Below are 57,671 nucleotides of genomic sequence, written 5' to 3'. Positions count from 1 at the left end.
CAATGATTTCCCGGATCACATCATTAAGAAAGGCAACGCCACCCCAGGCAGGCCCCAGCGCATCACCGATCACGATACCGGAGAGCGAATACCAGCCAAACCCGGAGGCCAGTGCCAATGCCTGGTGCCAGGGGATCGACAGCAGAGGAATCAGCAGCAGGCCCGAAGCCAGCGAACTGAGCATCAGCACCACGGCAATGCCCAGCCCCTGGCGATTCATCAGCAGCCGACGCAGGGACAGACCGGCATTGCGCAACTGCAGACCGATAAAGAACAACAGCAGCATCAGCGACCAGGTTGCCACCTCATCCACCATGCCCAGTTCGGGCAGCAGGAAATACCCCGCCAGGGCACCGACAAGCACCGCCAGCAGGGGCTTGAGGCCCGCCAGAAACAGCCGGTGATAACCGGGGCGTTGCTGGTCCGGGTGGGCATCCAGGGTCATTGGCTGCCAGCGATGAAACAACCATAACGCGGCCAGGTTGGCCACCAGCAGCACCAGCACCAGCGCCGCTACCTGACCGGCCATGGCGCCAAGCTGGCTCAACAGGCCGTCCATCTGGCCCAGCCCTAACCCCAGCAAGGCCAGGATAAAATACACCAGCGCTTCAACGGCGTAATGGAGAACCGTGACCAGACGACGATTGGACACAACGATGGCGAACCCCAGAAACAGGGGCGCCAGAATCAGGATGGCTCCGGTCAGCATGAAAACCTCGGGCTGTGCGGTAACAGATGGGCTGACGCGACGTCAGTGGAGATTGGAGGCTGAACGGTCCTGGACCAGGACCCAGGGAGCCACGACCACGGCCCAGAGCTCAGCGTTACGGTCATACCAGCCGCGGGCGGTGTCCGGGGTGATTTCGCCCACCTGACCGTCGGCCAGCCACTGCTGGAACCGTGACTTGTTATCCGCCGCCAGTTCGGCCGCCACCTCCAGAAGATCCTGACTCGCTGCCACCTGCACAATCTGACCGCGAGCGTAATAGGTCTGCAGCTCGTGCCAGTGGATACGGGAGGTTTCCAGGTTCAGCTTGGCCTTGAGTTCTTCGGGAGATTCGGGGGACGACATATCGGCCTCAACGGTTGCAATCCATTCAAACCCGCCAGATTACCGCAAATCGCGCCGGTCCGCACCCTGGTTTGTAGAGACCAGTTGTCGAATCTGCTCCGCAAGCGTCATCGGATCAAAGGGCTTGGGAATGACACCAATCGCCCCCATTTCGAGGTATTCCTCCACTTCCGAGGGCTGAAGGCGAGCGGTCATGAACACCACTGGCGCATCCAGGCCGCCCTGTCGGGCCCTAAGCGCCTGCAGTGTTTCAGGGCCATCCATAACCGGCATCATGACATCCAGCAGAACCAGGTCCGGCCCGAAGTCGTCGATGCTGTCCAACGCCTCGCGCCCGGACTCGCACAACAGAACTTCGAAGCCCCCGACATCCACCAGTGCCAGCTCGGCAACGGACCGGATGTCCGGATCATCTTCCACATAGAGAATCCGTTGAACACTGTCTGCCTGAACCGGCATGCCTCACTCCTCGGTATGCCCAACAACGTTGACACCAAGCCGCTGCATCAGAACCTGGCACTCCTCAGTCTCGCCCTGGCCGCCGGAAATCAGGGCGGCGGCGCGCATCACCAGACGATCCATGCGCACACAGTCCTTGGGCAGAAAATGCACCGCCCCGATCATCTCGCGCAGATCCAGTGGAATCCGCCACTGGATTTTCAGGTGATTGCCATAATCCTGGGACCAGGTCTTCAGTGCTGCATCAATGATCCCCGGATCGGCCTCGCCCCCTTTACTGACATACTGGTTGATGACCGACAATACCGCCAGTTCTCCGACCCGACTGAGCAGGCCCGCCTTCTGGAACATGGCCGGGTTCTTTTTCAGGGTCATGGCGATACGCTGTGCTTCCCGGCCCACGACGGCAGCCTGTTCCTGATAGCCACGGGCCCGCTGGACCAGCTCCGGAGACTGTATCCGTCGGCCGACATCCAGGGACAGCGCCAGAGCCTGATCCAGCGCCATGGATACGCCCATCAGGGTAATGGCGTCCTTCAGGGATTCCACTGGCTCGCCGGTGCGGCGAAAGGAGCTGCTATTGGCGACATCCAGCAGTCGTGTCACCAATGCCGTCTGCTCCCGCCAGCGCTCAGCCAGCTCCGCCGGTGACAGAGAATCTGCCCGGTCGATCAACGCGAGCACGTCGGCCGGCTCCTGATCCCCCGGCAACTGAATCACGCTCTCGAGGGAAGCCTTGAGCAAAGCCTGAAGATCCGGCCCCTGGGTAGCTGAAAGGTCGTTGTCCGGCTCAATCAGGGCAGCCAGCCGCTTGTGGACCATTTCGACACTGAAGGGCTTGGTAATGTAGCCACTGATGCCGTAATGGGCCGCCCGGATGACCGACTCCCGGTCCGAGCGTCCAGACACCATGACAATCGGCAGTTTTCGGTCCCTACCCCGCAGGTTCCGGACCAGGTCCAGCCCGGAGCCATCCGGCAGGTTCCAGTCGGTCACCACCAGGCTGTAGGTCTTCTTCTGTGATCCGATATGCGCGTCTTCAAGGCGGTCAAACTTATCAACCACCGCGCCGTTATAGGCGCTGGCAATCACGGTTTCCAGCAGTTCCGCGACCAGTTCATCGTCTTCAAGTACCAGTACGTTCATGGATTTGTTGATTGTCTCAGGAGGTTGTGCCCGGCATCCCGTATACCGTGACACCGTTACGCCCTGCCTTCTTGCGAAGGTAGAGGGCCTGATCGGCAGCTTCCACCGCCTGCTCACCGGAACCGTGATGGCCAACGGCGGAAACGCCGGCCGACAGGGTGACATGGAAGGTTTCCGGGCCACTGGTAAAGGTCAACTGGGAGAAACCTTCGGCAATTTCGCGAAACAGCTCCGCCGCCGCCTCCTGGGTGCAGCGGGGCAGCACCACCAGAAATTCCTCACCGCCGTAACGGCCAATCATGTCCGTTTCCCGCAGGCGATTGCGCAGGAAATTGGCCAGTGTCCGGATCACCGTATCCCCGAACGGGTGGCCCCAGGTGTCATTGATCGATTTGAAATGATCAAGATCGACCATGACCACGCAGGATTCGTGGCCTTCCCGTCGGCAGCGGGCCAGTTCCTTTTCCACTTCCTGCTTGATCAGGGAATGCTTGAGCAGGCCGGTCAGGCTATCCCGGTTCATCAACCGGGACAGCTGCCGGGCCCGGAAGCACCGGATCTGGACCGCTCTCACCAGGTAACTGTCAGACACCGGTTTCACCAGAAACTCGTCCGCCCCTCGTGACAGGGCCGTCAGTTGGTTATCGGGATCGTCCTCGGAGGACAGGTAGATGATCGGCAGGCTCAGCCACTGGGGATAAAAACGCACCATCCGGGCCAGGGTTTCGCCGGAAAACCGCCCCAACTGGACATCCATCAGAACAATATCCGGCTGAAACGATGACAGTTGACCCATCAGTTCCATCGGATCGGTCACGCTACAGACCTCAATCCCGGCCGTCTTCAGAACCAGGGCATAGTGTTCGGCCAGCTCTGTATCGTCCTCCACGATCGCAACCCTACCCTGAACCTTGGCCGTGCGCTCAAGTGCCAGGTACTCAATGCGTTCGGTCAATTCCGGCAGGTTGGGCGGGTGGCAGAAAAAGGCATCCGCCCCCAGGCCTGCCACCTGGTAACGGCTGTGGAAAGAATCCTCCGGGCCCAGTGCGATCAGCGACAGGCAGCCACCGTCGGTTCCGTTGATCGAACCACGGATAGCGGCAACCGCTTCCATACGCGATTCGTCACACAGGAGGACCATGGCTCCCACGCCCCAGTCCCTGAGCGCTGCCTCCACCGCCTGGTCAGAGCCGGAGACCAGGCGACAGTCGAAGCCATAGGCCTCCAGGTCGTTTCTGAGGGGGGCCATCGCCCCGCCATCGGCGCCGTCAGTTATCACCGCAACCCCGATGCGCAAGCCATGAACCCCATCCGGGCTTGTGGACTCCTTGCGGGAGCTTGCCGATAAAGGTCCCTGCTGACCGCGCCCCTGAAGCATGGACCGGAGCGCCACCATACGTTGAATCACGTCCCCGGACACAGGAACCGGGTCAACACCGTCCTGATCCGCCTGCTCCACCGCCGCCTTCAGGTTCTTCTCCAGCGCCCGGGCAGACTCGCCCAGTTCCGGCAGGCCAAAAGTGCCCGCAGAACCCGCCAGGCGATGCAGCCGCTGACAGGCATCAAACAGCTGCGCCCGGTCCACACCACCCCGGGAAAACCCGGAAGCCAGCGCTTCCAGCGCCAGCAGATCACTGGTGGCCCGCACCACAAACCGCTCCCTGAGCTCGGCCAGTCGGGAGCTTACATCCCCGGTATTTTTAGATTCGCTCATGGCGCATCTGCCCGATATCGTTTCCGGTTGTCCAAAAGTCTTCTATGCTCCCAGCATAAACGGAATAAAAGCATGTTCAAGGCACCAATACCATCACCACTAGGGATTACCTTTGAAAAATCTGTCACTCGGCACCCGTTTTGCGGCCATTGCCATTATCAGCACCGCTATCACCGTCAGCATTCTTTCCGTGACTGCCTACCGGGAGCTGGTGTCCGATTTTGAGCAGGCATTGACGCTGCGCCAACAGGTTGAAACCACCAATTACGCCAGTCGCGTTAGCCTTCGCCTCCAACTGAGACTGGACGCACTAGGCGTATTGGCGTCCAGACTGTCAGACGGCCAGAGACTGCTGCCCGCCAAAGAGCTGGAAGCTATACTCAAGCGCCAGACCACGCTGGCAGACTACTTCGACCTGGGGTTGGTGGTCATGGATGATAAGGCCGTCGCGGTGGCGGAAAACCGCCATGTGCCCGGTCGTATCGGCACGTCCTACGCGGACCGCAGCCATTTCCAGGAGATGCTTGACTCCGGCCAGCCCCATATCAGCCGCCCCATCATCGGCCGGACCACCGGCGTCATGCTGATTTCCTTTCTGCAACCAGTGCGCAACAACCAGGGTGAACTGGTGGGCCTTTTAACCGGCGCTCTGCCGGTGGACAGAGACACATTGTTGCCACAACCCCAGGAGCGGACGCCGGGCGAACGCTTCATGGTACTCGATACCCAATACTTCACGCGTGTGGACGCCATCACCCGGGACAACCGGCTTCCCTTTCTACCGAACCCAGGCGAGTCACCTCTGATTGATGCGGCCCTCTCAGGCATGACTACCGGGGTGGTTGAAGACAGCGGCCAGCGCTGGATTTACGCCACCCGCCACCTCGAGCGCGTTGGCTGGGAGTTTCTCCGTGCCGTTCCCTATGAACAAGCCACGCAACCGGCAAGAGACGCGTTTTTCAACTTCATCCTGTTTAGCCTGATTGTCGTTGTCATTACGGCGGTGCTGGTTGCGGTCATGTCGCGACTCCTCACCCACCGTCTGGAAACAATCGCAAGGCGGATACAGAACATGACCAAAGATCGTGATGCCTCCGGCCGGCTCGCCGAAAAGGGACCACCCGAACTGCGCAGTGTTGCCAAGGCCTTCAACCAATTGATGGACGACAGAGAAGCGCTCGACAAGCTGAAAAACCAGTTTGTCTCCAACGTCAGCCACGAGCTGAGAACACCGCTTACCTCCATCAATGGCTCACTGAAACTGCTTGCCTCCGGAGCGGTGGGGCCCCTGCCGGAAAAAGCCGAACGCATGGTCAACGTTGCCCTGCGCAACAGCGATCAGTTGCAGCGATTGATTTCGGACCTGCTGGATTTCAATAAAACCATAGCCGGGCAAATGGTCGTGCACACCGAACCCCTTCACCTGCCCACCTTGATCGAAGAGGCGGCCATCGCCAACCGTCCTTATGCCCAGTCACACCGGGTGCAACTCGAAGCCAGCCGGATCCCGGAGGCCCACGTCCTGGCAGACCCACACCGTGTCCGCCAGATTCTCGACAACTACATCAGTAATGCCTGCAAATTCTCGCCGGAACAGGGCCGCATCACACTCTCCGCAAGCATCAGGGAGGCGAAAACCGTGCGCATCCTGGTGGCTGATCAGGGTAAAGGGGTTCCTGACGAATTCCGCCCCTACCTGTTCGAACGCTTCTCCCAGGCCGAAACCGGCTCTGCCAAAGCCAGGGCCGGCACCGGGCTGGGGCTGGCAATCTGCAGGGAACTGGCCAAACTGATGGGAGGGCGTGTCGGTTATTTCTACGACAACGGCTCCCACTTCTGGGTGGACCTTCCCATCGCCACGGACCAGGAAGACGGAGGCAACGATGAAACCGGCTGACGCCACACCGGACGAAGCCCGCCGGCAGAACGCACTTGACCGGACCGGCCTGCTCGATACCCGGTCCGAGGAACGATTCGACCGGATCACCCGGACCGCTGCCCGGCTGTTTGACGTCCCCATTGCCCTGGTCTCACTGGTTGACCATCAACGCCAATGGTTCAAGTCCCGGTATGGTCTGGACGCCACACAAACAGCCCGTGACATCTCATTCTGTGGCCACGCCATCCAGAGCGATTCGGTTTTTGTCATTGAAGACGCAGAGGACGACAACCGCTTCTGCGACAACCCTCTGGTCTGTGGCGAACCCGGCATCCGCTTCTATGCCGGCGCCCCGGTCAGGGATCATGAGGGTTACCGCCTTGGCACGCTGTGTGTGATCGACCGTAAACCACGGGCATTTTCCGCCGAGGACAAGGATACCCTTAGGGATCTTGCCGATATTGTTGAGCGGGAAGTGCAGCTCCGGGAACTGGGCAGCTACTACGGTGAGCGAGACCGGGCGCTTAACATTCTCAATGAAATCGCCCTGGACACCGAGGGCCCGGCCCATGATCGCATCAGAGCCGCGCTGAGAAGGGCCTGCCATTATCTGGACATGGATACCGGCATTGTCAGCCAGATTACAGGCCCCGCTTACACCATACTCTGGCACCATACCCGTGTTCCCTTCGAGACAGTGTACGATGGTCTGACTCTACCGCTGGAACAGACCTACAGCTCACTGCTGATGGAAAGCCACGATGTGATCGCGTTCGACCACACCGGCCAGTCAGAATATCAGCTTCACCCGGCCTATCAGGAATACGGCTTGGAAAGCTATCTGGCTGCGCCGATCTGGATTGACGGCGAGGTTATGGGCTCGGTTAATTTCTCGTCCAGGGCGCCCCGCCAGCAACCGTTTACGGAAACGGACCGGATGTTCGTGAATCTTCTGGCCCGCTGGGCCTCGGATATCATCCATCAGCAGCAGCAGACGGAAACCCTCAACAAACTGGCCAAGCATGCGCCGGGCATGCTGTACCAGTACCGGCAATGGCCGGATGGACACAGTACCTTTCCCTACACCAGTCCGGGCATACGGGAGATTTACGACGTTCCTTCCGAGGGCCTGGCCAACGACGCGTCGCCGGTCTTTGCCTGTATTCATCCGGATGATCTGGACCCTGTGGCGGAAGCCATCCGTCACTCAGCCACGGATCTCACACTGTGGCATTGCCAATACCGGGTGCAAAGGCGCTCCGGGACGTGGCACTGGGTGGAAGGCCAGGCCAACCCGGAACGGCTTCCGGATGGCAGCATCCTCTGGCATGGCTATATCATGGATATTAACGAGCGGCGTAAAGCCGAAGAGATGAAAAGCCAGTTCATCTCAACCGTCAGCCATGAACTCAGAACCCCTCTGACCTCGATTTCCGGGTCACTGTCGCTGGTCCTGGGTGGGGCCACCGGAGAGCTGCCCGACAAGGCCCTTCAGATGCTGACCATAGCCCAGCGCAACGCCCTGCACCTACGAACCCTGATTGATGACCTGCTGGATATCGAGAAGCTGGTGAACGGCCGCATGCCCATCTATAGCGCTGCCCGAAGCCTGCAGGATGCAGTCGCCAGTGCGATCGAGGAAATCCAGCCCTATGCCGAGAAGCGCCAGGTGCTCGTCACTCTTGAAGATTCGGGCACCCACCTGCAGGCCATATTTGATTTGCTCCGGTTCCGCCAGGCCCTGACCAACCTGCTCTCCAATGCGGTCAAGTTTTCACCAGAGCAGGCGAAGGTGTCCGTGCGCATCCGCGCAGGCGAAAACGAAGCGTGGGTTGAGGTTGAGGACAGGGGGCCGGGGATTCCCGACAGTTTCCGGCCAAGCGTCTTCGAGAAGTTCGCGCAGGCCGAGAGTCACCTCGCCCGCAACCAGGAGGGCACAGGCCTGGGTCTGGCCATCACCCGTGAACTGATGCGTGCCATGGGAGGCAGCGTGGGCTTCGAGTCCGAAGAAGGCCGGGGAGCAAGATTCTGGGTCTCACTGCCCCTGGCAAAAACGGATGTCCGATAGCCGGGCCGGCTCAGGGCCGGCCCGAATCCATCAGGCGTTATGAAGCATCTCACGCACCACGTAGTGCAGGATGCCGCCATGCCGGAAGTACACCGCCTCGTTGGCGGTGTCGATCCGGGATTTGAGCTCACAGCTTTCGGTGGAACCATCCTTGTACTTGACCGTCATGGTCAGCGTCTGTCCCGGCTGAATATCACCGGCCAGACCCTCAATACTGATGGTCTCCTCGCCGGTCAGTTTCAGGCTGTTTCTGTCCACCCCTTCCGGGAACTGCAGGGGCATCACGCCCATCCCGATCAGGTTGGAACGGTGGATGCGCTCGTAGGACTCAGCAACCACGGCCTTGACGCCCAGCAGGCGCGTGCCCTTGGCGGCCCAGTCACGGCTGGAACCGGTGCCGTATTCCTTGCCGGCGACCACCACCAGCGGTGTGTCCTGCTCCTGATACTTCATGGCCGCATCGTAAATGGCCATCTGCTCGCCGGTAGGTACAAACTTGGTATAGCCACCCTCAACACCGTCCAGCATCTCGTTTCTGATCCGCACGTTGGCGAAAGTGCCACGCATCATGACCTCGTGGTTCCCCCGGCGGGAGCCGTAGGAGTTGAAGTCTTTCGGATCAACGCCCTGCTCCTGCAGGTAACGGCCAGCCGGCGTGTCCGGCTTGAAGGAACCGGCCGGCGAGATGTGGTCGGTGGTCACCGAATCGCCCAGCATGGCCAGGATGTTGGCGTCCTGGATGTCATCAATGGCGTCCGGCTGTTCCTTGAGCCCCTCAAAGAACGGCGGATGCTGGATGTAGGTGGACTTGTCGGACCACTCGTACACCTTGCTTTCCGGCACTTTGATGGACTGCCAGGTTTCGTCACCCTCAAAGACCTCGCCGTACTCCTTGCGGAACATATCGGTTTTGACCTTTTCCACAGCTTCGGCGATTTCCGCCTGGCTCGGCCAGAGGTCACCCAGGTAGACCGGATTGCCTTCCTTGTCAGTACCCAGCGGGTCTTTGGTCAGATCCAGCCGGACGTTACCCGCCAGCGCATAGGCGACCACCAGGGGCGGTGACGCCAGCCAGTTGGTTTTCACCAGCGGGTGCACCCGGCCTTCGAAGTTCCGGTTACCGGAGAGCACCGATGCCACCGTCATGTCACCATCGGTAATGGCTTTTTCCACGGCATCGGGCAGCGGCCCGGAGTTACCGATACAGGTGGTGCAACCGTAACCCACCAGGTTGAAGCCCAGTTTGTCCAGGTCGTCCTGCAGCCCGGCGACCTTGAGGTAGTCAGTCACCACCTTGGAGCCCGGTGCCAGCGAGGTTTTTACCCAGGGCTTGGTGCTCAGGCCTTTTTCCACCGCTTTTTGGGCAATCAGGCCGGCGGCCATCATCACGCTGGGGTTGGAGGTATTGGTACAGGAGGTAATGGCTGCGATGACCACGGCGCCCGGGTCCAGACGGGTGGATTCGCCGTTCATCTCCAGCGGCTGGCTGGCGGGGTGCTCGTAGCTTTTCTCGATGCCAACCGCTGTCTGCCCACCTTCGGACTCCAGCTTGGCTTCGCGGGTCTCAGCGGGGCCCTCGGCGGTTTCCATCAACAGCTCAAAGGAAGCTTTCATGTTTTTCAGGGCAACCCGGTCCTGGGGCCGTTTCGGCCCGGCAAGGCTGGCCTCCACATCGCCCATGTCCAGTTCCAGGGTGTCGGTGTAGACCGGTTCGTGGCCGGGCTCACGCCAGAGGCCCTGGGCTTTGGCATAGGCTTCCACCAGTTCCAGCTGTTCTTCATCCCGACCGGTCAGGCGCATGTAGGTGATGGTCTGATCATCCACCGGGAAAAAGCCACAGGTCGCCCCGTACTCCGGCGCCATGTTGGCAATGGTGGCCCGGTCGGCCACGGGCATGTCTTTCAGGCCGTCGCCATAGAATTCCACGAATTTCCCAACCACGCCTTTCTTGCGCAGCATTTCCACCACGGTCAGCACCAGGTCGGTCGCGGTGATGCCCTCACGCAGCTTGCCGGTGATCTTGAAGCCGACCACCTCGGGAATCAGCATGGAAACCGGCTGCCCCAGCATGGCCGCCTCGGCCTCGATGCCACCGACACCCCAGCCCAGAATACCCAGGCCGTTGATCATGGTGGTGTGGGAATCGGTACCCACCAGGGTATCCGGGTAGGCAACGGTTTTGCCTTCGATCTCTTTCTGCCAGACGGTCTTGCCCAGGTACTCCAGATTCACCTGGTGGCAGATGCCAGTGCCGGGAGGCACGACCCGGAAGTTGTCAAAGGCCTGCTGCCCCCAACGCAGAAATTCGTAGCGCTCCTGGTTGCGCTCCATCTCGATGGCCACGTTGTCCTTGAACGACTTCGGTGTGCCGTATTCATCGACCATGACGGAGTGGTCAATCACCAGATCCACCGGTGACAGGGGGTTGATCAGGGCCGGATCCTTGCCCGCGTTCTTGACGGCTTCTCGCATCGCAGCCAGATCCACCACACCGGGGACACCGGTGAAATCCTGCATCAGCACCCGGGCCGGACGGTACTGGATCTCGGTGTCGGAATGCCGGTCCTTGAGCCACTGCACCATGGCGTTAATGTGGGACTGATCCACGGTGGTGCCGTCCTCATTACGCAGCAGGTTCTCCATCAGGACTTTCAGTGAGAAAGGCAGGCGATCCAGGTCGCCCAGTGACTCACCTGCTTTGGGCAGGCTGTAGTAATGGTAGGTCCTGCCACCGGCATCCAGGGTGGTCAAGGTGTTCAGGCTGTCGTTGCCAAGACTGTCGTTGGCCATGTAGTGCCTCCTTTTCGACGTTTTCCGAAAACTCCGGAAGGCTTGAAGCGCCGTTTCAGCACCCCGCTCGGTGATCTGGCGGGCCGTTCTGGGACCTTACCCTGCTGAAAAAGCGCCCTGATGTTAAGTCACTAATAACTATTGCACCGATTATTGAGACTTCAACCGCGGCCCGGTGAATGTTCGCCATTACGCCCGTGAATACCCCGACCTAGGCACTATTGCGCGTTGACACCCGTCACGACCCACACGATAGTTGCCACTGTAACCTTTTGTCCGTTTTTTGACCTTTGCCGAAGCACCGCAGGATTCACGTTGAACCAGGAATTTTCCCAGTCTCTTGATGCACTGACCGCTGAGGATCTGCATCTGGCTTTTCGCGCCGCCGCCGATCTGGCGTTCAATTCAGTATTGCTGACCGATGCTGATCACAAGATCCTCTATGCCAATCCTGCCTTTTGTAACATGACCGGTTACAGCTCCCGGGAACTGGTGGGGAACAACCCGAAAATGCTCCAGGGGCCACTCACCGAACCCACAGTCATTCACGAACTCCGGGACGCCCTGAAGAGCCATCAGCCGTTCACCGGGTCTACGGTCAACTACCACAAGAATGGCCGCCCCTACCTGGTGGAATGGACAATTTCCGCAGTGAATGACGAATCCGGTGAACCACATTTCTACGTATCCGTACAGAAGGATGTCACCCAGCTGCATGCAGCGGAGTCCACCGGCAACCTGTTTGCCAAGGCGATTGATGCCGCCTATGACGGTATCTTCATCACCAACGAGGAAGGCATCATCGAGTTTGCCAACCAGGGGTTTGAAATCATTACCGGCTACACACCGATTGAAGTCATTGGCCGCTCACCGGCCCTTCTGAAATCCGGGCGGCACGACAGGACCTTTTACCGGGGACTGTGGCGCCATCTGAATGAAGGCCTGCCGTTTCGCGCCATGGTGATCAACCGACACAAGGACGGTCACGAAATCCATTGCCAGCAAACCATCACGCCGGTCAAGAATGCCAAGGGCAGGATCACCCACTTCATCAGCATCATCAAAGACCTGACGGACCGTGTTTTCGCCGAGCTCAAGCTCCGGGAGCAGGCCTCCCACGATTCCCTGACCGGTCTGCTGAACCGACGGGCCGGCGAGATTGACCTGGAGGTTTCCCTGATTCAGGCTCAGGAAGAGAGCTCACCCTTCTGCATGCTCATGCTGGACATTGATGATTTCAAAACCATTAACGACACCCACGGGCACAGTCGGGGCGACGAGGTCATCAAGGCGGTGGCCGACACCCTGATGGATCGCACACGGAAAACCGACAAATGCATCCGCTGGGGCGGTGAGGAGTTTATTGTTCTGCTGCCCTTCTGCGGCGTGGATAAGGCCGTTGAGATCGCCGACAACCTGCGCCAGGCCCTCTCCGATGTTCCATTCAGGGACATCGGCCATGTCACCGTCTCCGTCGGCGTAACCGAATCCAGGGCCGACGACACACCGGCAGGCATGCTGGACCGGGTTGACCGGATCATGTACCACGCCAAGAGAGCTGGCAAGAATCAGGTCGTTTCCGACCAGGGTGTTGACCATTGATAGTGCTTGAGCAGTTTTTTGTTTTGGGGGAAGCCCCGGAAAAACTCGTCAGCGGTCAATACGACCTGGCGCTCGTGGCACTGTCGCTCGCCATCGCCGTGGGCGCCTCCTACATGGGCCTGACCCTGGCCGCAGCGGCCAGACGCAGCAACTCCCAGTTGATGCAGCGCCTGCACCTGATCAGTGGGGCCACGTCTCTGGGTCTGGGCATCTGGTCCATGCATTTTATCGGGATGCTGGCTTTCGAGATGCCCACCCACGTGGGTTACCACCCGGGCCTGACCGCCCTGTCAGCCGTGCCGAGCCTGCTGGCATCCTGGGTCACGCTGAGCCTGCTGGCGAAATACAGACTGACCCGGACAGCCCTGATCACCGGCGGCCTGGCGGTGGGTTCCGGAATTGGCGCCATGCACTATCTGGGTATGGCGGCCATGGATATTGGTCCGGCCCTGCGGTATGACCCGGCCCTGTTCACGCTGTCTCTGGTGGTTGCGGTACTGCTGGGCACCCTCGCGCTCTGGATCAGCTTTGGCCTGCGCACTCGTACACGCCTGAGAGGCTATAAACGGCGCCTGCTGGCCGGGGCGGTGATGGGGCTGGCCATCGCCGGCATGCACTATACCGGTATGGAGGCAGCCCGATTTATCGGAGCCCCGGACCCCGACTTCATGCCGGGAAGCCAGGAACACATCGCCCTGGCCCTGACCATTGCCGGCATTACCGTTTTCTTCAGCCTGCTGGCTGGCGGGGTCAATGCGGTGGCCCGCTACCGCAGCCTGTACCGGCGCAGCCAGGAGACCGCCAGTGAACTGACCACCATTGTAGATGCGGCGGTTGATGGCATCATCAAGATCTCCGACCGGGGTATCATCCTCTCGTTCAACGAGTCCGCCGAACGTATTTTCGGATACCAGGCCGACGAGGTGGTGGGGCAGAACGTCAACCTGCTGATGGCCAACCCGCACCGGGATGCCCATGACGGCTATCTGAAGAATTACCTGCGTACCGGTGAACGCAAAATCATCGGTTCGGGCCGGGAGGTCCGGGCCCTGCACAAGGACGGCCACGAGATTCCCGTCCGTCTGGGCATTGGCGAATCCCGGCTCGGCGGCGTATCCACCTTTGTCGGCTTTGTCACCGACATCTCCGAACGTCACCGCATGGAAACAGACCTGCGCCGGGCCAAGGAAGAGGCGGAACAGGCGGCCGAGGCCAAAAGTGCCTTCCTGGCCAACATGAGCCATGAAATCCGTACCCCCATGAACGCCATCATCGGGTTCACCGACCTGATGCTGGATACTCCCCTGGACGATACCCAGGCCGGACACCTGGGCATTGTCCGCAACTCGGCCCGCTCCCTTCTGGCACTGCTCAACGACATACTGGATACTGCCAAGCTGGACAGCGGTAATGTGGAGCTGGAAAAACGGGATTTCAGCCTTCGTGCCCTGTGCGACCAACTCGTCGCCACCCAGTCACTGAATGCCAGCCGCCAGGGCCTTTACCTGAAACTCGACTACCAGGCCCCGGAGTTTTTCCATGGTGACCCGCTAAGAATCCAGCAGGTGCTGCTGAACCTGGTCAGTAATGCGGTCAAGTTTACCCGCCAGGGAGGGGTCACCCTCCGTGTGGAAAACAACCCCGGCGGACCGGTCTCCTTCGCCGTCGAAGACACCGGAATCGGCATCCCGGCGGATCGTATCGAAAAAATCTTTGAACCCTTCACTCAGGCGGACTCCAGCACCACACGGCGATTTGGGGGCACCGGCCTGGGCACCACCATTGCCCGCCAGCTGACCGAATGCATGGGCGGGACCATCACGGTGACCAGCCTTGAGGGCCGGGGCTCGCGCTTCCTGGTCACTCTGCCCCTACCTGCAGGCAAACCCGTCGAGCAGACCACACGCACGGTGAAAGAAACGCCCTTGCCACCACTCACTGTTCTGGTCGCCGATGACGCGCCCCAGAACCTGGAACTTCTGCGAGCGCTGCTGGGCAAACGCCAGCACCGGGTTGTCACCGCCACGACCGGGCGGGAAGCGGTGGAAGCATTCGGCGATGAGGCGTTTGACCTGATCCTGATGGATGTCCAGATGCCGGACCTGAACGGCCATGAAGCGACCCGCGCCATCCGCCAGCTAGAGGCAGAACGGCGACTGCCCCGCACCCCGATTATTGCCCTCACCGCCAGTGTCCTGGAGGAAGACCGCCAGCACGCCCGCCAGGCCGGCATGGACGGCTTTGCCACCAAGCCCCTCGACCTGGCCGAACTCACTGCGGAAATGGCCCGCCTGCTCGGCCTGGAAACCGCCGGCCCGGACAGGACCGGTGACCGGGAGACGGGGCCGGTAGACAACCGTCTCATCGAGCAGCTTTGGCCGGATCCGGCTGCTTACCAGAACACGGCCCATCATTTTCTGACCAGTGCGGAGAACCAGCCGGAGTCGTTGAAATCACTGGCCTCCAGCTCTGACGCCATGGCCCAGTGCCACAAAGTCAAAGGGCTTGCAGGCAACCTGGGGTTCACAGCCATGGCCAGCATCCTTGAGGACATGGAAACCCGGCACCGGCAACATCGCAAGGTGGACCATCGGCAATGGCAACAGTTTGAGCAGGCCTTTGCCGACACCCTGGACTGGTTTCATCACAACATCGGCAAACCACCTGTATCGGAACCTGAACCCGGGTCCGAACCAGCGGAACCGGCACCGGCCGACATAGCCACCCGCCTGGACTCGCTGATCGGCAGGCTCAGGAATGGCGAGATCCCGGACAGCGATTTTTCCGGGCTCAGAGACGGACTCCCGGCCTCCGTTGCCGACCCGGTTGCACAGGCACTGGACAATTTTGAACCGGAAACGGCCGCCCGCCTGCTGGCTGACTACCGTTCCACCATTGAGGTATCTTCATGCTAACCGACACCAAGACGCTTCTGCTGGTGGACGATGAGGCCACCAACCTGCAGGTGCTGCGCAACATCCTGTCCGATCACTACCGCCTGCTGTTCGCCAAGGACGGCGCCCGGGCGCTGGCCCTGGCTCAGCAGGAACAACCCGACCTGATCCTGCTGGATGTGATGATACCCGGCATGTCCGGCCACGAGGTTTGCAAGGCGCTGAAACAGGCCCCGGAGACCCAGGCCATTCCCGTTATCTTCGTCACCGCTCTGTCAGATACCGATGATGAAACCCGGGGCTTCGACCTGGGGGCGGTGGACTACATCACCAAGCCGGTCAGCCCGGCGATTGTCCGAGCCCGAGTCCGGACCCACCTGTCCCTGGTACAGATGGACGAACTGGTCGAGAGCCGCCTGGCCGTGGTTCATCGCCTGGGGCGCGCCGCCGAATACAAGGACAACGAAACCGGCCTGCACGTTATCCGGATGAGTCACTTCTCTCGCCTGATTGCCCGTGAAGCCGGCCTTGGACAGACCTGGTCCGACACCCTCCTGAATGCCGCCCCCATGCATGACGTCGGCAAGATCGGTATCCCCGATGCAATCCTCCAGAAACCCGGAAAACTGGATGCCGAGGAATGGACTGTCATGCAGAGCCACGCCCGCATCGGCGCGGAAATCATTGGAGAGGACGGTTCCGCGCTGCTCGACATGGCGCGGGAAGTGGCTTTGTGCCACCACGAGAAGTGGGATGGTTCGGGCTACCCCCAGGGGCTTTCCGGCGAAGCCATTCCGATATCCGCCCGGATCGTCGCGCTGGCAGACGTGTTTGATGCCCTGACCAGCGAACGCCCCTACAAGAAAGCCTGGCCCATTGAGCAGGCCACCGACCTGATTCGTGAGCAGAGCGGCAAGCATTTTGACCCGGAGCTGGTTCCGGTGTTTTTCCGGTGCCTGCCAGACATTCTTGAAGTCCGGGAACGCTGGCAGGACAAGCAGACCGCCTGAGCCACCAGCACGGGCTGCCGCTATGCTTAGCAATTAGCGCCGGGCAGCCGCGTGTGACAGAATCCGCTCCCAGACAGAGGGCCCCGCCGGATCCCACAGCCTCACCCGAAAAAGGAAACAACATGCCCCGTTTCTCGCCAGAGCAACTGTCCGCCGAGTGGCAGGCGGTGAACCAACGCTTCAGCAACGAAACCCGACAGTTTGTACTGGCATTTGTCCGGGACAACAGTGCGTCATTGTCGGCGCACTTTTACCGCGAGATGCTGGCAGACCCGGCGGCATCCCAGTTTCTATCCCATGAGGAAGTCCACGCCCGACTGGGCCGGTCAATGGAGCGATGGTTGTCGGTGCTCTTTGCCACTGCCACAAAGGACGATCTGCTTAGCCTGATTGCCGAACAGCGCAAGGTCGGCGAGGTGCATGCCCGCATCGATATACCGGTGCATCTGGTGTTACGGGGCACCCGTTGCCTGAAAGACCGGTTCCATGTGCTGCTGGATGACCACCCGGGGCTGAGTGAATCGCAGCGGATCAGCGCCGCCCGCATGGTCTGCGACACCATGGATCTGGCCATGGAAATCATGAGCCACGCCTACGCTATCTCCCATGACCGCAACTCCCGGGCAGAAGAGGCCTACCGGTTGTTCGCCATCACCCAGAACATTGCTAACGAGAAGGAACAGCAGCGAGCGGCCCTGCTGGACTGGGAAAATCAGTTCATGTTCAACCACGCCGTCGGCACAGACGGCACCCGGATGCCCAGGATCCAGGCTTCCGACTTTGGCCTCTGGTTTCGCCACAAAGGCGTTCACGCCTTTGAAGGCTCGCCGGAAGCCGAAGCCATCCTTGATGCCATGGAGCACATCGACGACGTGCTCCTGCCACTATTCAATACTTCTGTTCAGGCGGCGCCCGGAGCCGGAGATAAGGTGCAAATGCTGCGCGAATTCCGGGATCGGGTGAAGGGCATCCAGTTCCATCTGGACCACCTGTTCGAACAGAACAATGAACTGGAGTCCGGCCGTGATGTACTCACCCGCCTGCTCAACCGCAAGTTCCTGCCCGTGGTGCTGGGCAAACAGATCAGCCAGGCCCGGAACCGGGACAACGTCTTCGCCTTACTGGCCATCGATATCGATCACTTCAAGCAGGTCAATGATCAATACGGCCACCAGTCTGGAGACGCTGTACTCCAGCAACTGGCCCTGATTCTGGTAAACAATACCCGCTCCGGCGACTACCTGTTTCGTCTGGGTGGGGAGGAATTCATGCTTGTCATCATGGACACAGACCCAACCCGGGTGAGGTCCATCGCGGAAAAATTGCGCCGGAGTGTCGAACAGGAAGCCTTCCGCCTCCCAGAGGGTGAAACCCTGAATGTCACGGTGAGCATTGGCGTGGCCTGTTTTGATGGCCACCCGGATTACCAGAAGCTGATGCACCGGGCGGACGCAGCCCTCTATCGTGCCAAACACGGGGGCCGAAACCGGGTTGAACTGGCTGAACACCTGGAGTTACGGGAATAGAACCGGAACTGCCGGCCCTGGCTATTGAATCCAGACTTACGATGACCCAATATCCGGCAACTCGACACTCGAACCAATGACTCGAACGGCGGGATGCCCATCATCAGGCTGTTGGGTAAAAATGGTCGCGTAACGCAGCGTGGCATTGGCATGCTCGCGCATGATGGATTCGGCACGAGCACCCTGCCCCCGGTCCAGGGCATCAAACACCGCATGGTGCTGCATGTGGGCGAAATTGAAACGGCGGTATTCACCCTCAAGATTGTTGCGGTCAATGGCCAGGGAGCTCACAGAGGCAAAAGGCAGGTGCTCGTTTCGCTGCATGGCTGAACCGATGGCGGGATTGCCACTGGCTTCCACAATAATCGCGTGAAACCGCCGATTCAGGTCGTGATAGGCCTCCAGATCCTCCTCGGTAACATACCCCTTGGCAAACAACGCATCACCCGATGCAAGGCAGTCCAGCAATCCCCTGCGCTGTTCGGCGGTCAGGCCTCGCTCAGCAGCCTGCATGGCTGCAAGCCCTTCCAGAACCCCCCGGACTTCAACCGCTCCAGCCACCTCATCCTGAGTCACTTTGCGCACCCGGTAACCCCGGCGCTCCAGTTTGATCAACAGGCCTTCCTGCTCCAGTGCCCGAAAAGCAATCCGGACGGGCGTTCGTGATACCCCCAACCGTTCAGCAGTGGGAATTTCCGCAATCCGCTGTCCGGCTTCCAGTTCTCCGGAAACAATCATCTGCCGGAGGGTGCTCAGTACCCGTATCCCTGCCTTGCTCATTCGCGATCCTCGGTGGTTGGTGACTGAAGGTTGTCAATTGTACCAATTTGGATCCAATCCAAACCAACAAGGCGATCCATCTGACTTGGCCCCACAACCCATTACAGCAGAAAAGTTCGAGAAAACAGATAATTACGTTTGCCAATAAACTATTAATAGAGGCTATTGATGATCTTCTCAAACTTCATTTCAAAATAAAATGGATCCAATATGGCCAAATACTCACTAAATATTGCAGTATCTGTCCTGCATTGGATCCAAAAAATACAACAAACAAAAAGAGAGAACCTTTCATGTATCCAAAAAACTGCTGGTACGTTGCCTGCACGCCTGATGAATTTGAATCCAAACCACTCGCCCGCCGGATCTGCGGTGAACCCATGGCGTTTTTCCGCGATGGCGACGGTGTGGTCGCCGCGGTTCAGGATTTCTGCCCCCACCGGGGTGCCCCACTGTCTCTGGGTTATGTGGAGAACGGCAATCTGGTCTGTGGCTATCACGGCCTGAAAATGGGCCGGAATGGCAAAACCCACTCGATGCCCAAACAGCGGGTTGGCGGCTTTCCCTGTGTGAAGAGTTACCCCGTCGAAGAGCGATACGGTTTTGTCTGGGTATGGCCCGGCGAACCGGAAAAGGCAGACACCGATGCTATCCCCCACCTGGAGTGGGCCGTCAGCGATCAATGGGCTTACGGGGGCGGGCTGTATCACATCAACAGTGACTATCGGTTGATGATTGATAACCTGATGGATCTCACCCACGAAACCTACGTCCATACGAGCAGCATCGGTCAGAAGGAAATCGATGAAGCCCCGGTCAGAACCCGCAAGGTCGACGGCGAGGTCCAGACCACCCGCTTCATGGACAACGTCACCGCGCCCCCTTTCTGGCAGGCCAACCTGCGCTCCAAGGGCCTGCCCGATGACCAGCCGGTCGATCGCTGGCAGATATGCCGCTTCACACCGCCCAGCCATGTCCTGATTGACGTCGGGGTTGCCCTGGCGGGCCATGGCGGTATCGATGCCCCCGCCGACAAGCGGGTGAACAGCATCGTGGTTGACTTCATCACCCCCGAAACCGACACCAGCCACTGGTATTTCTGGGGCATGGCCCGCAATTTCAGTCCGGACGATGAGACCTTGACCGACACCATCCGCCAGGGCCAGGGCGCCATTTTCGCGGAAGACCTGGAGGTCCTCGAAAGCCAGCAGCGGAACCTGAATGAATTCCCCGAGAAAAAGCTGCTGATGCTCGATATTGATTCCGGTGGCGTGCAGGCCCGACGGATGATCGACGGCCTGGTGCAGGAGGAAAGCCCGTGATCAACGTCCAGGTAGCCAGCAAAACCAGAGAAACGGCGGACATCTGCCTGCTGGAACTGGCCAGACCCGACGGCGGCACGCTGCCTGCCTTCAGCGCCGGCGCCCATATTGATGTCCACCTGGCCGACGGGATCATTCGCCAGTACTCCCTGTGCAACCAGCCCGGGGAAACACACCGCTATCAGATTGCAGTATTGCGCGAGCCTGACTCCCGAGGCGGCTCCCGCCAGATCCATGACCAGCTCGGGGTGGGAGACACGCTGGAGATCAGTGAGGCGCGCAACCTGTTCCCGCTTGAGCAAGAGGCGGACCATCACCTGCTGATTGCTGGCGGCATTGGCATTACGCCGATTCTGTGCATGACGGAGCGGCTGAGCCACCTAGGCAAAACCTTCGAGCTGCACTATTGCACTCGAACGCCCGAGGAGACCGCATTCCGGCAACGGATTCTGGATTCCGGTTTCAGCGACCGCGCCCGGTTTCATCACAGTCGATGCCGGGATGGCAGACGGATGGACACGGATACGGTCCTGGCAAATCCGACCCCCGGAACGCACCTGTATGTGTGCGGCCCCACGCCGTTCATGGAGCACGTGCTGGCAAGCGCCCGAAAACAGGGCTGGCCGGAATCGAACCTGCACCGCGAATACTTTGCCGCCGAGGAGCTTCACCTTGAGGGAGACACCGCTTTCGAGGTGCAACTGGCGAGCAGTGGCAAGGTTATTGAGGTTCCGGCGGACAAAACCGCGCTGGAGGTACTGCTTGAGCATGACGTCGACCTACCCTTCTCCTGCGAGGAAGGCGTCTGCGGCACCTGTGCCACCCGTCTTCTTGAGGGCGAGCCGGACCACAGGGACGTTTTCATGACCCCCGAAGAACACGCCGCCAATGAGGAATTCGCCGCCTGCTGTTCCCGGGCCCGGAGCAAACGACTGGTGCTCGACATCTGAGCGCCGGCTTTCGCAATGCAACCAAAGACCTACAACAATAAAGGTAAAACAGACCCATGAAACTGAAACAATGGGCGGCCATCGCCGCCACGACCGCCACCCTCGCCACGTTCAATACCCAGGCCGCCGACGTCACCCTGCGCTTTGCTCACCCCTGGCCGGCCACATCGGCCATTCATGCCGGCCTTGAGGAATGGAGCGACTCGCTGACCGAAGCATCAGACGGACGCATTGGCGTGGAAATCTATCCATCACAGACACTGTCAAAAGCCGCTGCCTCCTATGACGCGGTCACGTCGGGCATCGCCGATGTGACGGCAACCGTGCAGGGCTATACGGCGAACCGGTTCCCGCTGACCCAGATCATTGAGTTGCCCGGTATGCTCAATACAGCCGCGCAGGGGTCCTGTGCCCTGCAGAACCTCTACGATGAAGGTGCGCTGGGCAACGAATACGACGAAACCCACGTGCTGTTCGTCTATACCAATGGACCAGGACACCTGCACACCCGTGACCAGAAGGTAACAACGCCCGACGACATTCGGGGCATGGTCCTGCGCCGTCCCACAACCGTCGTCGGCGCGCTGATGGAGGACCTGGGTGCGCAACCGACCGGGATGCCGGCACCAGACATCTACCAGTCGCTGCAACGGGACCTGATCAGTGGTGTGGCAATTTCCTGGGATGGTGCCAAGATATTCCGGGTTAACGAACTGGCCAACTACCACACGGAACTGAACCTCTACTCGCTTTCGTTCGTGGTGGCCATGAACAAAGACGTGTACCAGAGCCTGCCGGAAGACCTGAAAGCGGTCATGGATGATCACTCCGGCATGAAATGGTCCCAGCATATGGCCGAGGTTTTTGATGAGCTCGACAAGCAGGGCCGTGCCGAGGCGCTTCAGACTGGTGATACCGTGGTGGATCTTGACGACACCATCCGCGATGCCTGGAAGCCGGCTCTGGACCGGGTCACGGAAGAATACCTGAGCTCACTGGAAGCAAGCGGCTTGCCCGCCCGGGAAACTTACCAGCGTGCCCGCTCCCTGAGTGAACGCTGCCGGGAGATCTAGCTGCCCATGGCGCCCGGGCCAGGCCCGGGCGCCAGGATTCGGGCTCCCATCTGACTGCCGCTTCCCGCCCCCGGGCCGGAGCCACTGGTTCCTGACCTCGGCTTCTGCCATCATTCCAACAAAGCAACCAGGGATCGGAGCGCAGCAGCCTTGAAGCACGATTGTCACTATCACCCCGGCGAGCCGGCCAAATGGCACTGCGGCGAATGTCAGTTGCACTACTGCGCCCGTTGCATGCCCGATGCCGACAGCCGCAGGCAGCGCGCCTATTGCCCCCATTGCAGCAAAGCCATGCGCTACCTCGGCGCCGCCACCGAGGTGGTTCCGTTCTGGCACCGTATCGGCGCCTTTTTTCGTTACCCCTTCCATACCGATCCGCTGATGGTCATTGCCATCTGCACGCTGGTTCCGGTGGTGGCGCCGGCCAACCTGATCGGACTGGCGGTCTGGGTGGTGCTGGCACTGGCGCTGTTCAAATACACCTACGCCGTCATCAACCACACTGCCGAAGGTCACCTGAAGCCACCCCCGGTGTCCGTGGCCTTTACCGGCAGCGGCTTTTCCATCGTGCTGCTGCAGTTCCTGGTCTTCTTCCTGATGGCAGGGCTGATCGGTGCGGCCGCCATGCTTGGCGGCCCAATCCTGATGATGCTGGCCACCGCCTTTGTCATCCTGGCGCTGCCGGCCAGCATCATGGTGCTGGCCATGGAGCGCTCGGTCGGACCGGCAGTGAATCCCCTGAACCTGGCGGTGCTGATTTCCCGCATCGGCATGCCCTACTTCCTGCTCTATGGCTACCTGATTCTGCTCACTCTGGCATCAGGCGCCGCCCAGGATTTTGCCATCACCCACTTCCCCCGTTGGGCCGCACAGCCCCTGGCCGGCTTTCTGAACAGTACCTTCACACTGATGCTGTTCCATATGCTTGGTTACCTGCTGTTCCAGTATCAGGAAGAACTGGGATTCGCCTCAGACATCCAGGACGAAGACGAAAGCCAGGACACACATCAGCGGGATCGCAGTACCCGCTTCGATGCGGACCTGGATATGAACCTGAAGGATGGCAATTACGACCGCGCTCAGTCGCTGTTGACGGAGGCCCTGAAGAAAGACCGGGACAACCCGGTCAGGCTGGAGCAGCTGTACCGCCTGCTCATCGCCCGTGACGATACCGCCGAGTTATACCGGTATCACCCGAGGCTGCTGGGGTGGCTAGCTTCACGCCGGGATGCGAGCGGCCTGGAGCAGATGGTCAGAACATTGCGGAAGGTGGAACCGGACTTCCAGCTCGACGACCCGCAACTGACGGTGGCCTGTGCCGAGGTGCTCTACCGGGGCGGACACTGCCGGTCTGCCCTGACGCTGATCCGGGATTTCCACAAACGCTTCCCGGACAGCGACCAGTTGGCGCCGGCCTATCTGCTGGCAGCCCAGGCCCTGGCCAACGGGCTCCAGCAATGGGACAAGGCCATTGCCTTTCTCACCTTTATCAAGAAACGCTGTACCGGCCACCCCCTGCATGCCCAGATAGACACCTGGCTGGAACAGGCCTCAAACCATCAGCCCCTGAAGGGGCCGAAGGCCAGTTTCGACCTGCCGGACTGAGATCCGGCAGTCTTCCTTTTATTCAGATCTGGTCAGAACTGATACTCAAGGGAGCCACCCACCATACGGGGCTGAACCCTCAGCGGGTTATCCACCAGGCCGTTGAAGATCATGGTATTGGCGTCGGTATCGAACAGGTTCTTGACGAACACAGTCACCCTGGCCGGGCCATGGTCATAAGCCATTTGGGCATCGACAACGGTGTAGGCATCGATTTTTTCCGCCGCCAGGTTATCGTAATCCGAGTAATAGCTGTCGGTGTAGCGGGCGTTGGCACTCAGCGCCAGGTTCTGCATGAACCGGTACTCCGCGCCCACCGTGGCTGCTTTGCCCGGTGACCGGGGCAGTTCATTACCTTCAATGAGCGTATTGCCAAACTCGGTCACCTCCGTTTTCAGCAGGGCCAGATTGCCGGTTACCGACAAGGCGTCAGAGACCTTCCAGCGACTGCCCAGTTCCATGCCATAACTGATCGCCTCATCAGCGTTGCGAATCACAATGTCATCGGCGGTGACGTATTCCGGAAGCTGCATATCGGAATAATCGTTGTAGAACAGGTTGGTGGTGAGTTCCACGGCGCCCCCGGACAGCCGGTGCCGGGTATAGAACTCATAACTGATCACCGTTTCCTTGTCGTACTCATAGGGCTCAAAGCTTGTCAGTGTCAGTCCGGCGCCCCCGGCGTTATAACCCTTGGCCACCTTGAAGCCGATGGTCTGGCCATCGGTCGGCCGCCAGGCTAGGTCAACTTTCGGCAACAGCGCGGTGTAGGTCTCATCCAGGTCCAGATCCACCCCGAAGACCGGATTGAGCTGTACCTGGGCCATTCGCTGACGGTGCTCGCTTTCAAAGCGCAACCCCATAGTCAGGTCCAGCACATCGCTCAGCGGATAGGTCACCTCACCGAAGGCTGAGCGGGTATCGGTTTCGTCGCTCATGGGCTGGCGGCCCGTCGTATTGATGTAGGCCTCATCCGCTTCGGCATGGAAATAACGAAGGCCGACCAGGCCACGGACCCCCTGATCACCCTCACCAAAATGAAGAAGCGGCTCTATGTAATATTCAGTTCCGTCGGACTGGTAATTGGCAACGCTGTTTTGGGTTTTGCGCTCAACTTCCAGTTCGCTGTACAGCAGGGTGTTTTCAAACCGCAGTCCATCAGCAACGTCCCACAGGGCATCCCAGCTGGTTGTGCTGGAATCGGTGGTATAGACCGGGCGGTATTCATTGGCCTGCCGCGAGGGCGGATTGGACAGTTCGTATTCCGCCTGAGGGCTCTGGGTATCCATATGGCTGTAGGTGAGGCCGGTACTGAAATCGGGAAGTGCCGCCGGTTCATACTGCAGCTTCACCCGGGCGGTGTTGGATTCAATGTCCCGGGAATCCCCCACCGGCTCGTAACTCGCCAGATCCACATAGCTCTCGCGTTTCTGCTGGTCGACTGCCACACGGAACGCCAGCTCATCCCTGAGAAGCGGACCGGACACCATGGCCGCCGTCTGGGAATAGCCCTGGTTGCCAATGCCGCCCTTCACGGCCCCTTCCCACTGGAAACTGGGATCGCGGGTCTCCATGACAACGGTACCGGCGATGGCATTGCGCCCCTGGATCTGACTCTGAGGGCCAACGTAGGTTTCAACCCGCTCCATGTCCCACAAGGGGCGGGTACTGGATGCCAGCTCACCGTAGCTGAGTGAACGCCCGTCCAGGGTGACATTGAGCCGGGGCCGGACCCCGGCGAAGGTCGCCACGCCCCCGATGGACGGGCCGGAGCCATCAATACCGCGCACAGCCGGCATATGATTACCGACCCCCACGTCCACAATCGCGGGGTTGTTCTTCAGGATATCGGCAAGCTCCGACACACCGGGGGTATCGTCGATGCGCTCGGCATCGTATACCTCAACACTGGCCCCGGTATCGTAGAGGCTGCGCTCCACTTTCTCCCCGACCACGGTGATGGCCGGCAGTACGGCGGTCGAGCCATCAGTCCCGGCCGCCACAGCCGGAGCCCCGGACAGCGTCAGACCCAGTCCGGTGGATAGCACCACCAGCAATACGAAGCGATCACAGACGAACCCTGGCAACCGGGGGCCTGAGGATAAAAGCGGGGGCATCGGGAACTCCTTGTTCTGGAATAAAAGGTTATTGAATGTTAATTATTCTCAATTAAGTCCCCGAATGGCGACCCGCAACGGTAAAAAAGCCACCCCTGGTGGTAAAGGATGGCTGCAGGCGATCACGCCAGTTGCAGGTGATGGGCGAAGGTCGGGCCGGAATACTCGGAACGGAACACGCCACGCTCAACCAGGCCGGGGACCACTTCCTCCAGAAACAGGTTCAGGCAGTCTTCAGAGCCCCCCGGCAAGGCAACAAAGCCATCCGCAGCCCCGGCTTCAAACCATTCCATGATGCTGTCAATGGCATCCGCCGGTGTGCCCACGACCTGCCAGTGGGCAGACCCGGACACTTCCGGACGTTTAAGGAGCTGGGACAGGGTCGGGCTTTCCCGTTCAATGAGGCGCCGCAACAACCGCGCGTGGGTGCGACTGCGCACCGGTCGCTCCATCGTCGGCAACAGGTCTGTGGTGATTCGCCGGTCCTCACTCATGCCGCTAACATCAAGCCCGAGCGCTTCCCGGATAAACGCATGCTTTCGGGCAATGTCCCGGCCGCGCTGGGTCTCTTCAAACAGCGCATCGGCCTCTTGCCGGGTTGGGGCAAGAAACAGACTCAGCCCCGGTAGCACCTTGACCGCGCCAGGTCCACGGCCCGCCTGCCGAGCCCGGCTACGAATGTCATCGGTCAGCTCGCGCCCCGCCTCCATATCCGGCGTGGCAGCAAAAATGGCGTCGGCTATCCGGGCGGCAAAGTCCCGGCCCCGCTCGGAGGCACCGGCCTGCAGGATCGGGATCCGGCCATAGTCCGATGCGGGGATATTCAGCGGCCCCTTAACACTGAAAAATGGGCCGCGGTGATCAATCGGACGAATCCGCCCGGTCTCGACATAACACCCCGCCTGCCTGTCCACCACCCGCGCTTCCGGGGGATAGCTTTGCCAGAGTCTGAACACCACCTCGGTAAATTCAGCCGCCCGGTCATAGCGCGAATCGGCATCGGGCATGATATCCACACCGAAGTTTTCATTGCCGTCCAGCGCCGTCACAACATTCCACCCTGCCCGGCCCTTGCTCAACCAGTGCAGGGACTGAATGGAGCGAGCCACATGATAGGGGTGGTTGAACGTGGTGGATGCGGTGGTTACCAGGCCGATGTGGCTGGTTTCCCGGCTCAGCGCACTGAGCAGCAGGGTCGGGTCCAGTCCGCTGATACCGGGCGACTGGTTCAGCATTGTCGGATCCAGAAACAGGGAGTCGGGCCGAAACAGGAAATCCAGCTTGGCAGCCTCGGCCCTGCGGGCAATATCCACATAGAAATCGCTCAGACAGATCTGTTCGACCCGGCTGTCCGGGCGTCGCCAGCCGTTCCCGGTCAGCCAGGTGGTTGCCAGCGACAGACCTATACACAACGATTGACCACTCATCATCAGGGCTCCTTCGGTATCGGATTAATCTTCCATGTGACCGGTACTGGCTAACGGCAGTATCCAGGGCCGACCGGTAACGGGATCGCTCAGGATTCGCGAGCGAATGTGAAACACGTCTTCCACGAGGGCTTCGGTCATCACGAACTCCGGTGAGCCGGACCCGACGATACGCCCCGCTTTCATGACGATGAGGTGGTCGGCATAGCGGGCGGCCTGATTGAGATCGTGCAGCACCACCACCAGTGTCCGCCCCTCGTTCCGGTTCAGTCGCCGGCACAGCTCGAGCACCTCAAGCTGATGGGCGATGTCCAGCCAGGTGGTCGGTTCATCCAGCAGCATGACCGGTGTTTGCTGTGCCAACAGCATGGCCAGCCAGACCCGCTGGCGCTGTCCGCCCGACAACTCATCCACCACCGCATCCGCCAGACCGGAAACACCGGTGGCCACCATGGCCTCTGCCACCGCCCGGTCGTCCTCCTCCCGCCACTGTCGGAACAGGCTTTGATGAGGAAACCGGCCCCGGGCCACCAGATCGGCAACACAGATTCCGGCAGGGGCCCGGGAAGACTGGGGCAGCATTCCCAACAGGCGGGCGAACGCCCGGGCGGAGTATTGGCTTACGTCCCGTCCCTGCATGAGTACCTGGCCATGCTCCGGGGACAGCAGACGAGACAACGCCCGCAGGAGCGTGGATTTGCCACAGGCATTCGGACCAATCACGACGGTCAGCTTTCCCTCCGGAATGCTGACAGACAGATCCTGGACAATGGGCCTGGCCCCGTAGGACAGCGTCAGACTCTTGCCGGACAGCAGCGGCCACTCAGACTCTTGATTCATGATTTCCTCAGATTCCTCTTACCCGTCCCAGCAGCCAGATCAGATAGATCCCTCCGATCACTCCGGTCATCCGGCCAATGGGCAGCATTACCTCCAGCGGGAAAAGCCGGGACAGAAGATCCGTCACAACCATCAGCAGGGCCCCCATCGCCGCCGCCCCGATAACGGGCAGCCGGCCGGAGGGCAACAGACGAACGACCAGTTGCGGGGCTGCCAGGGCAATAAAAGCCACCGGTCCGGCTGCTCCGGTTGCCAGGCCCGCCAGTGCCACCGCGCAGAGCACCATCGTCAGCCGGACCGCTTCCACCCGCACACCCAGTTGTCGTGCCGTGTCATCGCCCATTTCCATGAGCTGCAGACGACTGGCCAGCAACACCAGCACCGGCATCAGCACCAGACACCCCAGCCCCACCGGAATAACATGGCCCCAGTTACGGGCGTCCAGGGAGCCGGCAAGCCAGAGATTGGCGACAACCGCGTTGTCCAGATCGCCTTTTACAAGCAACAGCCCGTTAACCGCGCTGAGTATTGCCCCGATCCCAATGCCCACAAGAATCAGCCGGTAACCGGCAACCGAGCCATCCCTAACGGAAAGCCCGTAGACAACCAGCGCCGTCACCAATCCCCCGACGATGGCGGCGACGGCCACACCCAGCGCGCTCGGGCTGAACAGCACAATCTGCACAATGGCCCCGGTGGCGGCGCCGGTGGTAAAGCCAATGATGTCGGGGGACCCCAGTGCGTTGCGGGAGATGGACTGAAATATCAGTCCCGAGGCCCCCAGGGCCGCGCCAACCAGGATGGCGGTCAGGGTCCGGGGCAGCCGGATATCAAAAAACACCCGGTGAACCATGCTTCCCGGCGGCTGATTGGCCAGCTCCAGCAGCAGGTCCGGGCCAAACCCCATGGCCCCAACGCCAAGGGAGGCTGCCCCGAGGCAAACAACAAGTAACAGCAGCAAAGAAGTCACCGCCAGCGACCTGGGGCATACCAACACGGATATCCCGTGCCCCTCCCAGACCGTCTTGCGACTGCCCGCCAGGAATCTCATAGCTGGACCAGCCGTCTGCGTCGGGCGAGCGCGACAAACACCGGACCACCCAGTAAGGCCACCATGATCCCGACAGCCACTTCTTCCGGATGAATAACCAGGCGCCCGGCCATATCCGCAGCCAGCACCAGCAGTGCGGAAATCAACAGGGTATAGGGCACCAGCAGACGGTGGCCGGAGCCCACCACAAACCGGGCAAGGTGCGGCGCCGCCAGACCGACAAAGCTCACCGGGCCGGCAACCGCGGTCGCTGCGCCCGACAGCAGCACCACGGACACACAGGCCAGCCCCCAGACAGTGCCTGAGCTGACCCCGAGCACCCGCCCCAGGTCACGACCCAGTACCAGCACATCCAGCGCCCGGGTGAGATAGACGATCATGCCCAGTCCGAGCACCGCCAGTACCAGGAAGGGAACGACCAGTTCCGGCCCACGCCCCTGCAGGGATCCCACGGCCCAGTGCCGGAACCGGTCAAAAACCAGTGCATCGCTGTTGATAATGATCAGTTGGGTCAAGGCCATGAGCACAAAGGTCAGTGCGGCTCCGGCAAGCACCAGGCGGACCGGGTTGGCGATTTGCCTGACGCCCCCCAGCAGGTAGACGGCAGCCCCGGCCAGGCCGGCGCCGACCAGACCGCTGGCCATCTGACCGCCAATGCTCTGCACCTGCCAGAGGGCAATGGCGGTCACGATGGCCAGGCCGGCCCCGGCGTTCACCCCCAACAGCCCAGGATCCGCCAGCGGGTTGCGCGTCAACGCCTGCATCACGACGCCGGCTCCGCCCAGTGACACGCCAACCAGCACCGCAATGAGTGTTCGGGGAATTCGCAAGTGCCGCACCAGCAGGTGCTGATTGATTGAGGGATCAAAAGAGACAATGGCATCCAGAGCGACACCGGGCGCAATGGATCGGGCGCCGATCCCGATACTCAGGGCCATCATGGCAGCGAGCAGCAGGCAGCCACCCAGCATCACCAGGGCGTGACGCTGCCAGCGTGGCTGGCCGCTGCGCAAAGGGCTCACCGGGAGAACCGCTCCAGCATCCCGTCCACGATCTCCCGGCTGCTGAAATAGTCTATGCGGAAAGAATGCTTGCCCAGTCCATACACCTGTCCGGACTGTACCGAGGGCAGATTGGCCAGTACCGGATCATTCAGGAAATCATCCACGCCACTGTCGTCCACCCGGGTCAGGAAGGTGATGGGTGCCTCCAGCCGTGTCAGATATTCATAGGGCGTGCGGACAAAATCCTGGTCACTGGATTCCGCTCCCGCGGCAGCGCTGACCGGCTGCTCAATGCGGAATCCCAGGGCCCTGAGCAGACGGCCATGGGCGCCCTCGCGTGTCGCCACCGGATTGGTGATACCCGGCCCGTTATAGCTGATGATGTTGGCCCTGCCCTCTGGCGGTTCCATGCGTTCGCCTGCCTCGCGGACAAACTCATCAAAGGCCGTTATCAGTTGCCTGGCCTGCGACTCCCGGCCGGTCGCCCGGCCCAGCTCTGAGGCCAGTTCCTGCCAGCTCTGGGCTCCATAGTCCACCACGATGGTAGGCGCCACAGAGGCCAGATCGGCACGGTGCATCAGGGCGGAATCCGCACCTCCGGTGGAAACCACAATCAGGTCCGGTGACACCTCCAGCACCGACTCCAGGTCCAGACTGCCGGCCGCCCAGAGTTTGCGCACACCGCGAGCCTCGGCCACCGGCTGCCACTGGCTGAAAAACCGGTGATCTGCAGCCGCCGCACTGGCCACCACCGGCGCCTCGATCGCCAGCAGGGTTCCGGTGACGGTGACGGACGTGGACAGTATGCGAGCGGGCTTTTCCGGGATCCGGGTCACCGTACCGTCGGCATTCTCAAAGCTCCGCCAGGCGGCAGATTCAACGGCGGGTTCGTCCGCGGTTGAGTCACATCCGGTTATGAGGATGGCCAGAACCATCACCGGCCACAGTCGTCGCACGTTCATTCAGGTCTCTGAAGTCATCGGGATGGGAACCGGCACTATGTCGAACCGGGGCCATGAGCAGCTACCCGGAGCGGGAAAATGAATGCCCCGGTTGGTAGAAATCAGTGGTGACGGCTGACATCCGAAGGCAGGCACCCGTAATGGGCCCGGAACGCCGTTGAAAAATGACTGGGGTTGGAGAAGCCGACCTCGACAGCCGCCTGGTTGACGGTATACCCCTCGCCGGTCAGCAACTGGTAGGCGCGGACCATCCTAAGGCCCCGCACATACTGAGCGATGGTCTTGCCGGTCAACTCCTTGAAGCCGGTCTTCAGATAGCATTCGTTCATACCGATACGCATGGCAAGCTGCGCAATGGTCGGCGGCTCACGCCACTCGGCATGCAGGAGATCAACGGCCTCGCGGATCAGTTTCCTGTGGCGGGAGCTTCGTCTCTCGGATTGCGTGAGACGAACCTCACCATCCTCCCCGCTCAGGAGCTGGGCCAGCAGGGCAAGCCCCATGGACTCATACTCCAGTCGGGCGCACAGGGACGTTGTCGGACAATTGAGGATTTTCAGGGCCAGTCCCTGCATGGCCGGAGTCATGGTCAGCAATGGGCTGCACATACCACTGCCCCCGGCTTTGAGCTTCCGGCGCATGGCCATCGGCGCTTCTTCCCGCCACTGCTCCAGCATCTCGGGGGAAAGATCCAGGCCGACACCACACATCCGGCGACCTGCGCTGTGGGAAGCCGTCACCTCATCAAGGGTTCCACCACTGACCCACACTTCCCCAGGCCTGACCCGGCCACTGACGGACAGTCGGGGTATGGAAAAACGGAACCCACCCTCCAGGACCAGGCTGAACCCCAGCACACGGTTCAACTGCTGGTATCGGTTGGTCATCGGTTTGAAAAAACGACAGTTCTTACGGCTGATGGCAAGGCCACTGGGCAGTTCAAGCGATTCCATGAACCCCTCGCCCAGCGGCGCTTCGAACTGCAGAAAACTGTGGCCCTGACGGAGCTCCAGGGATAACGGCGAAGGTGCTCCGATATCAGGCTCTACAGCGGTTTTCTGAAGTTGATCTTCAAGTTGCTGCAACCTGCGAAGCACGGAGTGGTCGTGGTTCTGGCGAACCGTGTCTGGGAATAGGGCGTGAGCACTCATGATACGCACAATTGTTAATGAGTATCATTTAATTTTGATGAATATCACCTTTGATGGCAAGCCCTGCCTTCAATCACAACCGACGACTCAGAGACTCTACCGGTGGTACTGCCGGTATTTCTGCGCTCTGGTGGACATCTGGAGCTTTTCGAATTCAGCCGCCAGCAACCGGCTGGCCTCTTCCACAAGTTCCGCACTGCCGCCCTGTTTGAGCCGTTCAAAGGCTTTCTCGGCGATTTTCATGTCCTGATCCCGCAAGCTGGCAAACAGCACCTTGTTGTGAGCTTCCGGCGCCAGGGGGTGGTAATCCTCACCTTTGGTCAGGTATTCCTGCCAGACCGCCATCATCTGCTCAGGACGCCGGCGACCCATGGCATCGTTCATCAGCTCGAGGGTGCGGTCATGATACTCCGGCAGATCCGGCCGGAGCTTGGCGATCTGGTAGAGATGCTCCAGCAGGATCGGACGATCCGGATAATTGTCCCGGAGCGCCTGAAACTGACGCCGGGCAATGTCGAAATCCAGACGCCCGAGACTGGCCATGGCCTGGGCATAAGCACTGGTAAAGCGGGCGTCCTGTTCTTCCTGCTCCGGCTCAAAAAAATCCTCCCGCACCTGAAGCCAGCTCTTGCCGAACAGCGCGACCAGTGCGGCACCGGCCACCACGCCTCCGGCATGGGCCATATAGGCAATGCCGGTAGAACCGGCAAACCAGTAATCATAGATTTCCTTGCCCAGCCAGATCGGCAAAAGCAGGATAGCGGGTGCCTTCAGGTAATTGAAGTAGACCCCCAGATAGAAGAAAAACCGGATTTTCTGGAAGCCGTAGATCGTCAGGTACATGCCCATCAGGCCCGCTATGGAGCCAGAGGCTCCCACCAGGGGTATCATGCTGCCCTGGGAAAAAGCGGTGAAGACCAGCCCGGCGATGGCTCCACACAACAGGTAAGCCACCAGGTAACGCCCCGGCCCCAGCGCTCTTTCGACGGTAAAACCCAGCAGAAACAGAAAAATCAGGTTGCCGATGATGTGCGCCCAACCCCCGTGCAGGAACTGGTAACTGATCAACGTGTGCAGCTTCAGGTCGCCGGGTGTCAGGCCCAGGTCAAAGGCACTGATACGGCTCACCCAGCGCTCCTCAATGACACTGCGGTGTTCCTGCCAGTACTCACGTTCCGTTGGCGCCCAGATCAGGTCCCGGTTTTCCCGGAGGTAATAGTAGAATGACCGGTCAGAAATCAGCGTGATGGCCTGCCAGAGGGATTCGTTGTTCTGCTGCAGCTCACGGAACTGTTCCAGTTGGTCCTGACTGCCGGTCTGCCCATCAAAGCGGATCTGGCGCTCCAGGTAATCGATGTAGGCGGGGGCTTCCAGGGCCAGCAGATCGTCCTGCAGATACTGTTTCACCGCTGACTGGAGCTTGCGCTCGTCTCCACCCTGGTAAAACAGAAACACCAGCAGGCAGGCCAGCATCAGGCCCAGCGTCACCCAGGGTGGGTGGCGCCAGTCCACGGATCTCTCAGCAGGTATGATCAGCATGGGTGAATTCCGTTAGTCCCTTTCTCATCCCTGATAGGCCATCAGGCCGGACTGCGAACGCAATCAGCCGTAGACCTGCCAGACGTTCCACATCAACAGCAGGGCCGCCACCAGAATGGCCAGCCAGGTCAGGAGAATACCGATCATGCGCCCACGATGGGGGCCGCCCTGACCGTTGATCATGCCCCAGGCATGGAGAATCCGGCCGACGACCAGTGCCATACCCGTCCAGTAGATGAACGTGGAAGAGACACCGTTAATCTCCGCAATCCCCAGCATCAGAAGCCCCAGGGGGGCGTATTCAACAAGGTTGGCGTGCGCCCGCACGGCGGCCTCGAACGCGGGATCATCATTAACCCCAAGGCCCATCCGGTACCTGAACCGGTATTTGACAACCTGGGCGGACAGCACCAGAAGCAACAGCCCCGTAACAGCGGCAAAAACAGCGGTAACCGGTGCAATCATCTATGTTGTCCTGTCTGGCTCATGGCTGGCGTCTCCCGTTCGGGCACAATGACTTACTGAACGGAAGACTGCCCTGTTTTCATCGCCTGTTCAAGCCGTACCGGTCGCCGGCGCCATTCCCGCGATGGCCGCAATCATCTGCTGTCGGCAGCTTTCAACCAGCTGGGGGATATCCTCGGTGCTCAGTCCTTCGGTTTCCACCGGCGGCAGAATGCGAACCGGGACCGGCTCACGCCGGCCGCTCAGCCCCCGGCTCACGCCGTGGTATTCACCGGCGCAGACCATAGTGATGGGCGCGCCCGCCGCCACAGCCGCGTGAAAGGCGCCTTTTTTGAAGGTCCCCAGGCCACGGCCGCGGCTGCGGGTGCCCTCCGGGAACACCCAGATGCTCTTGTGATCCCGCCGGATGGCGGCACTGGTGGCCTGCATGGCCGCCACCGCCTTCTGTGAACGGCCACGGTTAAGGATGACGTTCCCCCCGAGCCAGAACACCTGGCCGAAAAAGGGCAGCCACACCAGTGAACGCTTGCCAACCGCCACCGTCCGGGGCGGCAGCAGATCCCCCATGACGAACAGGTCGTCGTTCTGCTGGTGATTGGCGATGATCACGGTGGGACGGTCCCGGGGCATGTTCTCGGCGCCCTGCAGTGGCCGCTTCATGCCCAGCAGAAAACGGCCGGTGCGGGCAATCGCCCAGCCCAGCAAACGATTGTTATCCGGATTGAAAGGCCGGGCCAGATAGAGCAGCAATGCGGCCATACAGATGAACGGAACGCTGGCCCAGGCCAGGGCTTTTCTTATTGTCGCCATACCAGTTACTTCACTCGGGGAACTTGGCGTACAAGTGTATGCCAAGTTCCCCGAGGGACACCACACGCCGAAAGTCTGCCCGGCTGTCAGGCCCGACTGATTCCCCCGCAGGGTGGGTCCAAGGCCGGTTACGCGTTATCATCCGGCCATCCCTGACATGACCAAGGACACCATCGTGAGCAACCAACGGCCGGACCTGGACTTTCACCCGCTGCGTGCGGATCTCTATCAGGAGCTGCACTCCCGGCCGTTCCAGGTTATTCCCTCCACCGCCCGGATCACCCACATCGCGGTACTGATCACCCCGGAACAGCGCCAGCAACAGTTCGAGCATTTGCAGAAACTGCACCGTCTTCTGGGCCAGCCCTGGCCGGAGGAAGAAGTGAGCTGTTATGAACACGATCTGGGGGATTTACGGATCCGGCGGGAAGTGCACATGGAGTTTGCCACCTACACGTTCATCAATCTGGCCGAATCGAAGACCGCCCCGTTCAAAGAGACGGGCCTGAGCCTGTTGCCCCAGGGCTGGATTGAGGAACTGGCCGGCACGGTGGTGGCGGCATTTCATGTGGATGTACGCCGCTCGTCGGAAGATGCCCGAAGCGAACTGGCGTTCATGCGCAAGTACTTTGAGGACACCCGGCTGGTGGGCAGCAGCCCACAGGGCGGCGCGGCCAGGATTCTGGGTTCGTTCCAACTGCACAGCGACAACTTCGGTCGGTTCATGGTGCTCAACCGGGACATGTCCAACAGCCAGCTGGGCCGGCTGGTCCAGCGGCTGATGGAAATCGAGACCTACCGGCTGATGTCGCTGCTGGGCCTCCCCCTGGCCCGGGACATCACCCCGGCACTGAATGACATGGACCAGCAACTGGCCGTGATCACCCAGTCCCTGGCCGATAACGAAAGCCTGGATGAACAGGAACTGCTGTCCCGGCTCACCAATATTGCTGCCCGGATCGAGGCGTTTCGCGCCCATTCCACCTTCCGCTTCTCCGCCACCCGGGCCTACCACCGGCTGGTACTGACCCGCCTGGAAGAGCTGCGGGAGGATGAAGTCTCGGGCCACCTGACCCTGACCGAGTTCATGACCCGGCGCCTGACACCAGCGGTGAAAACCTGCGAGGCGGTGGGCGAGCGCCTGGAGGACCTGTCACGGCGGATTGACCGGGCCTCGGAGATGATGCGCACGCGGGTGGACCTTGCCATCCAGAGCCAGAACCAGCAGCTGCTCAGTTCCATGGACCGGCGTTCCCGGATTCAGTTGATGATGCAGCACACGGTGGAAGGCTTTTCCGTGGTGGTCATCTCCTATTACCTGATCGGGCTGCTGAAAATGGCCCTGAACGCACTCCGGGAATCCGGCATGGAATTCAACACGCCGCTGATCCTCGGGGTCGCCATTCCCATCGTCATGACCGCCGTGTTCCTGGGCGTACGCCGCATTCACTACCGATTCATCCGTATGGCAAGAAAGCAGTAGACGGTCAGCTGAAACGCGGATCGCCAGCATAGGCACGATAGAACTGCTGGGCGGTCCGGCCGTTGCGCACCCCTTTGCCGGTGGCGAAGCGCATGGCTTCCAGGTGCAGCTCCTCGCGGTCCTCAAGATTCGGAAAATGAGCGTCCACCGCCTGCAGATACACATCCTTGGAAAACGGATAGAAGGACAACTGGAGACCAAACCGGTCCGCCAGTGACACCTGTTCCTCAATGGCCTCGGCGGGGTGCAGTTCGCCGTCACGCACCTCACTCTTGAGGTTGTCGCTCATGAACTCCGGCATCAGATGCCGGCGGTTGGAGGTGGCGTAGACCCGGACGTTGTCAGGCGGCAACTCCAGGGAGCCTTCGAGCACGCTTTTAAGCGCCTTGTAGCCGGACTCGCCCACCTCGAAGGAGAGGTCATCGCAGTAAAGCACAAAGCGGTAGGGCAGATCGGAAATCTCATCGACAATCTCCGGCAGATTGACCAGATCGTCCTTGTCCACTTCGATCATACGCAGGCCCAGGTTCCGGTAGCGATTGAGCAGAGCCTTGATCAGTGACGATTTACCGGTGCCCCGGGATCCCCACAGCAGGACATTGTTACAGGGCTGGCCAGCCAGGAAACGCTCGGTATTACGAGCCAGGGCCTCCTGCTGACGATCAATCCCCGACAGATCCCCCCACGCGATCGGGTCCAGCCGGCGAATGGCCCGCAATCCTGCCCGGTGACGGCGCCAGACCGCGGCGGGGACGTTCTGCCAGTCAATATTGCTTTCGTTCACAATTCTGCTCCTTTGTGGTTCCTTTTTCCGGAAAAACCTGTCTCGGATATGGTCACATCTGACTGTCGGCGGGTAAGATCTCAGGCTACACTCGATGGTAGCCACACACGGAAGCTTTATTTTGCCGATCTGCCCGTCACACCGTCATCCATGGCCTTCTACGCCACCGCTTCTGTCAGTGCTGCTGACCTTTGCCCTGATGTTTCTGTCAATACCGATGGCACTGGCACATGCCCAGGGAGACGACGCCCCCACAGTCACCATCGGTGTGGTCGCCGATAACGAACCCTACACCTTTTTTGAAGGTCGCACCCCCCGTGGCTTTTCTGTGGATGTGCTCCGGCTTGTCGAACAACACAGTGACGTCACCTTCGAATTTCGTGCCGGTAGCTGGCCGGATATCTACTCTGCCTTCATGAAAGGTGAACTGGACGCCATTGATGGCATCTCCTGGCGACCAGACCGCGCGAAAAACATTCTTTTTACCAAACCCTATCATTATCGCGAAATCTACCTCATGCGGGACACCGACAATCCGCTGCCCCCCGTAAACGAACTGGAGGATCTCAAAGGCCTTAGAGTCGGGGTTGTGGAAAACATATTCTATGGCGGCGAGTTCCAGGATGCAGGGTTTAACGCCAATACCTATGATTCCCTGCCCAGCCTGGTTCGGGCGCTGGCGTTCGGATGGATTGATGTGGCAGTCGGCCCGCGACTGACGCTGGAATACCTGGCAGACCAGAATGGTTTCCAGTTTCTGCAATTGCACGGTCCGGCACCGCTTAGTCAGTATTCAAGAGAAGACTTCCGGGTCGGGGTTCTCGCCACCAATCCAGAACTGCTCAACCGCATCCAGGCCGGACTGGATGCCATCCCGGAATCCCGGATACAGAACCTGCTGCAGCGCTGGCAGGAGTTTGGCGGTGCCCAGGCATCACAGGCTGAGCAATTACCACTGACCGCCGACCAGAAACAGTACCTGACCAACCTCGGGCCGGTACGGGTTGGTTTCATGGACGACTACGCGCCATTCAGCTTCACCGACGGCGGCCGTGTCATGGGGCTGAGCGTCGATGTCATGAACCGGCTGTCTGACCTGACCGGCATCCAGGTAATTCCCGTGCGCGGCCAATGGCCCGAGCTGATTTCCATGCTACAGGGCGGTGAAATTGATGCCATTGCCAATATTTCCTACCAGCCGGAAAGGGAATCCCTGGCCCGCTTCACCTCTCCCTACCACGTCATTCCCAATGTGGTCTTCACCACCAATCCTGAGCTGAAGTTCAGGGAACTGGCAGACCTCCAGGCCGTGAATGTCGGGCTGGGGTCCGGCATCTACTACGAAGGCACCGTCCGTATGGCCTTGCCCGACAGCCAGGTCCAGGCCTATGCCTCGCAAGAGGCCATATTCCAGGCTCTGGCCAATGGTGATGTGGATGCGGTGATCAGCGCCCTGCCCGCCGGCAACTACTGGATCCGGGAACTGGGCATCAGCGGCGCCCGTATCGCCGGTGAGCTCAAGCTCCCCGGTATCCCCGGCGAAGACCTCCGTTTTGGCGTGCGCCCTTCGCTCGCGCCACTGGCCAGCATTCTTGACCAGGCCATGGGCGCCATCTCCCCCAAGGAACGGCGGGTGATCGAAAATCGCTGGCTCGGGGCCAGCAATGGCAGCCCTGCCGAACGCACCGCCCAGGTTCGCTGGAACCGGCAGGAACAGCAATGGCTGCAAGAGCATAACCGGCAGATCCGCGTTTGTGTGGACCCGAACTGGCTGCCGCTGGAAGGCATACGGAATGGTGAGCATGTGGGCCTGTCGTCGGACGTGCTTACCCTGTTCAGCGAGAGGGGGGACCTGAGGTTCAATCTGGTGCCCGGAAAAAGTTGGATGGACGCCATCGACAATGTCCGAAAAGGCCACTGCGATCTGGTACCACTGGCCATGAAAACGCCGGCACGGGAGTCGTTTCTGGATTTCACCTCGCCCTATCTTGAGGTCCCCACCGTGCTGGTTGGTCGCATTGATACCCCGTTTATTGACCGGGTCTCCGATCTCGGCGATCAGCCCGTGGGGATTGTCGAGGGCTATGCCTTCGGCGAGCTTCTGCGCAAACGCAATCCCACGCTCAACCTGGTCACGGTTTCGTCGGAACAGGAAGGGCTACGCCAGGTCCAGAACCGGGAACTGGCCGCCTACATCTCGACACTGGCCACTGCCAGTTATTACATGCAATCACTGGGGCTGGCTGACCTGAAAGTGATCGGCCGGGTACCATCGGACTGGTCTCTATCCATAGCGACCGGCAATGATGACCCCGTTCTTGGTGACATCATGCAGAAACTGGTGGCCAGCCTGACTACCCAGGAGCGCCAGCAACTGGAGAGCAACTGGCGCAACCTCCGGATTACCGAGCAGGTCGATTATACCCTGCTCTGGCAGATACTGGCCGGCGCCGTGGTCATCACCCTGCTGCTTGTTTACTGGAACCGCAAACTGGGCCGTCTCAACCGGCAACTGGGAGAAGCCAATGCGGCCCTCTCCAGGCTGAGCGTAACCGACAACCTGACGGACCTGGGCAACCGCACCTATTTCGACCGGGAATTTCCCAAAAGCTTCCAGTGGTGTCAGCGGCACGAGGCCGGGTTTGCCGTCGCCATGGTGGACGCCGACCTGTTCAAGAACATCAACGACACCTGGGGACACGAGACCGGTGACCAGTGTCTGAAAACCCTGGCGGAGATCATGCGGGAACATTTTCGTCGGGAAACCGACCGCATTGCCCGTTTCGGAGGTGAAGAGTTTATAATCTTCACCAGCTACGAGAAGGTTTCCGATATCATGGGACGCCTGGAGAGCTTCCGCAGGGCCGTTACTGAAAGGCCCTGCGATACCCGACAGGAACAGGGCGTCGACCTGACCGTCAGCATCGGTCTGAGCTGGGGCATCCCAATGCCTGACAGCTCCCCGTCCGAATTCCTGAGGCTGGCGGACCAGGCCCTTTACAGGGCCAAGCATAATGGCCGCAACCGGCTCGAGGCGACACCGGTTGCGGATCCGGCCATACACGGCACAGACAATCACAGGAGCAGATAATGGCACGCATCTACAACGACAATTCCCTGTCTATCGGCAACACGCCCCTGGTCAGGCTCAACCGTGTCAACGACGGCGCCACTATCTGGGCAAAAATTGAAGGACGCAATCCGGCCTACTCGGTCAAGTGCCGGATTGGCGCGGCCATGATCTGGGATGCGGAAAAACGCGGTGTGCTGAAACCGGGCATGACCATTGTCGAACCCACCAGCGGCAACACCGGTATAGCCCTGGCCTTCGTTGCGGCAGCACGGGGCTACAAGCTGGTGCTGACCATGCCCTCCTCCATGAGCCTGGAACGGCGCAAGGTACTCAAGGCCCTCGGCGCCGAACTGGTCCTGACCGAACCGGCCAAGGGCATGCCTGGCGCGATTGCCAAAGCGGAGGAACTGGCCAGCGAGGACCCGGACAGGTATTTCCTGCCCCAGCAGTTCCAGAACCCCGCCAACCCGCGGATTCATGAGGACACCACCGGCCCTGAAATCTGGAACGACACCGACGGCAAGGTCGATATTTTTGTGGCAGGGGTCGGCACCGGCGGCACCATCACTGGCGTCTCCCGCTACCTGAAAAACACCCAGGGCAAGGACATTACCAGTGTTGCGGTGGAACCGGCAGACTCCCCCGTGATCAGCCAGGTACTGCGTGGAGAGGACCCGCAACCCGCCCCCCACAAGATTCAGGGCCTGGGCGCCGGTTTTATCCCGAAGAACCTGGACATGGATCTGGTGGACGAGGTCCAGACTGTCACCAACGAAGACGCCATGGCGATGGCCCACCGGCTGATGCAGGAGGAAGGCATCCTGTGTGGTATTTCCTGCGGTGCGGCCGTGGTTGCAGCCATCCGCGTCGGCCAGAAACCGGAAAACAAGGGTAAGAACATCGTCGTGGTGCTGCCGGACTCCGCCGAACGGTATCTCTCATCCGCGCTGTTCGCCGACCGCTTTGGTGAGCAGGAAAACGTTCAGTAACCCCTCTCTGCCCCGGCTGACCTGGCCGGGGCACTAATCCTTCGGCTCATCGTCACGGATCCGCAGAAAACTCGCAAACCGGGGTAGCCCGGTCGTGGTATATCCCCGGTAGCGAAACGTGATCGTACTCCCGACCGGTGGCGGATGGCGCCGCTGGGCATCCGTAAATCCGGTACCAATGCGCAGTTCGCGACCGTCTGCCAGGCGCACCCGCAGGGACCCCATCATGCCCTGCAAACGGCCCTCGCCGGGAACATGCCCGATAACCCGGCCTTCGGCATCCTGGAAAGGTTTTACCTTGAGCAGATCATCCGAACGCCCTGACTGGTAGAGACTCCTGATACGCTTGAGCATCAGACCCTCGCCGCCATCGGCAACGATTCGCTCCATGCGGGCCATCAGCTCTTTGTGACTGCCCACCGGCGCCTGCCGAACCAGTCGCAGGTAGGAGGCCCCGGAAGTCGACACCAAAGCCTCCAGGCGCTGGTAACGCTCATCAAACGGTAGGCCCGGCACCGGCAGATCGAAGACATGAAAATGTACCTGCCGCCACTCCGCCTCCACAGGCTCATGCTTTCGGACCACGCCCGAGAGGAAAGCGAACCGGCCCCGGCCAGCCCACAACTCGCCATCCAGAGGGTGTGGCGGGAAGCCACGGGTAAACCATGTCGGCGCATGATAGACGTGTCCACCCCTTGACCATAACTGCTGACCATCCCAATAGGCGCGTACGCCATCAAGCTTTTCGCTGACCCAGTAATCGGCCAGATGAACGCCCTTGTCGTAGACGTTCGCCAGGGGAATGGCCGGTGGCTCAGCAAGCGACTGACCGAGAGGCATTAGTATCAACAGAACAGCGGCGAGGGCCAGGGCCGGAAACGACGCCCGGAATGGCCTGATGGTGTGCAGTGGCATGATCCCTTGCCCTTATCTTCGGCGAGAACCCGGGCATTCCCGCCCGGGCTTTCAGGTGTGATGCCCGGTGCCTGTATCGTCACCGGGCATCACTCGGTTAACTGGCTTTGGTGGCCTCGTAATCCCGGACCATCCCATACAACTGATCCTTGAGGCTCAGGCGTTTCTTCTTCTGGGTTTCCAAATATTCGTCGGCGGTGTGCTCGGCGCCACTTTCAATGCGGTGAATTTCATGATCGAGTTCGTGGTATTCCTCGAACAGGCGGGCGAAGTGGGTATCGTGGGTTTTAAGCTCGTGAATGCTCTCTTTGGATTCGGGCAGTTCGCGCAACAGATCGTGCTTTTCCAGTGTCATATCGTTCTCCCGTCTGGCCTGATGAGAATGAACAGGCATCTGACTTCACTCTAGAGCGCCGGGGCCTGCCAACACTTGACCGGAGTCAAGGGCAGCCACGGCCGTGTCTTTCTGTGACACAGTCGACCGCCACATCTTTTGCGGCCTTAAAACCATTGTCATATCATGCGCGCACTATAACAACAACAGGGGTTAACACGAGTTCATACCATGGGCATTCCCGAAGCACTCAGGCAATCCAGCCCGGGCCTGGCAGACCAGCTCCGGACCGCGATTGAAAAGCAGCAACTGAACCAGCGGGCGGAACAGACCTACCTGCACTGGATCGACCGGTTTGTGCTTTTCCACGATCTGAGGGACCCCTCCGGTTTTTCCGATGAGGAGCAGCAGCAGTTTCTCGCCTACCTTCGTGACAGCCTGCGCCTGTCACGGGCGCGCCTGAATCAGGCCCGACAGGCCCTGATGTTCTTTTACGCGGACGTCCTCGGCAAGCCGGTCACCGATAGCACCGTGGCCGCCTGAACCCCTAGCCGGCCTCCCCGGGCGGTTCGTACCGGATGTCAGTGATCACCAGCGTGATCCAGCCCTCCGGCGTTTTCACCGACACCTCATCGTCCAGTCGTTTGCCGATCAGGGCCCGGGCAATGGGTGCGTTCAGACTCAGGTAGCCCCGGTCCAGGTCGAACTCGTCGGCACCGACGATCCGGAAGCTCTGTTCGTCGCCGTTTTCATGTTCAACGGTGACCCAGGCCCCGAAGTAGACCCGGCTCTGGTCATCCGGCAGGCGATCCACCACGGTCAGCTCGTCCAGGCGCTTGCTCAGGAAACGGACCCGCCGATCAATTTCCCGGAGCTGTTTCTTGCCATAGATGTATTCCGCATTTTCCGAACGATCCCCCTGCGCCGCCGCTTCCCTGACCGCCTGGGTCACTTCCGGGCGTTTGACCTTCCACAGGTACTGGAGCTCGTCGCGCAGAGCCCGTTCACCTTCCGGTGTAATGTACCGGGGACGGGCATTGCCACTGCCGGTCGGTTTACTCATGGTCACAGCTTCCAGACGAACGGAGAGCTGCCAGACGGGCCGGACGGACCATTGGCAATAAATCAGGAGCTCTCCGGAGAAATTTCAGGTATAAAAAAACCCCGTGAATCACGGGGTACAAGGCTAGCGCTGTGCTGGAGGAGGAGGCAAGCAGTTGACGCCCTGCCTCCAAATCTACACTCTCTATTCTGCATATCCGTGATTACATCGCAGTGGCCCCGGCGTTACGTTTTGGCAAGGAGGAAAGCAGTCAATGAGCACCCGAAAATGGCAGGAAAAAGCTCTGTCCGGTATCGACGCCCTGGGCTATCAACTGGATGACTGGGGCATCACCAGCAAAGTGAACCGGCACAATATCGCTGCCTACCTGATGCTCCGGCAGATCTGGTTACAGGGGCAGTGGGACAGCCTGCAGGCAAAAATGGCCCGCCGTCGGCTGCAACTGGAACGTACCCGACAGCGGTTGGAGACCAGGCAGGATGGTCTGGGCCGGGTTGCGCGAAGGATCCGGAAATGCCGGCAGACTCATTGATCCCGGCTGTCCCCGTTTTCCGATGCGCCATCAACGGTATTGTTCTCAATCGCCTTCTGGCGCTTGGATTTCCTGCGCTGGGCCGGGATGTAAACCGTAGTGGTCAGGCCGGGCATGTCGTCACCGGGGTAAGTGTCGGTGAGCACAATCCGGCCCTGATGAATCTCGGCCACCGCATTGACCAGGCTCAGCCCCAGACCATTGCCAGGCAATGACCGGCTTTTACCGACCCGGTAGAACCGCTGGAACACCTGGTCTTTTTCGTCGTCCGGGATACCGATACCCGAATCCCGGACCTCAAAGACCGCGTCAGCATTATCCCGGCGCACGTTCACCTCAATCACACCCTGCTCCGGGGTGTACTTGATGGCATTGTCAATCAGGTTGCTGACCATCTGGAACAGCAGGTCACGATCGCCGTCAATGACCACACCCGGTTGCATGGACTGCCGGAATTCCTGGTCTTTTTCTTCCGACAGGGCTTCGTATAGTTCACAGGCATCGGCCACCAGTTCATCCAGCGCCACCGGTTTCATATCGGCCGTGTTACCCCGGGTTTCCAGTCGGGCAATCCGCAGCAGCGCGTTAAAGGTGGCGAGCAACTGGTCCGCCTCCGCCACCGCACGGCCCACATGCTCCCGTGCCTCGTCATCATCCACGGTGATCAGGGTATTCTCAAGCTGGTTACGCAGGCGGGTCAGCGGTGTCCGCAGATCGTGAGCGATGTTGTCCGAAACATGCCGGATGCCTTCCATCAGATACACGATCCGGTCCAGCATACGGTTGAGGTTATCCGCCAACTGATCGAAATCGTCGTCGGTTCCCCGAGTCGGAATACGCAGGGACAGATGACCGTTCATGATCCGCCGGGAGGTGCTGTTGATCACTTCGATGCGCCGGGTGGTACTGCGACTCATCAGGAAACCGCCCAGCAGGGCCAGGGCAAGCGTAATCCCCATGCCCCAGTTGATGGCCGCCTCAATGACCTTTTTCAGGTTGGTCAGATCATCCACATCACGCCCGACCAGCAGACGCAAGCCGCCCTGGACCTCAAAGATACGGGCCCGCGCCAGCCTCTCCGGGCCATTCCAGCCTACGGACTCATCAAGGGTGAAGTTGATCCAGCCGGTCTCCGAGGAGTGGCTTTCCCCCGGCCAGGTTTCCAGATTACCCGCCAGTTTGACGGAGTCGTCCGTGGTCAGCAGGTAAATGGACTTGGCATTGGGGTCACGGGCAACCCGCTCGCGCAGGATGGTGATCAGCCCGTTGACACCACCGCTGCGGTACTGCTCCGCCAGACCGGCGATTTCCGCCTCGATGGTCTCGTCGGTCTGGGCAGTCATGAACCCGGCGGTGCGCCAGTAGATAAAGGCCAGCAATATGAACACGGAGGTGGCAAACACCACCATGTACAGAAGGGCCAGTTGGAAGGACGAGGTCCGGAGCTGACTAAGCAGTTTCACGCAGCATGTATCCCGCGCCCCGGACCGTCTGCAGCAGCGGAGTATCGAACTCCTTGTCGATCTTGGCACGCAACCGGCTGATGTGTACATCAATCACATTGGTCTGGGGGTCAAAGTGATAATCCCAGACTTTTTCCAGCAGCATGGTGCGGGTAACCACCTGGCCGGCATTGCGCATGAGGTATTCCAGCAGGCGGAATTCCCGGGGCTGGACATCAATATTCTTGCCGGCCCTTTTCACCGTACGCGCCAGCAGATCCATTTCCAGATCCGCCACACGCAGTACAGTCTCGGTTTCCGCGGTGTGCTGGTTACGGCGAATCAGAGACTCGATACGCGCCAGCAGTTCATGGAATGAGAAGGGTTTGGTCAGATAATCATCGCCACCGCCACGCAGACCTTCAACACGGTCGTCCACATCGCCCAGGGCGCTGAGGATGATGACAGGGGTCCGGTTACCGGTCGCCCTGACCGTCTTGATGATGGAAAGCCCGTCCATGCCTGGCAGCATGCGATCCACGATCATGATGTCGTAGTCTTCGCTGGCGGCCATCATCATGCCCTCTTTGCCATCGGCGGCATGATCGACAACAAAATCGGATTCACGAAGCCCTTTCAGCAGATAGCTCGCCACATCCTGATCATCTTCGATTACCAGCGCTTTCACCGGTGCTCCTCCTGATTCTCAATCAATTGTGAACTAGGGTACGGAGATCTCAGAAAACCGACCAGTTACGATCCTGTAAGAGGGTGTCGCTGACGGCGACGGTCAGCGCCCCGCCATGAGCCAGCCCAGAGACCGCCCTGTACCCTGTTGGGGATGGTATTCCGCACTTAACCAGCCGGTGTATCCAAGGCGGTCCAGCGCCCCAAAAACATTCGAAAAGTTAATCTCACCGGTACCTGGCTCATGACGACCAGGGTTATCGGCAAACTGTATGTGCCCGATCCAGGGCAACAGGTGCTCGATTCGGCGGATCAGATCCCCTTCCATGATCTGCATATGGTACAGATCATACTGCAACCGCACGTTATCGGCATCGACGTCACGGATCAATGCCATGACCCGCTCCGAGGTATCCAGCATGAACCCCGGCATGTCGACCCGGGAATTGATCGCTTCCAGACACAGGGTGATGCCCTCAGCCTGCAGGCATTCGGCCGCATAGCGGACATTGGCCACCAGAGTCTGCCAGGCCACCGGCTCGTCGACGTCCATCGGCTTCAGGCCTGCCAGACAGTTAATCCGACGACAGTCGAGCGCCTTCGCGTACTTGAGGGCTTGTTGTACCCCCTCATGGAACTCCTGTTCCCGGCCGGGCAGACAGGCGATGCCCCGCTCTCCGGCATCCCAGTCCCCGGGTGGCAGATTAAACAGGACCTGGGTCAGCTCATGCCTGCTCAGTTCTTTAGCCAGGGTGTCAGCCGGCCAGGCGTAGGGGAACAGGTACTCTACGCCGGAAAAACCGGCAGCCCGGGCCAGACCAAAGCGCTCCAGAAAGGGGACCTCGGTAAACAGCATGGTGAGATTGGCGGCGAAACGCGGCATGGCTTACTCCCTGGGCCCGCGACCCAGCGAGCCCATCAGGGCGCCGTTCAGGTGTTCCAGTTCCAGCAGCAGGCCACTATGATCCACATCGCTGTGGCCATTGGCTACCAGCGACTGGTAACCGTTGTGTACCTGCTGCGCCAGGGGCAGGGTCAGCCCCTCCGCCCGGGCCTCGTCCAGGATCATTCGCAGGTCCTTCAACTGGATGCGGGCCGGCGCACCCGGCTCGAAGTCCCGGTCGATCATACGCTGGCCATGCAGCTCCAGAATCCGGCTGCCGGCAAAGCCGCCCATCAGCGCCTCACGCACAGCCGCCGGGTCGGCGCCGCCTTTTGCCGCCAGCAACAGCGCTTCGGACACGGCCCCGATGGTGATGCCGACAATGGCCTGGTTCGCGAGCTTGGCGAGCTGGCCGGCTCCGACCGGGCCAATGCGGGTGCAGGTCCCGAGCGCCTGGAACACCGGTTCGGCCCTGGCGACATCGGCCTCGGAGCCGCCGGCCATGATGCTCAGCCTTGCCTGCTCGGCGCCCACCGTGCCGCCGGAGACAGGCGCATCCACGTAGCCACAGTCGCGCTCACCGGCCAGGGCGGCGTGATGCCGGGCCACCGAGGGCTGCACCGAACTCATATCAATCAGCAATGCGCCGGGCCGGAGCGCGTCAATCACCCCCTGGGACACCAGCACCTGTTCGACCACATCGCTGTTCTCCAACATGCAGATCACCAGGTCGGCATTCGCCACCGCCTCGGATGGAGAGTTCGCTATGGTCGCCTCGGAGGCAAAAGGCTCGCATTTGCTGGCCGTGCGGTTCCAGAGTGTCATCGCAAAGCCGGCATCCAGCAGGTTGCGGGTCATGGGCGCACCCATCAGGCCAATGCCCAGGAAGGCGATGTGAGGGCGGGGTGTGGTCATAGCTCGGGCCTTTGTCGGAATATGGAAGCCTGTCTGACGGAATGGGGAGGGGCTGTCCAAAACTGTGCGGAGCCAGGGATGGCGGAGCCCAAGCGTCACATGGATGTGCCGCCAGGAGCGTGTTTTGGACAGCCCCTCCCCATTCCGTCCAACCGTTTTAGCAGGTTCCGATTATACAAACAAAAACGCCACCAACGTTTCCGATGGTGGCGTTTCCGGTTTGCGACCAATTCCGGGTCAGGCGGCCTCGGTCATCTGTGCCCGGATTTTCTTCATCGCGTTTTTCTCGAGCTGCCGGATACGCTCAGCAGATACGCCGTACTTGTCCGCAAGCTCGTGCAGCGTTGACTTGCTCTCGGACAACCAGCGGGCCCGGAGAATATCCTGACTGCGCTCATCCAGAGCCGACAGCGCCTGCATCAGGCGGCCATTGGCATCCTCGGTCCAGTCCGCGTTTTCCAGCTGTTCGGCCGGATTGCTGCGGCGATCTTCCAGATAATGCACCGGCGCCTGATAGGCACTGTCATCATCATCGTCCATCGGACCGTCGAACGCGGTGTCCTGGGAGGCAAGGCGGCCTTCCATATCCCGGACCACCTGGGGCTCAACCCCGAGGTCCTTGGCTACGGCCTCCAGCTCATCGTGGTTCAGCCACGCCAGCTTTTTCTTCTGGCTACGCAGATTGAAGAACAGCTTGCGCTGGGCCTTGGTGGTTGCCACCTTCACGATGCGCCAGTTGCGCAGAATGAATTCGTGAATCTCGGCCTTGATCCAGTGCACAGCGAAAGACACCAGTCGGACACCGTACTCCGGATTGAAGCGCTTGACGGCCTTCATCAGTCCCACGTTGCCTTCCTGGATCAGGTCGGCCTGGGCCAGACCATAACCGGAATAACTGCGGGCGATGTGTACCACAAACCGCAGGTGTGAGAGCACCAGTTGGCGGGCGGCTTCCACGTCGCCATGATAGTGGAGCCGTTCCGCCAGATCGCGCTCTTCTTCCACAGAGAGCACCGGAATACGGCTCGCCGCCTGAATGTAGGCGTCGAGATTGGCACCCGGAACCAGTCTGTCAACCAGTTGTAAACTCGTACCCATGCATCAACCTCCAAACCTGACGACCGCTAAATATAGCAACTGAAATATAGACCGCCAAGATGCAAAAGAGTTCCCGACTCCTCAGTAAACCGCTTTTAAATCAGCAATCTGAGAAATCCTGCTTTACTTCTTCACTTTCCAAGCTACGGCACGGAAAGGGTTTTCTACCATACGGTTTTCCCGATATCCGGATCACCCGCCCGCGATATCTCCCGGATCAATATCGTCCATATGGCGCTTCACCGCAACCCAGGCACCCAGCCAGCCCAGCACCATGGCAAACCCGATCAGGGCCAGTGCACCGGAAAACCCGGGCCCCTGCAGTGAAAAGTCACTTTGATACAGCGCCGCCAGTTTTTCAATGGGGCCGTTGAGCCACCAGAACGAACCCTGGACCAGCAGCCAGGCCACAATCCCCCCACCCAGGCCGAACCAGGCGCCGGTATAAAGGAAAGGACGACGCACAAATGCATCGGTTCCACCCACCAGTTTGGCCACCAGTATTTCATCCCGGCGGTTCTCGATAGCCAGTCGCACGGTATTACCGATCACCAGCACCACCGCCGCTGCCAGCAATAACGACAGGGCCCAGGCAGCCCGGGCCAGGATATCGGCCAGCGTATTGAGCCGCTGCAACCAGCCCAGGTCCACCTGGACCCGCTCGATGCCGTCCATTCCGCGAATGAAGGTAACCAGTGCTTCCACGCCATCAGCGGTCCGGGCGGATTCCTCCGGCGTGACCAGCAGGGTATGCGGCAAAGGGTTACCTTCCAGGAAATCCAGCACGTTGCCCAGCCCGGACGATTCCCGGAATTCGCTCAGGGCCTGGTCGCGGTCAATCACCTGCACTGACTGGATACGGCCATCCTGGCCGATCTCGCTGGCCATGGCCCGGGCCTCGGCCACCGGCGTATCCATCGCCACATAGGCGGTAATGCGGGCGCTGTTCTCCCATCCTGCGCTGACACCTTTCAGACTGGCGAGCAGTAACAGCAACCCCACCGGCAATGCCAGGGCTATGCCCATAACCGCCCAGGTCATCAGGGTGGCCACCGGCGAAGAGGTCAGACGGCGGGCAGCATCCCGCGCCACCTGCCGGTGATGATCCAGATAGCTGCGGGCCTGGGTGGTCGGCGCCTGGCGGGACTGGTTGGCCCCCCGGGGGTTGTCCGGCTTGCGACGGGGCTCAGAGGCCATGCTGCTCTCCCCAGGGTGTGCCACCGGCCACCAGTTCACCGTGATCCAGGGTGAGCGTACGCCGACCCATGTCATTGATCAGGCCGATATCGTGGGATGCGATCAGCACCGTCACTCCGACCTGGCTGAACTGGGTGAACAATTGCATGATGTCCGCGGACAGTTCCGGGTCCAGGTTACCGGTGGGCTCATCGGCCAGCAGCACCGGCGGCTTGTTGACCACCGCACGGGCAATCCCGACCCGCTGCTGCTCACCGCCCGACAACTGCATCGGGTTCATTTTTTCCTTGCTGAGCAGCCCCACTTTATCGAGCGCCGCCCGCACCCGCCGGCCAATGGCATCCGGGGAAGCCCCGGTGACGTGCAGAGGCATGGCGACGTTATCAAACACGGTGCGATCGAACAGCAACTGGTGATTCTGGAACACCACCCCGATGTGGCGACGGATATAGGGAATCTGGCGCCGGGGCATGCTGTTCAGACGCTGGCCACCGACCAGGACTTCCCCGGCGGTGGGGCGCTCCATCACCATGATAAGTTTGAGCAGGGTACTTTTACCGGCCCCGGAGTGGCCGGTCAGGAACGCCAGTTCGCCCCGGTTCAGGTGGAAATTCACCTGACGCAGGGCGGTATGGTCGCTGTCATAGCGTTTGGTAACCTGCCGGAACTCGATCATCGACTGGGTCTACTCGTCAAACAGTGCGTCCACGAAGGTTTCCGCATCGAAGCTGCGCAGGTCTTCAGCCTGTTCCCCGACGCCGATAAAGCGGATGGGCAGCTGCAACTGGCGGGCGATGGCGAATACGATACCGCCTTTGGCGGTGCCGTCCAGTTTCGTCAATGTAATGCCCGACACACCAACAGCCTGCTGGAACACCTGGGCCTGGCTCAACGCGTTCTGGCCGGTACCCGCATCCAGCACCAGCATGACCTCATGAGGCGCGGACTCGTCGAGTTTCTTCATCACCCGCACCACCTTGGACAACTCATTCATCAGGTTGTCCTTGTTCTGCAGGCGGCCGGCGGTATCGGCAATCACAATATCGGTGCCCCGGGACTGGGCCGACTGGATCGCGTCGAAAATGACCGAGGCACTGTCTGCGCCCGTGTGCTGTGCCACCACCGGCACATCGTTACGCTCACCCCAGACCTGCAACTGCTCGACAGCGGCCGCCCGGAAGGTATCCCCGGCGGCCAGCATGACCGACTTGCCCTCGGCCTGGAACTTGCGGGCCAGCTTGCCAATGGTGGTGGTCTTGCCGACGCCGTTCACCCCGACCATGAGAATCACGTAGGGCGCCTTGGCGGTGTCCACCGACAGCGGCTGGGTGACGTCTTTGAGCAGGCCATGCAGCTGCTCTCGCAGAGCCTTGCGCAGGGCCTCACCGTCCTTGAGCTGGTTGCGTTCCAGCTTGTCGGTCAGGGATTCAATAATCTCGGATGTGGCCGTCACCCCCACGTCTGCCATCAGCAGGGTGGTCTCGATCTCTTCAAGCAGATCTTCATCGATCTTCTTGTTGACCGAGAACATATCGGCCAGGCCACCGGTCAGGGTCGCACGGGTCTTGCCCAGACCGCTGCGGATACGCTGGAACACGCTGGCCGGTGCTTCGGACGCCGGTTCGGGCTCCGGCTCGGGAGCCGGCTCAGACTCAGGTGCTGTCGCTGGCGCTTCATGCTCGGGCATCTCAGCCGCCGGCACCTGTTCAGACTGGCTGTCGTCACGGGCCTCCGGTTGCGCCGGGGGCTCCTGTTCGGCAACGGGGGCCGGCCCTTCGGCCACCTCCGGTTTCTTCTGCGGAACCGGCGCGGGACGCGGGATCCGCTTGCGATTGCCGATGACATCGGCCACGAACCACAGGACGAGAACAGCCAGAAGGCCGATAGTAATCCACTCTGCCGTCATATTCTTACCATCTTCCTCGGGAATGGGCGGGGCGAAACAAGTGCGCCATTCTAGCAGACTGGCGAAGCTAAGCGAGGACCGGGCTATTATCCCCGGCGGGCCTTTGCGGTAGTATTGCCCCTCCTTTTCAGTCCCAGCTTTTCGGAGCAACGTCATGGCCAGACGAAAACCTGCCCGCCGGGGGGCAGGCCGGAGCAGCACCGGCGCAGGCGGCGAACTGCGCATCATCGGCGGCGACTGGCGCAGCCGCAAACTGCGCTTCCCCGATGCCGGCGGCGTGCGCCCCACGCCGGTCCGCACCCGCGAAACCCTGTTCAACTGGCTGGCGATGCACCTGCCCGGCAGCCACTGCCTGGACCTGTTCTCGGGCTCCGGCGCGCTCGGCCTGGAGGCGCTGTCCCGTGGAGCGGCATCGGCCACCCTGGTGGATCACACCCCGGCACTGGCCAACGCTCTGAAAGACAACCTCCGCGTTCTGGGCTGCACCACCGGCCAGATGGTCTGTCGGGACGTCTCCGATTATCTGCGCACCCGCCCTGAAGCACCCTTCGACATCCTGTTCATGGACCCGCCATTCCGCCAGAGCTGGCTGGAGCAACTGTTGCCACTGATCGAAGCCAACGGCTGGCTGAAACCCGGCGGCTGGCTTTACGTGGAACACGAGAGCGAACTGAACACCCTGCCAGTGCCCGCTGGCTGGCAGTTGCACCGGGAAAAAACGGCTGGCCAGGTCTGCTACAAGCTGTTCCGCCTGCCTGTGACCGACGATTCGCCCACCAGCCTGACGGACTGAGACACCATGCCGGAATTACCCGAAGTCGAAACGACCCGCCAGGGTGTTGCCCCGCATTGTGAAGGCCAGACCATTACCGAAGTGACGGTACGGGATGGCCGGTTACGCTGGCCCGTGCCCGACGACCTGCCCGAACGCCTGCAGGGGCAAGTCGTCCGTTCCGTGGAGCGGCGCGCGAAATACCTGCTGCTACAACTGGATACCGGCACTGTGATCGTGCACCTGGGCATGTCCGGCAGCCTGCGGGTGATCACCGACCAGAGTCCCGCCATGAAGCACGACCATGTGGAACTGCAACTGGCCAATGGTCGCCTGCTGCGATTCAACGACCCCCGCCGTTTCGGGTGCTGGCTCTGGGCCGAGCGGCCGGATCAGCACCCCCTGCTACGGGACCTGGGCCCCGAACCCCTGTCGGAGGTCTTTAACGGCCCCTGGCTCCACCGCCAGTCCCGCAACAAGCAGACCCCAGTGAAGTCCTTCATCATGGACAACCACGTGGTGGTGGGTGTTGGTAACATCTACGCCAACGAAGCCCTGTTCAAGGCCGGTATCCACCCGCGCCGGAAAGCCGGCCGCATCAGCCTGGACCGCTACCACCTGCTGGCCCAGGCCATCCGGGAAACCCTGGCCGCCGCCATCCTCATGGGCGGCACGACCCTTCGGGACTTCGTCAACAGCGATGGCAAGCCCGGCTATTTTGCCCAGTCACTGCTGGTTTACGGGCGCGGAGGGGAGGCATGCTGGGAGTGTGGCCGGGCCCTGAAGGAAATCCGCATGAACAACCGGAGCACGGTCTACTGCACCCGCTGTCAGCGTTAGCGGGCCTCCGTTCACGTTTTCGGAGGAAAACCGTTTGAAATTGAGACAATATGATTCATAGTTAGCAAAGGACAAGGAGATTGATCATGACCCGCAAGATTTCCCGTACGCTGATTGCCACCGTTGCCGCCTGCCTGCTGGCCTTTTCGTCCGTCGGTCACGCACAGGCTGTGGATGAAAGCCCCTCGGCCCTGGCCATGACCACCGACGCGCTGCTGCTTCGTCCGCTGCTGCTGGCCACCACCATTGTTGGCAGCGCTGTTTACGTGGTGTCGGTTCCGTTTGCAGCACTGGGCGGCAACGCCACCGAAGCAGGCCGGGTACTGGTTGCCGAGCCCGCCAAGGCCACGTTTGTTCGCTGCCTCGGCTGCACCCGCACCGGCTACAAAAAGCCACCGGTCGAGCAACAGGAAGACTGACCACCCCGTCGGTCCGTAGTATCCCGGCTTGCCAGACCCGGGAATCTGAGGCAGCCTGAAAGAAATTCTTCAGGCTGTTTTTGGTTATGGTGGACTGGTCATCACTGGACACAGTGTTCCTCGACATGGACGGAACACTGCTGGACCTGCACTTCGATACCCACTTCTGGCTCGAGCACCTGCCCCGTCGCTATGCCGAGCACTACCAGCTGGACCCGGAACAGACCCGGGACTCCCTGGTTAACATGATCCTGTCCGAGCGCGGCACACTGAACTGGTACTGCACCGACTACTGGAGCGAGCGCCTGTCGCTGGACATTCCCAGCCTGAAAGCGGAAGTGGGTGATCGCATCGGTTACCGCCCCCACGCCACCGATTTTCTTCAGACCCTGCGCCGCAAAGGCCTGCGTTCGGTCATCGTTACCAACTGCCACCCGGACCCGCTGGCTCTGAAGCTGGAACGGACCGGGCTGGACGCGCACGTGGACGGCATCATTTCCAGTCATGACCTGGGCAAAGCCAAAGAGGAACCGGGGTTCTGGCAGGACCTGGCCAGGGGCACCCCCTACCATCACGAGCGCACCCTGATGGTGGACGACAGCTTCCCGGTGTTGGAAAGTGCCCGCAATGCCGGCATCCGCCAGTGCCTGGCAATTCTTTCCCCGGACAGCAGGCATCCCGCCCGGGAACAGCACCCGGAGTTCCCCGGCATCCACCATTTTGATGAAATCCTGCCGGATCTGAACCGGCTCCAACCCCTGCCATCGAGGGTGTGACGCGGGTATACTCGCAACCGCATTCCTTCAGGTGAGGAGACATGACGGCAACCGACACTGACACTCCGAAAGTCCGGCTCGACAAATGGCTCTGGGCCGCGCGCTTCTACAAGACCCGCTCACTGGCCAAGGAAGCCATCGAAGGTGGCAAGGTGCATTACAACGGCCAGCGCAGCAAACCCGGCAAGGTTGTCGAAACCGGCGCCAGGCTGACCCTGCGCCTGGGCTGGCAGGAGAAAATCGTCATCATCGATGGACTCAGCGACCGGCGCCGTGGCGCGCCGGAAGCCCAGACGCTCTACCACGAAACCGAAGACAGCGTGAAACGCCGGGAAGACCAGGCCTGGCAACGCAAAACCATGCAGGCGGCGCAATTACCACCGGCGCGCCGGCCCAACAAGAAAGACCGCCGGGATATCCGGCGCTTCCGCGAACAGAATGGCCTTTGAATCAGGAGACACCATGGCATCCCGAGACCAGTTCCAGCGCTTCATCTTTGAAAACAGCCAGATCCGGGGCGCCTGGGTACAACTGGGTGAGAGCTTCCGCGAAATCACCGGCCAGGCCCCCTACCCGGAGGCCGTCAGCGGTCTGCTGGGCGAATCCCTCGCCGCCAGCGTGCTGATGAGCAGCTCCCTGAAATTCCAGGGCACACTGTCCCTGCAGGCCGCCGGTGAAGGCTCCCTGAGCACGCTCATGACCGAATGCACCCACGACCGTTACATCCGCGGCCTGGCACGCTTCAACGAGCAGGCGATGACCGGTGAAACCCTGAATGAACTGCTCGGCGCCGGCCGCATGGCCATCACCATTACTCCGGAACAGGGCCAGCGCTATCAGGGCGTAGTACCCAGGGAAGCCGACACCCTGGCTGGCTGCCTGGAAGAATACTTCGAACGGTCGGAGCAGATTGCCACCAGCCTGTTCCTGTTTACCGGGGGCGATACCGCCGCCGGCCTGATGCTGCAGCGCATGCCGGGCAATACCGAGGAAGACCAGGACCTGTGGAACCGGGTCAACCATCTGGCCGCCACCGTCAAGGCCGAGGAACTTCTGGAACTGGGTAGCGAGGACCTGCTGCACCGGCTGTTCCACGAGGAAACCGTGCGGCTGTTCGAGCCTGAACCGGTTGCCTTCAAATGCAGCTGCTCACGGGAGCGCACCCTGGCTGCGCTGGAATCCGTGGGCCGCGAGGAGTGCTACAGCATCCTGGAGGAACAGGGCGTGATTGAGATGGACTGTCAGTTCTGTCATGCGAACTATCGCTTCGATAGAAATGATATTGATCATCTTTTCACCGGACATACGCTACACTAGGAAGCGATGCGTTTTGCCCCCAGCCCGTCTGCCGCAAGGCTTGGCGGGTTGTCGTTTTTTGCAGGCGTCTCTGGCATAATAGCGCGCCTGAATTGATCCGGTTGTTCAGAATTCCGTCAGTTGGGGGGACGGCCCGGACAACCACGAAGCTATCCCAAGGGCGAGGTCGAAGTGAGCAACACTTATACAGATCTGAGTACAGCACGACTGGTCGAGCTGGCACTGGCACGTAACGAAGGCCAGCTGGCTGCCAACGGTTCCCTGGTGGTCACCACCGGCGAGCGCACCGGTCGGTCTCCGATGGACCGTTTCATCGTCGAGGAGCCGAGCACGGTAGACGACATCCACTGGGGCCCGATCAACCGTCCGTTCGATGCCGACAAGTTCGACGCCCTCTGGGACCGCGTTGAGGCTTACATTACCGAGAATGACCGGTTCGTTTCCCACGTTCACGTTGGCTCCGATCCCGAGCATTACCTGCCGGTGAAAATGACCACCGAAACGGCCTGGCAGAATCTGTTCGGCCGCAACCTGTTCATCCGCCCGGACAGCTTCAACCCGTCCGACAAGCAGGAATGGCAGATCCTGAACGCCGCCAATTTCGAATGTGTTCCGGAACGGGACGGCACCAACTCCAATGGCTGTGTGATCATCAACTTTGCCCGCCGCAAGGTTCTGCTGGCAGGCATGCACTACGCCGGCGAGATGAAAAAGGCCATGTTCTCTGTGCAGAACTTCCTGCTGCCGGAAAAAGACGTGCTGCCCATGCACTGCTCCGCCAACGTCAGCGAAACCGGTGAAACCTGCCTGTTCTTTGGTCTGTCCGGCACTGGCAAGACCACCCTGTCGGCAGACCCGCACCGGTTCCTGATCGGTGACGACGAGCACGGCTGGGGCCCGGGTACGGTCTTCAACATCGAAGGCGGCTGCTACGCCAAGTGCATCGACCTGAGCCAGAAAAACGAGCCGATCATCTGGGACGCCATCCGC

The 57,671-nt window shown here is 60.6% G+C and carries 51 protein-coding genes (2 of these 51 cut by a window edge); 22 read left to right on the top strand and 29 right to left on the bottom strand.

Annotation, left to right across the window (positions count from 1 at the left end; translation table 11 throughout):
• The 5 genes in view from HNR38_RS00520 to HNR38_RS00500 are tightly spaced (at most 42 nt apart) and all read right to left on the bottom strand, a layout consistent with a single transcriptional unit that may run on beyond the window.
• Positions 1-709: the 5' portion of a LysO family transporter gene (locus HNR38_RS00520; protein ID WP_183698686.1), read on the bottom strand. Its footprint begins 200 nt before the window's first position; only the first 709 of its 909 coding nucleotides appear in the window; the start codon lies at positions 707-709; the stop codon falls past the left edge of the window.
• 42 nt (positions 710-751) lie between these two features.
• Complete coding sequence (locus HNR38_RS00515; protein ID WP_183698684.1) at positions 752-1,072, bottom strand: DUF2288 domain-containing protein; 321 nt, start codon at positions 1,070-1,072, stop codon at positions 752-754.
• A 39-nt stretch (positions 1,073-1,111) separates the two neighbouring features.
• Positions 1,112-1,531 (bottom strand): response regulator, encoded by a 420-nt coding sequence (locus HNR38_RS00510; RefSeq protein ID WP_183698682.1) that lies wholly within the window; start codon positions 1,529-1,531, stop codon positions 1,112-1,114.
• Between the two features lie 3 nt (positions 1,532-1,534).
• Complete coding sequence (locus HNR38_RS00505) at positions 1,535-2,677, bottom strand: response regulator (RefSeq protein WP_183698679.1); 1,143 nt, start codon at positions 2,675-2,677, stop codon at positions 1,535-1,537.
• A 16-nt stretch (positions 2,678-2,693) separates the two neighbouring features.
• Entirely contained in the window at positions 2,694-4,391 is a 1,698-nt protein-coding gene (locus HNR38_RS00500) for a diguanylate cyclase (protein WP_183698677.1), read from the bottom strand.
• 112 nt (positions 4,392-4,503) lie between these two features.
• Here HNR38_RS00500 and HNR38_RS00495 point away from each other — a divergent pair, with 112 nt between their 5' ends.
• Positions 4,504-6,288, top strand: a complete 1,785-nt coding sequence (locus HNR38_RS00495; RefSeq protein ID WP_183698675.1) for a sensor histidine kinase — start codon at positions 4,504-4,506, stop codon at positions 6,286-6,288.
• On the top strand, positions 6,275-8,338 hold the full coding sequence (locus HNR38_RS00490; RefSeq protein ID WP_183698673.1) for a GAF domain-containing protein: 2,064 nt from the start codon (positions 6,275-6,277) through the stop codon (positions 8,336-8,338). The genes HNR38_RS00495 and HNR38_RS00490 overlap by 14 nt, the downstream gene beginning before the upstream one ends.
• Before the next feature lie 30 nt (positions 8,339-8,368).
• Here HNR38_RS00490 and acnA read toward each other — a convergent pair whose 3' ends face one another.
• Positions 8,369-11,128 carry an aconitate hydratase AcnA gene (gene acnA, locus HNR38_RS00485; RefSeq protein ID WP_183698672.1) on the bottom strand — a complete coding sequence of 920 codons (2,760 nt, stop codon included), beginning with the start codon at positions 11,126-11,128 and terminating at the stop codon, positions 8,369-8,371.
• Positions 11,129-11,443: 315 nt separating this feature from the next.
• Between acnA and HNR38_RS00480 the strand changes: the two genes are divergently transcribed.
• From HNR38_RS00480 to HNR38_RS00465, 4 genes are all read left to right on the top strand, one after another.
• Positions 11,444-12,730 (top strand): sensor domain-containing diguanylate cyclase, encoded by a 1,287-nt coding sequence (locus HNR38_RS00480; RefSeq protein ID WP_183698670.1) that lies wholly within the window; start codon positions 11,444-11,446, stop codon positions 12,728-12,730.
• Positions 12,731-12,732: 2 nt separating this feature from the next.
• Positions 12,733-15,645, top strand: coding sequence for an MHYT domain-containing protein (locus HNR38_RS00475; RefSeq protein ID WP_343068190.1), 2,913 nt, complete (start codon positions 12,733-12,735; stop codon positions 15,643-15,645).
• Positions 15,639-16,634 carry a response regulator gene (locus HNR38_RS00470; RefSeq protein WP_183698666.1) on the top strand — a complete coding sequence of 332 codons (996 nt, stop codon included), beginning with the start codon at positions 15,639-15,641 and terminating at the stop codon, positions 16,632-16,634. Before HNR38_RS00475 ends, HNR38_RS00470 begins: the two co-directional genes overlap by 7 nt.
• 122 nt (positions 16,635-16,756) lie before the next feature.
• Positions 16,757-18,160 carry a diguanylate cyclase gene (locus HNR38_RS00465; protein WP_183698664.1) on the top strand — a complete coding sequence of 468 codons (1,404 nt, stop codon included), beginning with the start codon at positions 16,757-16,759 and terminating at the stop codon, positions 18,158-18,160.
• Positions 18,161-18,196: 36 nt separating this feature from the next.
• Here the strand turns inward: HNR38_RS00465 and HNR38_RS00460 are convergent, their stop codons facing one another.
• Complete coding sequence (locus HNR38_RS00460) at positions 18,197-18,940, bottom strand: GntR family transcriptional regulator (RefSeq protein WP_183698661.1); 744 nt, start codon at positions 18,938-18,940, stop codon at positions 18,197-18,199.
• 293 nt (positions 18,941-19,233) lie between these two features.
• On the opposite strand from HNR38_RS00460, the gene HNR38_RS00455 reads away from it, so the two are divergent.
• The 4 genes from HNR38_RS00455 (at position 19,234) to HNR38_RS00440 (ending at position 23,890) form a co-directional block, all read left to right on the top strand.
• On the top strand, positions 19,234-20,262 hold the full coding sequence (locus HNR38_RS00455) for an aromatic ring-hydroxylating oxygenase subunit alpha (protein WP_183698659.1): 1,029 nt from the start codon (positions 19,234-19,236) through the stop codon (positions 20,260-20,262).
• Positions 20,259-21,212 (top strand): 2Fe-2S iron-sulfur cluster-binding protein, encoded by a 954-nt coding sequence (locus HNR38_RS00450; RefSeq protein ID WP_183698657.1) that lies wholly within the window; start codon positions 20,259-20,261, stop codon positions 21,210-21,212. The genes HNR38_RS00455 and HNR38_RS00450 overlap by 4 nt, the downstream gene beginning before the upstream one ends.
• A 56-nt stretch (positions 21,213-21,268) precedes the next feature.
• Complete coding sequence (locus HNR38_RS00445; protein ID WP_183698655.1) at positions 21,269-22,285, top strand: TRAP transporter substrate-binding protein; 1,017 nt, start codon at positions 21,269-21,271, stop codon at positions 22,283-22,285.
• A 150-nt stretch (positions 22,286-22,435) separates the two neighbouring features.
• A complete protein-coding gene (locus HNR38_RS00440; protein WP_183698653.1) occupies positions 22,436-23,890 on the top strand; it encodes a tetratricopeptide repeat protein in 1,455 nt (484 codons plus the stop codon).
• A gap of 32 nt (positions 23,891-23,922) precedes the next feature.
• Here the strand turns inward: HNR38_RS00440 and HNR38_RS00435 are convergent, their stop codons facing one another.
• The 10 genes from HNR38_RS00435 to HNR38_RS00390 form a co-directional block, all read right to left on the bottom strand.
• Positions 23,923-26,007: a TonB-dependent receptor gene (locus tag HNR38_RS00435; protein ID WP_183698651.1), complete on the bottom strand. Its 2,085-nt coding sequence runs from the start codon at positions 26,005-26,007 to the stop codon at positions 23,923-23,925.
• A 122-nt stretch (positions 26,008-26,129) separates the two neighbouring features.
• Entirely contained in the window at positions 26,130-27,437 is a 1,308-nt protein-coding gene (locus tag HNR38_RS00430) for an NtaA/DmoA family FMN-dependent monooxygenase (protein WP_183698649.1), read from the bottom strand.
• A 21-nt stretch (positions 27,438-27,458) separates the two neighbouring features.
• Entirely contained in the window at positions 27,459-28,274 is an 816-nt protein-coding gene (locus HNR38_RS00425; RefSeq protein WP_183698647.1) for an ABC transporter ATP-binding protein, read from the bottom strand.
• 7 nt (positions 28,275-28,281) lie between these two features.
• Entirely contained in the window at positions 28,282-29,244 is a 963-nt protein-coding gene (locus HNR38_RS00420) for a FecCD family ABC transporter permease (RefSeq protein ID WP_343068220.1), read from the bottom strand.
• Positions 29,245-29,321: 77 nt separating this feature from the next.
• Positions 29,322-30,296: a FecCD family ABC transporter permease gene (locus HNR38_RS00415; protein WP_183699683.1), complete on the bottom strand. Its 975-nt coding sequence runs from the start codon at positions 30,294-30,296 to the stop codon at positions 29,322-29,324.
• Between the two features lie 47 nt (positions 30,297-30,343).
• Positions 30,344-31,291, bottom strand: coding sequence for a Fe2+-enterobactin ABC transporter substrate-binding protein (gene fepB / locus HNR38_RS00410; protein ID WP_221275603.1), 948 nt, complete (start codon positions 31,289-31,291; stop codon positions 30,344-30,346).
• 101 nt (positions 31,292-31,392) lie between these two features.
• Positions 31,393-32,442, bottom strand: coding sequence for a helix-turn-helix transcriptional regulator (locus HNR38_RS00405; RefSeq protein ID WP_183698643.1), 1,050 nt, complete (start codon positions 32,440-32,442; stop codon positions 31,393-31,395).
• 96 nt (positions 32,443-32,538) lie between these two features.
• Positions 32,539-33,981, bottom strand: coding sequence for a rhomboid family intramembrane serine protease (locus tag HNR38_RS00400; RefSeq protein WP_183698641.1), 1,443 nt, complete (start codon positions 33,979-33,981; stop codon positions 32,539-32,541).
• Positions 33,982-34,044: 63 nt separating this feature from the next.
• Complete coding sequence (locus HNR38_RS00395; RefSeq protein ID WP_183698639.1) at positions 34,045-34,446, bottom strand: MAPEG family protein; 402 nt, start codon at positions 34,444-34,446, stop codon at positions 34,045-34,047.
• 90 nt (positions 34,447-34,536) lie between these two features.
• A complete protein-coding gene (locus HNR38_RS00390; protein ID WP_183698637.1) occupies positions 34,537-35,256 on the bottom strand; it encodes a lysophospholipid acyltransferase family protein in 720 nt (239 codons plus the stop codon).
• Positions 35,257-35,431: 175 nt separating this feature from the next.
• Between HNR38_RS00390 and HNR38_RS00385 the strand changes: the two genes are divergently transcribed.
• Positions 35,432-36,739: a DUF3422 family protein gene (locus HNR38_RS00385; protein ID WP_343068188.1), complete on the top strand. Its 1,308-nt coding sequence runs from the start codon at positions 35,432-35,434 to the stop codon at positions 36,737-36,739.
• A gap of 4 nt (positions 36,740-36,743) precedes the next feature.
• On the opposite strand, the gene HNR38_RS00380 is transcribed toward HNR38_RS00385, so the two are convergent.
• On the bottom strand, positions 36,744-37,523 hold the full coding sequence (locus HNR38_RS00380; protein WP_379919084.1) for an ATP-binding protein: 780 nt from the start codon (positions 37,521-37,523) through the stop codon (positions 36,744-36,746).
• Between the two features lie 217 nt (positions 37,524-37,740).
• On the opposite strand from HNR38_RS00380, the gene HNR38_RS00375 reads away from it, so the two are divergent.
• Both HNR38_RS00375 and cysK read left to right on the top strand, forming a co-directional pair.
• Positions 37,741-40,614, top strand: a complete 2,874-nt coding sequence (locus tag HNR38_RS00375) for a transporter substrate-binding domain-containing diguanylate cyclase (protein WP_183698633.1) — start codon at positions 37,741-37,743, stop codon at positions 40,612-40,614.
• Positions 40,614-41,585: a cysteine synthase A gene (gene cysK, locus HNR38_RS00370; protein WP_183698631.1), complete on the top strand. Its 972-nt coding sequence runs from the start codon at positions 40,614-40,616 to the stop codon at positions 41,583-41,585. Before HNR38_RS00375 ends, cysK begins: the two co-directional genes overlap by 1 nt.
• Positions 41,586-41,618: 33 nt before the next feature.
• On the opposite strand, the gene HNR38_RS00365 is transcribed toward cysK, so the two are convergent.
• Both HNR38_RS00365 and HNR38_RS00360 read right to left on the bottom strand, forming a co-directional pair.
• Complete coding sequence (locus tag HNR38_RS00365) at positions 41,619-42,500, bottom strand: DNA ligase (protein ID WP_183698629.1); 882 nt, start codon at positions 42,498-42,500, stop codon at positions 41,619-41,621.
• Between the two features lie 97 nt (positions 42,501-42,597).
• On the bottom strand, positions 42,598-42,855 hold the full coding sequence (locus tag HNR38_RS00360; protein ID WP_183698627.1) for an HP1242/YdcH family protein: 258 nt from the start codon (positions 42,853-42,855) through the stop codon (positions 42,598-42,600).
• Between the two features lie 210 nt (positions 42,856-43,065).
• Here HNR38_RS00360 and HNR38_RS00355 point away from each other — a divergent pair, with 210 nt between their 5' ends.
• The gene (locus tag HNR38_RS00355) at positions 43,066-43,377 is read left to right on the top strand and encodes a site-specific integrase (protein ID WP_183698625.1); all 312 of its coding nucleotides are present in this window, start codon (positions 43,066-43,068) and stop codon (positions 43,375-43,377) included.
• Positions 43,378-43,381: 4 nt separating this feature from the next.
• On the opposite strand, the gene greB is transcribed toward HNR38_RS00355, so the two are convergent.
• A complete protein-coding gene (gene greB / locus HNR38_RS00350; protein WP_183698623.1) occupies positions 43,382-43,897 on the bottom strand; it encodes a transcription elongation factor GreB in 516 nt (171 codons plus the stop codon).
• 253 nt (positions 43,898-44,150) lie between these two features.
• Between greB and HNR38_RS00345 the strand changes: the two genes are divergently transcribed.
• Complete coding sequence (locus HNR38_RS00345) at positions 44,151-44,429, top strand: hypothetical protein (RefSeq protein WP_183698621.1); 279 nt, start codon at positions 44,151-44,153, stop codon at positions 44,427-44,429.
• Here the strand turns inward: HNR38_RS00345 and HNR38_RS00340 are convergent.
• From HNR38_RS00340 to ftsY, 8 genes are all read right to left on the bottom strand, one after another.
• Positions 44,423-45,892, bottom strand: coding sequence for an ATP-binding protein (locus HNR38_RS00340; RefSeq protein ID WP_183698619.1), 1,470 nt, complete (start codon positions 45,890-45,892; stop codon positions 44,423-44,425). The genes HNR38_RS00345 and HNR38_RS00340 overlap by 7 nt on opposite strands.
• Positions 45,879-46,559 carry a winged helix-turn-helix domain-containing protein gene (locus tag HNR38_RS00335; protein WP_183698617.1) on the bottom strand — a complete coding sequence of 227 codons (681 nt, stop codon included), beginning with the start codon at positions 46,557-46,559 and terminating at the stop codon, positions 45,879-45,881. Before HNR38_RS00335 ends, HNR38_RS00340 begins: the two co-directional genes overlap by 14 nt.
• A 102-nt stretch (positions 46,560-46,661) precedes the next feature.
• Positions 46,662-47,441, bottom strand: coding sequence for a hydroxypyruvate isomerase (gene hyi, locus HNR38_RS00330; RefSeq protein ID WP_183698615.1), 780 nt, complete (start codon positions 47,439-47,441; stop codon positions 46,662-46,664).
• A 3-nt stretch (positions 47,442-47,444) separates the two neighbouring features.
• Positions 47,445-48,356, bottom strand: coding sequence for an NAD(P)-dependent oxidoreductase (locus HNR38_RS00325; RefSeq protein ID WP_183698613.1), 912 nt, complete (start codon positions 48,354-48,356; stop codon positions 47,445-47,447).
• Between the two features lie 237 nt (positions 48,357-48,593).
• Complete coding sequence (gene rpoH / locus HNR38_RS00320) at positions 48,594-49,454, bottom strand: RNA polymerase sigma factor RpoH (protein WP_183698611.1); 861 nt, start codon at positions 49,452-49,454, stop codon at positions 48,594-48,596.
• Between the two features lie 192 nt (positions 49,455-49,646).
• The gene (ftsX, locus tag HNR38_RS00315) at positions 49,647-50,651 is read right to left on the bottom strand and encodes a permease-like cell division protein FtsX (RefSeq protein ID WP_183698609.1); all 1,005 of its coding nucleotides are present in this window, start codon (positions 50,649-50,651) and stop codon (positions 49,647-49,649) included.
• Positions 50,641-51,327, bottom strand: a complete 687-nt coding sequence (ftsE, locus tag HNR38_RS00310) for a cell division ATP-binding protein FtsE (RefSeq protein ID WP_183698607.1) — start codon at positions 51,325-51,327, stop codon at positions 50,641-50,643. Before ftsE ends, ftsX begins: the two co-directional genes overlap by 11 nt.
• Positions 51,328-51,336: 9 nt before the next feature.
• A complete protein-coding gene (ftsY, locus tag HNR38_RS00305) occupies positions 51,337-52,557 on the bottom strand; it encodes a signal recognition particle-docking protein FtsY (RefSeq protein ID WP_183698605.1) in 1,221 nt (406 codons plus the stop codon).
• A gap of 154 nt (positions 52,558-52,711) precedes the next feature.
• Here ftsY and rsmD point away from each other — a divergent pair, with 154 nt between their 5' ends.
• The 7 genes from rsmD to HNR38_RS00270 all read left to right on the top strand — a co-directional run.
• Positions 52,712-53,350 carry a 16S rRNA (guanine(966)-N(2))-methyltransferase RsmD gene (gene rsmD, locus HNR38_RS00300; protein WP_183698603.1) on the top strand — a complete coding sequence of 213 codons (639 nt, stop codon included), beginning with the start codon at positions 52,712-52,714 and terminating at the stop codon, positions 53,348-53,350.
• 6 nt (positions 53,351-53,356) lie between these two features.
• Positions 53,357-54,169, top strand: a complete 813-nt coding sequence (gene mutM / locus HNR38_RS00295; RefSeq protein WP_183698601.1) for a bifunctional DNA-formamidopyrimidine glycosylase/DNA-(apurinic or apyrimidinic site) lyase — start codon at positions 53,357-53,359, stop codon at positions 54,167-54,169.
• Positions 54,170-54,255: 86 nt separating this feature from the next.
• Positions 54,256-54,588, top strand: a complete 333-nt coding sequence (locus tag HNR38_RS00290) for a hypothetical protein (RefSeq protein ID WP_183698599.1) — start codon at positions 54,256-54,258, stop codon at positions 54,586-54,588.
• A gap of 86 nt (positions 54,589-54,674) precedes the next feature.
• Entirely contained in the window at positions 54,675-55,364 is a 690-nt protein-coding gene (gene yrfG / locus HNR38_RS00285; protein WP_183698597.1) for a GMP/IMP nucleotidase, read from the top strand.
• 41 nt (positions 55,365-55,405) lie between these two features.
• Entirely contained in the window at positions 55,406-55,813 is a 408-nt protein-coding gene (hslR, locus tag HNR38_RS00280) for a ribosome-associated heat shock protein Hsp15 (protein ID WP_183698595.1), read from the top strand.
• A gap of 13 nt (positions 55,814-55,826) precedes the next feature.
• Positions 55,827-56,681: an Hsp33 family molecular chaperone HslO gene (gene hslO / locus HNR38_RS00275; protein WP_183698593.1), complete on the top strand. Its 855-nt coding sequence runs from the start codon at positions 55,827-55,829 to the stop codon at positions 56,679-56,681.
• A 171-nt stretch (positions 56,682-56,852) separates the two neighbouring features.
• Positions 56,853-57,671: the 5' portion of a phosphoenolpyruvate carboxykinase gene (locus HNR38_RS00270; RefSeq protein ID WP_183698591.1), read on the top strand. It continues 717 nt past the right edge of the window; only the first 819 of its 1,536 coding nucleotides appear in the window; the start codon lies at positions 56,853-56,855; its stop codon lies beyond the right edge, outside the window.

Source organism: Marinobacter oulmenensis (genome assembly GCF_014201735.1).
GTDB lineage: Bacteria > Pseudomonadota > Gammaproteobacteria > Pseudomonadales > Oleiphilaceae > Marinobacter > Marinobacter oulmenensis.
Note: the sequence above shows the minus strand (reverse complement) of the source record. Positions and strands in the feature narration are given on the sequence as shown.

What these genes read in the sequence shown, in the direction of transcription:
- HNR38_RS00515 (WP_183698684.1), bottom strand. Translation starts at nt 1,072, where the DNA reads ATGTCGTCCCCCGAATCTCCCGAAGAACTCAAGGCCAAGCTGAACCTG.
- HNR38_RS00510 (WP_183698682.1), bottom strand. Translation starts at nt 1,531, where the DNA reads ATGCCGGTTCAGGCAGACAGTGTTCAACGGATTCTCTATGTGGAAGAT.
- HNR38_RS00505 (WP_183698679.1), bottom strand. Translation starts at nt 2,677, where the DNA reads ATGAACGTACTGGTACTTGAAGACGATGAACTGGTCGCGGAACTGCTG.
- HNR38_RS00500 (WP_183698677.1), bottom strand. Translation starts at nt 4,391, where the DNA reads ATGAGCGAATCTAAAAATACCGGGGATGTAAGCTCCCGACTGGCCGAG.
- HNR38_RS00490 (WP_183698673.1), top strand. Translation starts at nt 6,275, where the DNA reads ATGAAACCGGCTGACGCCACACCGGACGAAGCCCGCCGGCAGAACGCA.
- acnA (WP_183698672.1), bottom strand. Translation starts at nt 11,128, where the DNA reads ATGGCCAACGACAGTCTTGGCAACGACAGCCTGAACACCTTGACCACC.
- HNR38_RS00470 (WP_183698666.1), top strand. Translation starts at nt 15,639, where the DNA reads ATGCTAACCGACACCAAGACGCTTCTGCTGGTGGACGATGAGGCCACC.
- HNR38_RS00465 (WP_183698664.1), top strand. Translation starts at nt 16,757, where the DNA reads ATGCCCCGTTTCTCGCCAGAGCAACTGTCCGCCGAGTGGCAGGCGGTG.
- HNR38_RS00460 (WP_183698661.1), bottom strand. Translation starts at nt 18,940, where the DNA reads ATGAGCAAGGCAGGGATACGGGTACTGAGCACCCTCCGGCAGATGATT.
- HNR38_RS00455 (WP_183698659.1), top strand. Translation starts at nt 19,234, where the DNA reads ATGTATCCAAAAAACTGCTGGTACGTTGCCTGCACGCCTGATGAATTT.
- HNR38_RS00445 (WP_183698655.1), top strand. Translation starts at nt 21,269, where the DNA reads ATGAAACTGAAACAATGGGCGGCCATCGCCGCCACGACCGCCACCCTC.
- HNR38_RS00435 (WP_183698651.1), bottom strand. Translation starts at nt 26,007, where the DNA reads ATGCCCCCGCTTTTATCCTCAGGCCCCCGGTTGCCAGGGTTCGTCTGT.
- HNR38_RS00430 (WP_183698649.1), bottom strand. Translation starts at nt 27,437, where the DNA reads ATGATGAGTGGTCAATCGTTGTGTATAGGTCTGTCGCTGGCAACCACC.
- HNR38_RS00425 (WP_183698647.1), bottom strand. Translation starts at nt 28,274, where the DNA reads ATGAATCAAGAGTCTGAGTGGCCGCTGCTGTCCGGCAAGAGTCTGACG.
- HNR38_RS00415 (WP_183699683.1), bottom strand. Translation starts at nt 30,296, where the DNA reads ATGCTGGGTGGCTGCCTGCTGCTCGCTGCCATGATGGCCCTGAGTATC.
- fepB (WP_221275603.1), bottom strand. Translation starts at nt 31,291, where the DNA reads ATGAACGTGCGACGACTGTGGCCGGTGATGGTTCTGGCCATCCTCATA.
- HNR38_RS00405 (WP_183698643.1), bottom strand. Translation starts at nt 32,442, where the DNA reads ATGAGTGCTCACGCCCTATTCCCAGACACGGTTCGCCAGAACCACGAC.
- HNR38_RS00400 (WP_183698641.1), bottom strand. Translation starts at nt 33,981, where the DNA reads ATGCTGATCATACCTGCTGAGAGATCCGTGGACTGGCGCCACCCACCC.
- HNR38_RS00395 (WP_183698639.1), bottom strand. Translation starts at nt 34,446, where the DNA reads ATGATTGCACCGGTTACCGCTGTTTTTGCCGCTGTTACGGGGCTGTTG.
- HNR38_RS00390 (WP_183698637.1), bottom strand. Translation starts at nt 35,256, where the DNA reads ATGGCGACAATAAGAAAAGCCCTGGCCTGGGCCAGCGTTCCGTTCATC.
- HNR38_RS00375 (WP_183698633.1), top strand. Translation starts at nt 37,741, where the DNA reads ATGGCACTGGCACATGCCCAGGGAGACGACGCCCCCACAGTCACCATC.
- cysK (WP_183698631.1), top strand. Translation starts at nt 40,614, where the DNA reads ATGGCACGCATCTACAACGACAATTCCCTGTCTATCGGCAACACGCCC.
- HNR38_RS00365 (WP_183698629.1), bottom strand. Translation starts at nt 42,500, where the DNA reads ATGCCACTGCACACCATCAGGCCATTCCGGGCGTCGTTTCCGGCCCTG.
- HNR38_RS00360 (WP_183698627.1), bottom strand. Translation starts at nt 42,855, where the DNA reads ATGACACTGGAAAAGCACGATCTGTTGCGCGAACTGCCCGAATCCAAA.
- HNR38_RS00355 (WP_183698625.1), top strand. Translation starts at nt 43,066, where the DNA reads ATGGGCATTCCCGAAGCACTCAGGCAATCCAGCCCGGGCCTGGCAGAC.
- greB (WP_183698623.1), bottom strand. Translation starts at nt 43,897, where the DNA reads ATGAGTAAACCGACCGGCAGTGGCAATGCCCGTCCCCGGTACATTACA.
- HNR38_RS00345 (WP_183698621.1), top strand. Translation starts at nt 44,151, where the DNA reads ATGAGCACCCGAAAATGGCAGGAAAAAGCTCTGTCCGGTATCGACGCC.
- hyi (WP_183698615.1), bottom strand. Translation starts at nt 47,441, where the DNA reads ATGCCGCGTTTCGCCGCCAATCTCACCATGCTGTTTACCGAGGTCCCC.
- HNR38_RS00325 (WP_183698613.1), bottom strand. Translation starts at nt 48,356, where the DNA reads ATGACCACACCCCGCCCTCACATCGCCTTCCTGGGCATTGGCCTGATG.
- rpoH (WP_183698611.1), bottom strand. Translation starts at nt 49,454, where the DNA reads ATGGGTACGAGTTTACAACTGGTTGACAGACTGGTTCCGGGTGCCAAT.
- ftsX (WP_183698609.1), bottom strand. Translation starts at nt 50,651, where the DNA reads ATGGCCTCTGAGCCCCGTCGCAAGCCGGACAACCCCCGGGGGGCCAAC.
- ftsE (WP_183698607.1), bottom strand. Translation starts at nt 51,327, where the DNA reads ATGATCGAGTTCCGGCAGGTTACCAAACGCTATGACAGCGACCATACC.
- ftsY (WP_183698605.1), bottom strand. Translation starts at nt 52,557, where the DNA reads ATGACGGCAGAGTGGATTACTATCGGCCTTCTGGCTGTTCTCGTCCTG.
- rsmD (WP_183698603.1), top strand. Translation starts at nt 52,712, where the DNA reads ATGGCCAGACGAAAACCTGCCCGCCGGGGGGCAGGCCGGAGCAGCACC.
- mutM (WP_183698601.1), top strand. Translation starts at nt 53,357, where the DNA reads ATGCCGGAATTACCCGAAGTCGAAACGACCCGCCAGGGTGTTGCCCCG.
- HNR38_RS00290 (WP_183698599.1), top strand. Translation starts at nt 54,256, where the DNA reads ATGACCCGCAAGATTTCCCGTACGCTGATTGCCACCGTTGCCGCCTGC.
- yrfG (WP_183698597.1), top strand. Translation starts at nt 54,675, where the DNA reads ATGGTGGACTGGTCATCACTGGACACAGTGTTCCTCGACATGGACGGA.
- hslR (WP_183698595.1), top strand. Translation starts at nt 55,406, where the DNA reads ATGACGGCAACCGACACTGACACTCCGAAAGTCCGGCTCGACAAATGG.
- hslO (WP_183698593.1), top strand. Translation starts at nt 55,827, where the DNA reads ATGGCATCCCGAGACCAGTTCCAGCGCTTCATCTTTGAAAACAGCCAG.